A 57,301-nucleotide genomic window follows, 5' to 3' on the forward strand; every position below is an offset into this window, starting at 1 on the left:
CCTCGAGTATCTCGAAATCTACCGGGATCACTCCGAGCGCGCGTCGCTGGTCACCTTCTTCGAGCCGCCCGAGCGGTCGCTGTCCGAAGGGGAGTACCACGACGCGCTCTGGCACATCCTGCAGACGCTCCACCTCCATGATCCGGAACCCTGGCCCGAGGACATCCCGACCGATCCCGACGACCCCTACTGGGAGTTCTGTCTCGGCGGCGAGCCGATGTTCCCGACCTGTCGAGCGCCGTTCTACGAGCAGCGAAAGAGCCGCTACTGTCCGATCGGTCTCGAGATCACGTTCCAGCCGCGCGCACTGTTCGAGGACATGGGCGTCACGGGCGACACCGAGGCCGGCCAGCACGCTCGTGACGTGATCCAGGATCGACTCGAGAGCTACGACGGCGTCTGCCCGCACGCCGACCTCGGCGACTGGGGCGTCGACACCGACCGGGAGTGGTCCCAGTACCTATTTTCCGAAGACGAGGCGCAGGCCCCCTCGACGTGTCCGATTACGATCACGCGAGACCACCCGAAACCGGCCGCGAGGTTGCCGTAATGGAGGGCCGGAGCCGCAGAGACGGCCGACTCGAGGACGCCGCCCTCCTCCTGATCGACCTCCAGACCGGGTTCGACGAGTCCGGATGGGGCGAGCGAAACAATCCCGAGGCCGAAGCGAACGCGGCGCGGCTCCTCGAGTGCTGGCGGGAGACGAATCGAGCGATCGTTCACGTCCGCCACGACTCCACGGAACCCGACTCGCCGCTGCGGGGCGACGGACCCGGCTTCGCGTTCAAATCCGAAACGGCCCCGCTCGAGGACGAGCCGACGATGACGAAGTCCGTCAACAGCGCCTTCATCGGGACCGATCTCGAGGACTGGCTTCGGGAGCGAGAGCTCGAGACGCTCGTGCTCGTCGGCCTCACGACGGATCACTGCGTGTCGACGACGACGCGGATGGCGGAGAATCTGGGCTTCGATCCGATCGTCGTCGCCGACGCGACCGCGACGTTCGACCGCACTTTCGACGGCGACGCGTTCGATGCGGAGACGATCCACCGAACTGCGCTGGCCCACCTCGAGGGCGAGTTCGCGACGGTCGTGCGGACCGACGAGGTACTCGAGTGACTACTACCAGACACGAATGACTGCCAGCGGAGGTGCACGCACGGGTCCTGTCAGCTGTCGATAGTCGGCTGGCACAGTTATAGGGCTCACCGTCTTCGGCTGAGCTATGCGAGTCGCAGTCGCCGGGACGTTCGGTCCGCTTCACGACGGCCACCGAAACCTGTTCGAGCACGCGCTGCGGTTCGGTGACGACGGCGTCGTCATCGCCGTCACGAGCGACCACCTCGCGGTCGAGACGCGCCACGAACCCCGGGAAATCCCGTCCTTCGACGACCGCGTCCGACTGGTCACCGCCGCCGTCGACGACATCGACGAGTGGGATCGCGACGTCGAGATCCGGGAACTCACGGACGAGTACGGCATCGCCGACGACGACCCCGCGATCGACGCGCTCGTCGTCTCACCCGAGACGGCGCCCGAACTCGAGACGATCAACGATCGGCGGCGACAGCAGGGGCTGGATCCGATCTCCGGAATCGTCGCCCCCTACGTCCTCGCCGAGGACGGCGAACGGATCTCCTCGACGCGGATCGTCGCGGGGGAGATCGACGAACACGGAACGCTCCTCGAATGAGCGATTCGAACGCGAACTCGCGGCTGCTCCTGTTCGTGCTCCTCGCGAGCGCAGCGCTCGTGACGCTGGTGATCCACCTCTCGGTCGTCCCGCGACAGTACCCGGACGACGTGTTCACGACCGGACTGGCGCTCGTCTTCGGCTGGCTGACGTACGCGCTCGTGTTCTACGCGGTGGGCCGGATCGGCTCCCAGCCCCAGGAACTCCCCAGTATGCGCTTTGCGGACGTCGGCCTCGCGCTCTTTCTCGTCTCGGTACTGCTCGCCGCGGGGCTCGACGCGGCGGGATTCACGCCCGAGGTGATCCTCGAGGCCTACGTCCTGCCCACGCTCGGAATCTACGTCGGCCTCGCGTTGTTCGGCTGGTCGATCGGTCGACGGACCGAGGCGATCAACGAGATCGTCCGCTGAGCGAATTGTCGACCGTTAGAGCGGTGGTTTCCGGGTATCTCAGTATAGAGTAACGATACAGTCTCAGTCGTGTTCGTTCAACAACAATATGTAACTCCGTTCTGTAACCCGGAATGTGCGTCGTATCTATCTAGCCGTAACTGGAGCGAGCTTCCTTTGGGCCATAGCGGTGGTATTACTCATGCTTGGCCGGTATACTCCCTTTCCGATGTTTGACCTCGTACGCTCAACTGTCTTCCTTGGAGCCATTATCTGGACTGTTCTGGGGATAGGGATGCTCGTACGAGACGGGTATCAGCGACTCTCAGGCTGACAAGTACGCTTAGCGAGTGAGCGGCCAACGGAGGTAGCATCGGTGAGAGGTCGACGACCGGTTTTCAATCCGAGTGAGAACCCGAGTTCGTCACGAACACGGGAACCTCACCAAATCGAACGACGTGATCGGTGACGCTCCCCAGCGCCATCCGGTGGACGCCGCCCCGGCCGCGGGTGGCCATCACGACGAGGTCGACGCCCACCTCGTCCGCGTACTCGAGCAGTTCGTGCTCCGGCGCCCCCTCGAGGACGGTGCCGGTCACCTCGAGCCCGATCGACTCCGCCCGTTCGACGATCGCGTCGACGTGTTCCCGGGCGCGCTCGCGCATCGCGTCTTCCGCGCTCGCGGCGTCTCCGGGGAGCCGGAGATCGCTCAGCGGGCCGGTGTCAGCCACGCAGACGACGTGAACCGCCGCGTCGTGGACGTTGGCGAGCTCGAGGCCGGTTTCGGCGGCGGCGGTGGCGTGCTCGCTGCCGTCGGTCGGGAGCAGAATCGTCTCGAACATAGCGACGCGTACGACGGACCGGATGAAACCCTCTCGGATGTGTCCGAATAGCTATCTTTTCGGGGCGACGCCAGTCAGTCCAGCAGGGTCCGGTACTGCGCGACGACGTCGTCCGCGGGCGGGCCGTCGTACCGGAGGTCGCCGTCGACGACGACGGAGAGTCGATCGAGCTGGTCGGCGAACGCGGCCACGTTGTGCGTCGAGACGACGACGGTCCGGTCGGCCTCGCGGTACGAGTCGAGAAAGGCCGTGATGCGCCGTCTCGAGTAGTCGTCGACGTCGGCCAGCGGTTCGTCGAGCAACAGGAACTGCGGGCGCTTGACCAGCGCGAGTCCGAGGTCGAGTTTCTTGCGGAACCCGCCCGAGAGTTCGTCGGCCCGCCGGTCGACGGCGGGCTCGAGCCGAAGCGCTTCGATCAGGGTCTCGAGCCACGAGTCCGGCGGCGGGTCGTCGACGAACCCGCGGAAGATCTCGAGGTTCTCGCGGACGGTGAGCGAGGGGTAGAACCGCGGCTCCTGAAAGCTGTACCCGACGGCGGCAGCGGCGTCGGTCCGTTCGATCCGGCCGCTCGAGGGTCGCGCGAGGCCGGCGAGCAGCGCGAACAGCGTCGTCTTTCCGGAGCCGTTCGGGCCGATCAGCCCGTGGAACGTGCCGGGACGGAACTCGAGGGAGAGGGCCTCGAGCGCGGTCGTCTCGCCGTAGCGTTTCGTGACGTCGACGAGCGCGAGCGAATCGGCGGTCCCGCTATCGGGAGCGTCGGAAGCGTCTCGGTTCGCGGCGTCAGGTCCGGAGTCGTGGGTCGAGTCGGTGTCGGTCATCGTCATCGCCTCCGTTCGTAAACGATCAGTGCCAGTTTCAGGAGGACCAGCGAGACGAGCGTCGTCGCGACGAGCCACCACAGGTAGTCGGCGTACAGCGACGCCGGCGCGTCCCGTAACATCGCGCTTCGGCTCGTAATTGCCGAGTAATAGGTCGGCAGCGCTCGAGCGATCGTTCCCTGCGTCCGCGAGAAGAAGCCGGCTGGGTAGACGAGACTCGAGAGGCCGAAGACGGCCAGTGCGAGGCCGAGATTGACGAACAGGGCGGTCTGTCGGAGCCCGAGCGCGAAGAGCACGGCGAGCCCGAGCGCGGCCAGATAGACGAACGTGAGTCCGAAGACGGCGATCGACAGCGGCGACAGCACGGTCACGTCGTAGCCGAGCCACAGCGCCATCGCGGCGACGACGGCCGCCGGGATCACGAGCGCAGCGCCGTAGAACAGCAGTTTGCTCGCGACGACGGTATCCAGCCGCGACTCGGTCTGTAGCCGGTCGAGCACCAGCCGCTCGGAACGGACCTGATAGGGGAGAAAGACCAGCGCGTAGAGCGTGACGAAGGCGAAGAGGCCGGTGGGGACGAGGAACTCCGAGAGGCTTCGCGGCTCGCCGACCTGTTCGTGGTCGACGGTGACGTCGGCCTGGACGAGCCCGTCGATTTCGGACTCGGCGAGGCCGACGCTCTCGTTGACCGGCTCTTCGAACGGGACGAAGGCGTGATCGGAAACGATCGTCACGTTCGCCTCGCCGCTCTCGTTCATGACGTCGCCCGGCACGTGGACGACGAGATACACCTCCTCGCGCTGGAGTCCCTCGCGAGCCTCGGCCGACGACTCGTACTCGACCGGCGTCGCGAACGCGGCCATCCCCGCCTCGGCGATCGCGATATCGTCCTCGGTCGACCCCTCGTCGGCGACGACGCCGACCGGCACGTCGCGCGGAATCGTCTGCTCGAAGATGGCGGTCCCGGCGACGATTCCGCCGGGGAGCAAGACGAGCAGGACGACGATCAATCCCAGATTTCGTCTGACAGTGATCGTCTCCTTTCGCAACAGCGCCAGCAGGTCCACGCGACGTCACACCCCGTCGAGCAGGGAAAAGACGACGTCGGCCTCGCCCTCGTAGGCCGCCGTTACTACCGTTCCGTCGCGCTCGAGATCGAGGTCGTCGCGGGCCTCGTCGAACTCCTCGTCGAGTCCGGCGTAGGCGCTGATCAGCCCCCTGGCCACCCGCTCGAGTTCCTCGGCGTCGCGGTCGTCGTCGACGTGGAGGTCGACCTCGAGGGCGATGCCGGCGTCGACGACGGCGTAACTCCGGCCAACGGCCTCGATCTCGTCGAAAATATCGAGGTCCAGGTCGACGAACGCCTCGTACGCCGCGGGGATGGGTGACCCCGCGGACTCGGAAGCGACGGTCAACTGGCCGCCGCGGGCCTCGTCGTGCGCGTCGCGAACCGGTCCGGAAACGGGGTCGGCGTCGCCGTACCGAACGTCGAGCGAGGCTCGTACGGCCGTCCCGCTCCCGAGGACGAACCGTCCATCGCCGAGGACGCCGAGGAACGGTGCCTCCGAGCCGTCAGCCCCGTCGCCGCTCGGTTCGTACAGCACGGAGTCGTCCTCAGCGATCGTTTCCTCGTAGTCGAGTTCGGTGGTTTCCTCGAGCGATGCGACGACGTCGTCTTCGTTCCAGTCGCCGTCGACGATGGCGTCGTTGCGCTCCCAGTTGTCGGCGGCGGTCACACCCGAATCGGCGTCGGGCGCGCCGAAGAACAGTAACTCGTCCGCCTCGAGCGGGTCGAGTCCGGTTCGGGCTTCGAACGTCGCCATCGCGTCGGCGAGGTGTTCGGGGTCGGCCGAGCCCAGGTCCTCGAGGAGGCGTTCGGCGTCCGCCGTCGTGACCGCGCCGACGTCCAGGTGGACGAGCAGCGTCGTCTCCGCGGGCGCGTCGTTCGCGAGGTCGCCGTCCACCTCGTCGTCATCGTCATCTAAAAAACCGGCACAGCCGGCCGTTACGGAGACCAGAGCGGCAGTGGCGGCGAGCGCGGCTCGTCTCGAGAGGGGGCGACCGTCGGCGGCGGCGTCCGACTGGCGAGTCAACATACTGGCACGTCTCGAAGGCGAGGACCATTAACCGTTCGGTGACCCGGTCGATCGGACGGTCGGTGGCCGTGAATACGGCGGACAGAAACGAGCGATAGACCGTCGTTATCGGCTGATGTCGAATCCGAGCTGCTGTTTCGCGAACTGGGCGAGCAGGGAGGCGTCCCCGGGACCGAGCAGTTTCAGGACGGCCCGGACGTTCCCGCGATTCGCCTCCGCCAGCGTCTCTTCGTCGAACCGGTTCAGGTCGCGCATGAGTCTGTCGTAGCGCTCGTTGGACGCGAGATAGAGGAGCTGCGTCATGTACTGGCGGGTCTGGACGTTCGGTGCGACGTCGCGATGCCAGAGGTTCTCGTACACCGTGAGGTTCTCGGCGTTCGGCTCGACGTTGCCGTGCTTGAGGCATGAATCGGCTGCTATAGCCGCCATACGGCCGGACTTCATGCACTTGTTGATCCCCTCTCCCCAGAGCGGGTCGACCGTCGGCACGGTGTCGCCGATGGCCATGAATCGGTCGGTGTGCATCCGTCCGGGCATCTGGATGTGCGCGGAGCCGCGGTGTTGTTTCCCCTCGAGTCGCTCGGCGTTCGCAAAGCGGGGATCCGTCTCCATCCAGTGGTTCAGGTAGTCGTCGATCGCGTAACCGTCGCGCGCGTACTGCTCGTGGCTGTCGTTCTGGATGTAACAGAGGCCGACCTTGGCGGTGTCCTCGCCGGTGTGGAAGATCCACGAGTAGCCGCCGGGCGCGAGCTCGTGATCCAGCCGGAGCATCATCGCGTCGTGGAGGTCCGCGAAGCCGGGGCGGTCGATGTCGATCCCCTCGAACTCGTACTCGATGCCGATCGCGTGGTTCTCTCGCTTGAGATCGACGACGCCGAGTTTCTTCGCGAGCGGCGCGGCCGGCCCCGTCGCGTCGATGACGATTTCGCCGTAGACCTCCTCGTCGCCGTTGTATCTGACGCCGACGATCTCGTCGTTCTCCGTGATGGGCGCGGTGACGCGCGCGTCGAAGCGGTACTCCGCGCCGTCCGCTCGACTGTCCTCGACGAGGAATCGCTTGAAGTCGGCGAACTCGAGGACTGCACCGGGCTGTTCGTAGACGAAGTGCTCGGTCGGCGACTCGAGGACGACGCTGTCGGTGTACTGCATCACGACGTCGTCGGGCACCCCGAAGGAGGCCATCATCGAGGGGAACGTTCCCGCGGTCGACTTGTTGCTCTGGCGCGGGAACTCGTCCTCGGACTCGCTCTCGAGGACTACGACGTCGTATCCCCGGGCTGCGAGGTCGCGTGCACACTGGCCACCGGCCGGACCAGCACCTGCGATAACCACATCGTAGCGGTTGTTCATACCGCGAAACTGTTTCGGAGCCTCATTAGTTTATTCAGTTGCGACGGAGTGACTGGAAGTCCACACGTATCACAATTTATACTTACCTCGCGGGACAGGGCCGCTTCGATCGACGGAACGGGGAATTCGGTGATTACCGGCGCCATCGCGCGTCGAGTATTCAGCGAGCGATCGTCACGGGAACCGGTGCCCGTCTCGCGATACGCTCCGCCACACTCCCGAGGAGGACTCGAGAGAACCCGGACCGACCGTGACTGCCAACCACGATCCGATCGACGTCGTGATCGGTCGCGTACTCGACGATCGTCGGCGCGGGCTGGCCGGTCAGCAGTTCCGTTGTGATCTCACACCCCTGTTCGGTCGCTCGCTCGCGGGCCGTCTCGAACAGTTCGGACGCGTCCGCTTGCATGCGCTCGTGCATCGCCTCCGTGCCGAGATGGGCGAACTCGCCGTAGCCGCTCTGACTCGGATCGACGACGTGTGCGACGACGATGTCGTCGTCGGCGTGTTCGTCGAGCGCGTACTCGAGGGCCGTCCACCCCGGTTTCGATTCGTCGAGGGCCACCAGCAGCACCATACCGACACGTACGAACCGTGTACACTTGAGTGGTGCCCTCGGGAGCACACTGCACACGCGACAGCTGATCGGGTGACTCGAGTACGCGCCCCGGAGTGGACGGGACGGCCAGTCCAACGGTGCTTGCAAGGTCAACGGATGCAATGACGGGGGTGGCGAGAGTATGGTTGTGAGACTCTCGCACGATGAGTACGAAAACGCCACAGAAGGCCGATATCCTTCGGCCGATACAGAACACGTCGATGAAGTACTTCGCGCTGGTTGCCGTCGCCGGACTGGCGTTCACCCTCTTCCTGATCGGCTGGTTCTACCAGCTCTATCGGGGGATGATCGTCACCGGACTCTCCGACTGGGGGACCGGCGGCGGGGTGACCTGGGGACTGTACATCGGTGCGTTCATCTGGTGGGTCGGGATCGCCCACGGCGGGATCATCCTCTCGGCAGCCGTCCGCCTGTTGGGAATGGAACGCTACATGCCCGTCGCTCGATTGGCCGAACTGCTGACCATCGCCGGCCTCTCCGCGGCCGGATTCTACATCGTCGTCCACCTGGGTCGGCCCGACCGGATGGTCACGAGCATTATCACCCACTACCACATCACGGTCCATGCCTCGCCGCTGGTGTGGGACGTCACCGTCATCACGGCCTACTTCGTGCTGACGGCGACCTATCTCGCGCTGACGGTCCGGTACGACGTCTCACGGCTGCGAGACGACCTCCCGGATCGCTTCGGACCGCTCTATAGAATGATCACCGTGGGGTACACCGAGCGGGAAGACGAGGTCGTCCAGCGTATGGTCTGGTGGCTCGCGCTGGCGATCATCATCATGGCTCCGCTCCTGCTTCACGGCGGCGTCATTCCGTGGCTGTTCGCGGTGATTCCGACGTACCCGACGTGGTTCGGCGGCGTTCAGGGGCCGCAGTTCCTCACCATCGCACTCACGTCGGCGATCAGCGGCGTGATCCTCCTCTCCTACAGCTTCCGGAGGGCGTACGACTGGGACCACATCGTCACCGACGACATCTTCCGGGGGCTGCTCCTGTGGCTCGGGTTCTTCTGCCTGCTGTTCCTCTGGCTGCAGCTCCAGCAGAACGTCGCCGGGCTCTTCGTGGCCCCCGTCGATGCGACCCACGCGGCGGAGGCGCGGCTCGGTCATCCCATCTACCAGTTCTCGATGCTGCTGGTGTTGACGGTGCTCGCGTTCATCTTCGCGCAGACGATCCGTCCGAGTCTATTCACCAAGAAACGGGCCGTCGCGGCGGGTATCATGGTCCTCACCGCTACCTTACTCGAAAAGATCCTCTTCGTCGTCGAAGGGTTCTTCCACCCGACCTTCGACATCTACGGGGCGACGCCCGGGGAGTACATCCCGAGCTTTATCGAAATCGCGTCGATCATCGGTACCGTCGGAATGGTGATGTTGATCTTCCTGACGGTTTCCAAGGTTGTCCCCGTCGTCGAACTCCACGCGATCGAACACCTTCAGGAGAGACAACGCCACGAGCGAGAGCACGAACCGGCCACGCACGACGACTGATCGGCGTCGTCGATCCCTCTCGTTCGGCAGCAGTTGATCACGATGTGAAAAGGCCGCCGTCGAGGGGTTTCGCTCCGATTCGGCTGGCAACCGCTCGCTTCACGAGCGGTTACTGCTCGTTCTGCGACGACTGCCATCGTCCGCGATTACTCGGAGTACCCTTCCTGGAGGAACGCGCCGTCGGTCTCGTAGATCGAGACCAGTTCCTCGATGAACTCCTCGTGGGACTGTCCCTCCTCGCAGTGGCTGTCGAGTCGCTCTTTCAGGTCGTCGCTGATCTCGATAGTGTGAGTCATAGCTGGAACGAGGCGTCGTCACTAGTCACGCCGGCCGTCGTCAAATAGTCCGGGGGCGCGTGTGCAGCGGGTTGCGGTGACCCGCACAGTCAGCCGTCTCGACCGGCACGGGACGGCCCGAGAGTTATCCCGGTCGTCGTGATAGCACCCGATATGACAGCGACACTGTCCGACGACGAAGTTGGCAAGACGGTGATCGACGCGGAAGGGAAGGAACTCGGAATCGTCGCGAAAGTCGAGGGCGGACGTGCCGCCGTCGATCCGAACCCCTCCGTCGCGGAGCACGTGCTCGCGACGATCGGCGTGGAAGGGGAAGACGAGGAGGACTACATCGTCACGGAGGACATGCTCGAGTCGGTCGGCGAGGAGATCGTCCTGCGCGGCAATATCTGAGACCGTCGCGAAGGTGCCGATCTGACCGCCGCGTTCCCTCCGTGACAGGGCACACTGGCTCCGTCGAGGCCCGTACTGAGCGGTCGGTTCGCAGCGATGCGGACTGACAGTGGAAACCGGAGCGGTCGGCAACCGAGGTATTTAAAGCGTCGTCCAACATACTTTGGTCAATGGATTCTAACCCCTCCGCCTCTGGCCGAGAGGTGGAGATTCTACTGGTGGAAGATAATCCCGGAGACGCGCGACTCGTTAAAGAGGCGTTGGCGGATGCACATATCGTCAATACGCTTCACGTCGTCACCGATCGAGAGGAGGCTCTCGATTTCATCAATCAGCGCGACGAGTTCACGGACGCTCCGAAACCGGATATCGTGCTACTGGATTGGTATCTACTGCGATCGACCGGCGAAGCAATCCTCCGTGCGATGAAGAGCGATTCCGAACTGTGCCACATTCCCGTGATCGTGTTAACGGGTTCCGAGACCGGAGCGGATCTCATCGACACGTCGGAGATCCGAGCCAACGCCTATCTCACGAAGCCGGTCGGGCCCGACGACTTCATCGCACTGGTGCGCTCGTTCGAGTTCTTCTGGCTCACTGTCGTTCGCTCGCCGCCCGAGCTGTAGCACTCGTCCGCTTCCGACCAGTTCGCGCGTGGATTCGTCGAGAGTGAAGAACCACGGCGTTTCCGAACGCTACTCGTAGTAATCCAGCCGTTCCACCACGTCAGCGAACGCGACGTTTTCCTGCACCTGAGTGATTTCGATCCGCACTCGCTCCCCTTTCTCCGCACCCGAGACGATGACGACGAACCCGCGCTCGACGCGCGTGATCCCGTCTCCCTGCTCGCCGATACTCTCGATATCGACCACGCGCGTTTCACCTTCTTCGACGGGCGGCTCCAGCGAACCGTCGTTCCGTCCCAGCGGGCTATCGTTCCGCTCCGGCTCGCGTTCCGTCTTCGCTGTCGGTTCCGTGGGGGTAGACAGGACCGCTACCCGGTACGACCTGTCTTCGTCTACGTCGCCGAGGGAGAGTTCACGTTTCGGAACCTCGATCACGTACGACCCGTCTCGTTCTTCGATTCGCCCAGAAAACAGACAGAGGAGTTCTTCGGAAATCTGCATTGGTATACTCTGGTTCGCAGAATCAGGTCACACGTCCTTGAGTTTACCGACTGTGATGTGATGCCGCCGTGTTCTCGCTGCGTTCGTGTCCGACAGTATGCGGCCGCAGACGTCCCTGCGACGACGGTGCGAAATGAGCGTCTCTTCCGTCGAATCGGACGAGTGTACGCAGCCCCGTGGAGGCCGAGAAGGCCGCTCCCGTCGTCGACGAGTGCTGGGACGTCAGCAGCCGCCGACTGGACAGAGAAACGACTTGCGGTCGACGAACAGCCGACGGACATCGTGGTACTCGAGTAGCTCCCCGTCGCCGATTTGGACGAACCGGATTGGGGACGACTGAGTCGGCGAAACGAACACGGGAAAAGCGAGTTGCTAACACCACGGCCCGCGAACGCGGTTCCCATGATACCGCTGGACCTTCGCGAGACCGTCCCGGCCCTCGAATCCACCGCCTATCTGAACTGGGGCGCAGGCGGACCGAGTCCGCGTCGGGTCGTCGAGGCGGCCGAATCTGCCCTCGAGTACCACGAGTACGAGGCGCCGACCGAGGAGGGACAGTACCCCGCGGCGTTCGATATCTACGACGAGTCGCGGGCGGCGGTGGCCGGCCTGCTCGGCGCCGACGCGGACGAGATCGCCCTCACCGAGAGCACGACGGACGGGATCAACCGCGTCGCGGGAGCCGTCGACTGGGACGCGGGCGACGTCGTCGTCCGGACCGATCTCGAGCACTCCGCGGGGATCCTCCCGTGGCAGCGTCTCGAGCGGGAACGCGGGATCGAGAGTCGCACGCTCGAGACGGCGGGCGGCCGTCTCGACCTCGAGGCCGTGAAAGCGGCGGCGAGCGACGCGACCCTGTTCTGCGTGAGTTCGCTCACCTGGACCCACGGCACCCGGCTGCCGATTTCGGAGATCGTCGACGTCGCCCACGACGCGGGCGCGCTCGTGCTCGTCGACGCCGTACAGGCATCCGGACAGCTGCCGGTCGACGTCGGCCGGTGGGGTGCCGACTTCGTCGTCGCCGCGGGTCACAAGTGGCTGTGCGCGCCGTTCGGGTCCGGCTTCCTCTACGTTCGAGAGGGACTCGAGCGCGAACGGAACCTCGTGCCGTCCGCGATCGGCTACCGCAGCGTCGTCGACGAGAACGCCGCCGACTACCGGTACGAGACCGGGGCGAAGCGGTTCGAGGTCGCGACCTCGAGTCCGGCACCCTACGCCGGACTGACGGCGGCGATCGGGTGTCTCGAGGAGATCGGCTTCGACGCGATTCGGGACCGAATCGAGACGCTGACGGATCGACTCAAAGACGGCCTCTCGGACGAACAGTTGCTGAGTCCGCGGAGCTACGAGTCGGGGCTCGTGACCATCGCGGTCGACGACCCGGAAGCGACCGTCGAGCGACTCTCGGAACGCGGCGTCGTGATTCGGTCGCTCCCCGGCCCCGAGGCGATCCGGGCGTCGGTTCACGCGTTCAACACGCAAGCGGACGTGGACGCGCTGCTCGAGGGAGTGTAACCGACGGGAGACGAACCGTCGTTCCGAGAGACGGAAACCGGAACGCCGGTCCGAGTGACGGAAACCGGAACGCCGATCCGAGTGACGGGAGCCGTAATCCGCAGTCGAACAACGACACGCAGCACTCGTGTCATCCGGTGTGCCCGCCGTCTCCCGATCGTCCGGAACGGGAGGTAGCTGTAAGGCACGTCGGAACGACGAATACGTATGTTCGACCGGATCCTCGTTCCGACTGATGGCAGCGGCCCAGCGAACGCGGCGCTCGAGTACGCCGGCGAGCTCGCCGCCGCGGAGCAGGTGACCGTCCACGTCCTGTACGTGGTCGATCCGTACGCGGATCCGGACGATACGGACGACCCGCTCGCCAATAGTCGCGACTGGGCGGGGGAGACCGGCTCGCCCGTCATCGAAGAGGTCGAGACCGGCGAGCCGCGGGAGGCGATCCTCGAATCCGCCGCCGAGCACGACGTCGACGCGATCGTCATGGGAACGCGCGGCCGACGCGGCGTCGGGCGCCTCCTGCTCGGGAGCGTGACCGAAGCGGTCGTCCGCGACGCCGACGTCCCCGTCCTCGTCGTTCGGGGTGCCCCCGAGGTCAGACGCCCCTATCCGATCGAGACGATCGTGGTTCCGACCGACGGCAGCGCGTACGCTGACGTCGCAGTCGAGCACGCGCTGGCGATCGCGAGCCACCACGACGCGACCGTTCACTTCCTCTCGATCGTCGACGTGACGCCGGCGGGGGTCGAGGACCGGAACGACCTCAGACTCGAGCGACTCGAGCACTCCGCTCGGCAGGTCGTCGACGACGGTCTCGAAAAGGCCGAGAGCGAAGGAGTCACTGCGGAGCGCGCGGTCAAGTACGGATCGACGCACCGGAAGATTCGAACCTACACGGACGACGTCGATGCGGATCTGGTCGTGATGGGGACGCACGGGCGAAGCGGACTCGATCGGCTCCTGTTAGGAAGTGTTACGGAACGCGTGTTACGGACGGCGACGACGCCGGTGTTGACGGTCCGAGCAGCCAGCGAGGAGTGAGCGGCTGCTCGGGCCGGAGATGTCCGATAGCAGTCGTCTTCTGTCGTCAGTCCCGCTCGGCTGCATTCGAGTCCGCCGCGGCTTCGACCAGCGTCTGTCGCTCCTCGAAGTACGCCGGTGCGTCGCGGTCCGCTTCGAACTGAACGACGCGTTTCAACGCCGCCGACCCGTCGTCGGCGTCGGACTGGAGTTCCTCGGCGAGATCGGTGTACGCCGCCGCGAGATCCTGAAACGCCTGCATGCGCGTTTGTTTGGCTTCGACGAGGAGCTGCTTCTCCTTGACGTCGCTCTCTAACTCCTCGAGGGCATCGATATCGAGGTCGCCGGGTCCGGCCGGGGTCGACGGGCCGCCGACGCCTTCGACGCCCGTCGCGCGGTCCTCGAGTCGAGTCCGGAGTTCGGCCATCTCTTCGTCGATTTCGGAGAGCAGGTCGTCCGCTTCGTCGCGCATCGTCTCGACGCGCCCCGAGAGCAAGCCGGCCTGCGTGTGACAGTAGTCGACGAACTCCTCGACGACCAGTTCCGGGCCGGTGTCGTCGCTCATGGCCTCCCGTTCGTGCTTCTACCCGAAGTCAGTTTGGACTGACCGTCTCGGCGGCTCGTTGAGCGGGAGGCGAACTGGTATCCCGCAGTCCTCATGTAACAACGATTTTACCGCCGGGCCCAGAACCTGGGGTAATGGCTGCTGCTGCCGGCGATCCCGTCTACTACGTGATCAGTGACCTCCACATCGGCGGCGACGAGCAACTCGAGGAGGTGGAGTTTCTCGACGAACTGCTCGCCTTTCTCGAGCGGCTGGAAACGACCGACGAGGACGCGGAGCTCATCATCAACGGCGACGCGTTCGGCCTCTGGGAGTTCACCCGAATCGACGGCATCGAGAAGTTCGACGCGCTGGAGGGGACGTATCCGAAGCTGTTCACACAGCTCCGCGCGACCGGCGAGAACGTCCCGATCACGCTCTTGCCGGGCAACCACGACCACGAACTGGCCGCCTACGACGAGTACGTCGAGCGCTTCGCCGAGTACAACGTCGACCTCGTCCAGGAGAAATCGATCAGCCGTCCCGTCGGCGAGCAAGCGATCCACTTCGAACACGGCCATCAGCACGATTCCAACAATCGCATTGAGGACTGGGGGAACCCCCACGCGTCGCCGCTCGGCTACTACTACAACACGCAGGTGACGAGCCGAGCGGGCCAACTCTCCGAGCGCGGGCGGTACAACTGGCTGAAGGACGTGCAGGCGGTCACGCCCACCGAGCGGATGCCGGTCTGGCTGTTCTCGAAGTATTTCTACCGCGAGATGAACCCGCTCATGCGGTACGCCCTCGTCCCGTTCCTGCTAGTGTTCAACATCAGCGCCCTTCTCGCCGTGCTCGCGGGACTCGATCTGGCCGGCATCGTCTCGCTGCCGGTCGACCAGACCGAGGCCTATCTCGGCCAGTTCGGGCTGGCGGGGACGGCCGTCTGGTTCCTGCTCGCGATCAACATCGGGGTCGCCGGACTGCTCGTGCTCGTCGGTATCCCGGTCTACTTCCTCAAGCGGGACGTCAGGAAGACGATCGACCGCTTCGGGGTGTTCGAGACGGACATCACCGTCGACCCCGAAAAGCCGTACGTAGCGGCCGCTCGAGACGTCTTCGACGAGCGACCGGAGACGACCGTCTTCTGTTACGGTCACACCCACCGTCCGGGGGTACGGGACATCGGGGACGGGCTGCTCGTCAACTCCGGAACGTGGTTGAAACGGCTCCACCGCCGCGACGGGATCATCGGCATCCTGCCGCCGGTCTTCTACCCGTCCTACCAGCTGTGTGCCGTCCGTATCGCGCCCGCCGACGCGGGTGTCGCGGTCGAGTACGAGGAGATCCAGAAACCGAGTCCGAGCCCGGAAGAGCTCACCCTCACCGAACGCCTGCTCACCCTGGGCCGGAAACCCGATCCGGAACTGCCCGACCGCACGGTCGTCGAGCAGACGGAAACTGTCCAACCGGCCGAACCGGCCGAGTGAAGGGGCTGCCAGGTCTCGGACCGCTCGAGTCGCTCCGAACAACCATTTGCTAGCATAGCCCACGCTACCGGGCTTCCAGACCCGTTAAGTCCCTCCGGCCACTGACTCAATCACAGTGAATCGAGCAGCGAGTCGCGAATATCTGCAGTCACCAGTCACCACCAACACATGAGCAAGGACTACATCGAGGTGCGGGGTGCGGAGGAACACAACCTCAAGGACCTCGACGTCACGATCCCCCGCGAAGAGTTCACCGTCGTCACCGGTCTCTCCGGATCGGGGAAGTCATCGCTGGCGTTCGAGACGATCTACGCCGAAGGCCAGCGCCGGTACATCGAGAGCCTCTCGGCGTACGCCCGGAACTTCCTCGGCCAGATGGACAAACCGCAGGTCGAAACCGTCGAGGGACTCTCCCCGGCGATCTCGATCGATCAGAAGAACGCCGCGAACAACCCGCGATCGACGGTCGGGACGGTTACGGAGTTACACGACTACCTCCGACTCCTCTACGCCCGCGTCGGTACCCCCCACTGTCCCGAGTGCGGACGCGAAGTCGGCGAGCAGAGCGCACAGAACATGGTCGAACGCATCCTCGAACTCCCCGAGAACACCAAGGTCAAACTCGCGGCCCCCGTCGTCCGCGACCAGAAGGGGGCCTTCGAGGACCTGTTCGACGAACTCGTCTCCGAAGGCTACGCCCGCGTCGAGGTCGACGGCGAGGAACACGACCTCACCCTGGACAGACCCGACCTGGACGAGAACTTCGACCACACCATCGACGTGATCGTCGACCGCGTGAAGGTCACCACCGAGGCCCGTCCGCGGATCATCGACAGCGTCGAGACGGCGCTCGAGGAGGCCGAGGGCGTCCTGAAGGTCATCCTCCCCGACGCGCCGAAAGACGTCGCGAGCGATCTGGGCGACGCGGCCCGCCGAACCGGCGCGCTGGGCGACGAGACCGAGGAGGACGACCGCTTCGTCGTCGAGTTCTCGAAGGACCTCGCGTGTACCCACTGCGGGATCGACGTCCCCGAGATCGAGACCCGTTCGTTCTCGTTCAACTCGCCCCACGGCGCCTGTCCCGAGTGTGAGGGGCTCGGCGAGACGAAGGAGATCGACGAGAGCCTCGTCATTCAGGACGAGTCCAAGTCGCTCAAGCACGTCTTCGAGCCCTGGAGCTACAACCGCTCGTACTACCGGACCCGGCTGGACGCCGTCGCCGAGCACTTCGACGTCTCGCTGTCGACGCCGTTCGAGGAGATCGACGAGAAGACCCAGCAGGCGTTCCTCTACGGCACCAGCCGAAAGGTAACGTTCGAGCGCAACACCAAGAACGGCACCCGGCGCAAGCGCAAGAAGTTCGAGGGCGTCATTCCGAACCTCGAGCGGCGCTACCTCGAGACCGACTCCGACTCGACCCGCGATCACATCGAGGACTACATGTCGGCGACGGAGTGTCCGGCCTGCGACGGCACCCGTCTGAAGGCCGCGAGCCGAGCCGTCCTGGTCGACGGCACCGCCATTACGGAGATCAACGCGATGAGCATCGGCGACGCCCTCGAGCACTTCGAGTCGATGGAAGCCGATCTCACCGAGCGCGAGAAGGTGATCGCCGAGGAGATCTTAAAGGAGATCCGCGCACGGCTCGGCTTCATGTGCGAGGTCGGCCTCGAGTACCTCACGCTCGACCGCGAGGCCGCCACGCTCTCCGGCGGCGAGAGCCAGCGGATTCGCCTCGCCACCCAGATCGGTTCCGGTCTCGTCGGCGTCCTCTACGTGCTGGACGAGCCCTCGATCGGGCTCCACCAGCGGGACAACGACCGACTGCTGGACACCTTAGAAGAGCTGCGCGACATCGGGAACACCCTGATCGTCGTCGAACACGACGAGGAGACGATGCGCCGGGCGGACCAGGTCATCGACATGGGTCCCGGTCCCGGCAAGCGCGGCGGCGAGGTCGTCGCGAACGGTCCCGTCGAGGAAGTCAAGGGGACCGAGGGCTCTATTACCGGCGAGTATCTCTCCGGCCAGCGACAGATCCCGGTTCCGGACGAGCGCCGCGATCCCGACGGCGCGCTGACGATCCGCGGCGCCCGCCAGCACAACCTCGACGACGTCGACGTCGACATTCCGCTGGGTAACTTCACCGCGATCACCGGCGTCTCCGGTTCCGGGAAGTCCACCCTGATGCACGAGGTGCTCTACAAGGGGCTGGCCCGCAAGATGAACGACAACACGAGCGTCATTCCGGGCGACCACGACGCCCTCGAGGGCCTCGACGAGATCGAAACCGTGCGGCTGATCGACCAGTCGCCGATCGGTCGAACGCCGCGCTCGAACCCGGCGACGTACACCAACGTCTTCGACTACATCCGCGAACTGTTCGCCTCGACGAAACTCGCGAAACAGCGCGGCTACGAGAAGGGACGCTTCTCGTTCAACGTCAAGGGCGGCCGCTGCGAGGAGTGTGGCGGACAGGGAACGGTGAAGATCGAGATGAACTTCCTCTCGGACGTGTACGTCCCCTGCGAGGAGTGTGACGGCGCTCGGTACAACGACGCCACCCTGGACGTGACGTACAAGGGGAAGACTATCGCCGACGTGCTGGAGATGGAAGTCGAGGAGGCCTACGAGTTCTTCGAGTCCTCGAGCCAGATCCGCCGTCGCCTCCAGCTCCTGAAGGACGTCGGCCTCGACTACATGAAACTCGGCCAGCCCTCGACGACGCTCTCCGGCGGGGAGGCCCAGCGGATCAAACTCGCCGAGGAACTCGGGAAGAAGGACTCCGGCGAGACGCTCTACCTGCTCGACGAACCCACGACCGGGCTCCACAGCGAGGACGAGCGCAAGCTCATCGACGTCCTCCACCGGCTGACCGACGACGGCAACACCATCGTCGTCATCGAACACGAACTCGATCTCGTGAAGAACGCCGACCACGTCATCGACCTCGGTCCCGAAGGCGGCGAGAACGGCGGCGAAATCGTCGCGACGGGGACGCCTGAAGACGTCGCCCGACTCGAGGATTCGCATACGGGACAGTACCTGCGTGATCTGCTGCCGAAGATCGATCTCGAGGGGCCACGCGGCGAGCGCGTCGAACCGGTGTCGGCACCGATGGACGACGACTGAGCGAGGCTCGAGCGTCCCGGTGCTCGAGGCCGCAGAATCGACGAGCGGTCGATCGAACGCTCCCGCATCTGCTCGGGTTTCGCGCTTCTCGAGAGCCGACCGATGAGACGGATTCGGTCCGTTCGACGGTCCCATGGTCGGGTCCCAGTATAGGCCCTCGCGCGCTACGTACCGTACAGAGACGTCCGACATCGTCGAGCGATCCGAAACCAATGAGTCGAGAATCACGATACAACCGGCCAGCGTCGCGACCCCCAGGGCGCTCCCGTACGTCAGTATATCCCGCCGGTTTCAGAGTGATGTGTCATCAGTCGTCGTGCGATGGTTTGCGTTGGGAACGGTTCCCGTTAGTAGCACCACCGACCATGGACGGATTGGGCGCAGTATCTGCCAGATCTGTTACGTAATGTCCACTTCAGTCTACAACGGATCGGACTGTAGTAAACCGCCGACGTGCCGGAAACCGGATGGTAGCCCGGCGCTGAGCGTTCTTCGATCGGTGAGTCTGTCATCGAGCAAATTGTTTCAGCGGCGGGGACGCCACAGTCGGACCGGTCGTATTCGATCGGCGAGTCGTCTATGGTCGGGTGTCCGTTTACTCCCCTTTCCTTCCAAGTATCCGCCAATGCTCCTGCCAATCGCGAGCAATTTTGTTGCGGCTGAGGATCCCTCTGGGGCACTATCACACGTCGAGACTCTCAATCGGGACGATATCAGCGGTATTCTGAATCTGCTCGGCGAACACTACGACGATCCGTCGGACGCGACCGCCGACGCCGACGCCTACATCGACCTGATCGAGGCCATCGACGACGCCGGCCTCGACTGCTGCGTCTCGGTCAAGCCCTCGCAGATCGGGCTCGATCTCGGCGATAACGTCTTTCGGACCCACCTCGAGCGAATCGTCGACGCGGGCGTCGAGCACGACGTCTTCGTCTGGATCGACATGGAGGACTACACGACGACCGACGTAACCCTCGACGCGTTCGAACGGCACGCACGCGAGACCGATGGGAACGTCGGTGTCTGCGTTCAGGCGAACCTGAAGCGCACGCGAGAGGACGTCGAACGGTTGGCCGACGTTCCCGGAAAAGTACGCTTCGTCAAAGGCGCGTACGACGAACCGAGCAGCGTCGCGTACAAGAAAAAAGAGCGGGTGAACGAGGCGTATCGCGAACTGCTCGCGGTCGCCTTCGAGACGTTCGACGACGGGATCGCGGTCGGCAGTCACGACCCGGAGATCATCGAGTACGTCGAGCACCTCTCGGAAAGACACGAGACGCCGTTCGAGTTCCAGTTGCTCATGGGCGTTCGCGAGGACGCACAACGCGACCTCGCCGCGGAGTACGAGGTCTATCAGTACGCCCCCTACGGACAGAAGTGGCTCTCGTACTTCTACCGTCGCGTCCGCGAACGGAAGGAGAACGCCCTGTTCGCCCTTCGAGCGGTAGTCGGGTCGTAACGGAGCCGCGGAAAATCGGTACACGCCCGGTCGCACGACGGCTGAGAGACCGGTGTCTAACCCGTTTCAATTGGAACTACCTGACTCCGTTACCCGTTTGCGGTGAGATACGCGTTCACTATCTGTGCTTACTGACCGCTCGGGGTCAGTCTATCCCGTCAAGAAAGTCGTCCAACGGTTCGGCGAGTTCATCGATCCAGTTTCCATCCTCGCCGGGAATGTAGCGGACGACGATCATGTTTTGATCATCGATATTGCGCGTCGTATCGAGGGGCTGGGTTTGGTGCCAGATTCCTGTGACTTTGATCTGCCCATGTTCGGCGTGGTGGTACGTCTCACCGTCTTCGATGGCCCGGTCAGAGCCAGAACCGGGACGCTGTTCGTTGTTGTTCATTATGGTGTTTCTGGCTCACTCACTTTCCCTCTCGTGCTCATCAGAGGAGTTTGGATTATCCGGGAGCATATTCGGAGTCACTCGGATATTCCTTACACACCGAGTGGGGTGATACTGTCGGGTGCACTTGCAGGTATATTGCTTTAAAACACCGGCTACAATCCCTGTAGAGTGGCTTTCCGTTTCATTAGAGAATCTTGCTTGATGGTTGCTCTTTTACGATAGACACATACGCTGTACCGACAATCAATAGCTGCGGTAACTCTTTGCCCTGTACTTACCGATAGAGTCGGCACCCGCATCACTCATCGACGGACTCGATGGATCCTCCTGTCCCTCACTCGCTACCCAGATCGTCTGGATCCAGCAGTTTCGATTCGGCCTTCCGCAGGTGGTCGAGGAACGTGGTCTTCGAGATGTCGAGTTCACCGGCGAGTTCGCGGGTCGAGACGCCGCGGGGCCACTGATAGTAGCCTCGGCTGCGCGCGAGTTCGAACACCTCCCGCTGCGTACTGGTGAGCGCGTCCATCCGGTGTTTGCGTTCGGACTCATCCGTCGGCGTGCTCGTGATGGTCTCGACCGATACTTCCGCGTCGGAGTCCTCACAGACGCCGTCGATCGCGGCTTCGATTCCGTCTCGATCCCCGGCGAAACAGACCTCCCAGGACTCCTGTCCGTCCTCGATCCGGACGGGGGCGCTGTGGACGAAGCCGTGCTCTAACAGCGTCGGACAGATCATGTCCGCGGGATCGTACTCGAGAAAGAACTCGCGGACGACGTTTCCCGGGCGGGACGAGGACTGTCGCCGGCCGAACCGTTCCTGTAACTCGAGGACTTCGCCGGCCAGCGGCGACTCGTCGATCTCGTCGATTAACCCCTCGACCTCGTCGGTCGACTGGCCGAACGCGGTGAAGAGTCCGTTGACTGATTCCCCCTCCGTGGTCGGTGCCGTGTAGATCGCGTGTGCCAGGATTCCCCCGCCGACGCGCTCGGTGGATTCGATCGCCCAGCAGTTCGGATGCCACAGATCGAGCGTGATTCGCGTTCCGTGGAGTGGACGGCTCCCGTTCATTGTAGTCTATGCCAGTGTCTACCAATTCAAATAGTTCGTGTTTCACGAATCTCCACCCTCCCATGGACGGGTCGCGTTATTCGACACCTACAGACCAACCGCTATCCATGAGTCAGCAAACCACAGAGCAGGTGTACGGTCACCACATCGGCGGGCAGTGGACCGACGGAGCGGGACGAAGTCCCGAAAGCAGTCCGACGCAGTCCGACGACGGCGACGGAACCGAGACGTTCGCGAGCGAGAATCCGGCGACGGGCGAGGAGCTCGCCCGGTTCCACCGGGGGACCGAGTCCGACATCGACGCGGCGCTCGAGGCCGCCGAGGACGCGACCGACGAGTGGCGCGAACTCTCCTACATCGACCGCGCGGAGTACCTCTGGGGCATCTACCACGAACTGCGCGAACGCACCGACGAACTGGCCGAAATCGTCACGAAGGAGTGCGGGAAGGAGATCAGCGAGGGTCGCGCGGACGTCGTCGAGGCCTACCACATGGTCGAGTGGGCCGCGGGCAACGCTCGGCATCCCCACGGCGATGTCGTTCCGAGCGAAATCGGGAGCAAAGACGCCTCCATGCGCCGCAAACCCCGCGGCGTCATCGGCTGTATCACCCCCTGGAACTTCCCGGTCGCCATCCCGTTCTGGCACATGGCCATCGCCCTCGTAGAGGGTAACACCGTCGTCTGGAAGCCCGCCGAACAGACGCCGTGGTGCGGGCAAATCATCGCCGAGATGATGGACGACGCCGGCGTTCCCGACGGCGTCTTCAATATGGTCCAGGGCTTCGGCGACGCCGGTGCCGCCATCGTGGACGACGACCGCGTCGATACGGTCCTGTTCACCGGCTCCGCGGAGGTCGGCCACGAAATCTCGGGCAAGGTCGGCGGCCAGCCCGGCAAGCTCGCGGCCTGCGAGATGGGCGGCAAGAACGGCATCGTCGTCACCGAGGAGGCGGATCTGGACATCGCCGTCCACTCCGCGGTGATGTCGAGTTTCAAGACGACCGGCCAGCGCTGCGTCTCCTCCGAACGGCTGATCGTCCACACCGACGTCTACGACGAGTTCAAGGAACGGTTCGTCGCGGTCGCCGAGGAGATCACCGTCGACGACCCGCTCGAGGAGAACACGTTCATGGGCCCCGCTATCGAGGCTGACCACGTCGAGAAGATCCACCGACACAACCAGATCGCGCGAGACGAGGGTGCCGACGTGCTCGTCGATCGAGCGGATCTCGCGGACGACGAGATTCCGGACGGCCACGAGGACGGGGCGGCCACTGCCGCCGATGGTGAGCGAAGCGGCAGCTTCGCGAACGGCAACTGGGTCGGCCCGTTCGTCTACGAGATCGACTACGACACAGATCTGCGCTGTATCAACGAAGAGGTGTTCGGCCCACACGTGGCCCTCCTCGAGTACTCGGGCGACATCGAAGACGCGGTCGAGATCCACAACGACACGCCCTACGGACTCGCCGGAGCGATCATCTCCGAGGATTACCGGCAGATCCACCACTTCCGAGATCACGCGGAGCTCGGCCTCGCGTACGCGAACCTCCCGTGTATCGGCGCGGAGGTCCAGTTGCCCTTCGGCGGCGTGAAGAAATCCGGGAACGGCTACCCGAGCGCCCGTGAGGCTATCGAAGCCGTCACCGAACGGACCGCCTGGACGCTGAACAACTCGAAAGACATCGAGATGGCACAGGGGTTGTCGGCGGATATCGAGACCTCGAGCGACGACTGACCGGCGAGGTCGCGCGGTAGCGACCGAGCTGCAGGCGCGCTCGAGTGACGGCGACGACCGAGCCGAACCGACGGCGATCCGAACGGTTAACGGCGGCAGACAGCGAACGCCGCACGTATGAACGCGAAGAAGACCGTCGTCCGACACGGCCTCGCCGGCGGCGGCTTCGTCACGCTTCTTCTGGCAGGGATGTTCGTCGTCGCGCTCGGCGTCCCGACGACGCTTTCCATGCTCGGCGTGGTCTCGTGGCTTGTCCTCGCCGGAGCGACGATGCTCGTCGCCGGACTCCGGGAACGCGTTACGATCGGCTCGCGGACCGTCGGCTGGCCGCGCGTCGCCGCCGTCGCCATCGCGATGATCGCGGTCGGGTGGGGTACGATCAGCCTCGCGGCGCTCGTCGAGGGCGACGGTATCACCGGCCTCGGCGCGTTCGAAGTCGTACTCACAGCCGGCATGGTCGGCTACTTCGCGTGGTTCGCCCGCGAGTGCTGGGTCGGCGGCGGACGGATCGACGAGGAGACGTTCGCCGTCGACTGAGAGAGCGGCGAGGGCGACTCGTCGGACTGAGAAGTTCGAGAAGTGCCCGTTTGCAATCGAGCGCGGACTCGAGTCACCGTCTCGAGCATCGACCCGATCCGATGGCGACCTCACGTCGGTCGGACGTCCCCGAGTGAGTCGACTGCGCGTTCCGCCGGCAACGCTGAGCGAGGGAGGATCCCACCGGGAGTACAGCCAAGGCGAATGCGGTCGAAGTGCCGAGTATGGCGGATGATACCACGATCGATGAGGTCGAGGGCACGAACCGAGATCGAGACCGGGCGCCGATCGACGAAAAACCGACGGACTCGATCGATCTCGAGCACGCTGATCGCGTCCAGGTAGGCGTCACGCGCGGCGAGACCGACCTCGAACTCGGCCCGCCGCGGGACTATCCCGACCGGGCCGACGTTTCGGTCCGGCCGGAGTCGGCGGACGGCCACCGTCTGGTCCTGAGTATCGACGCGATGGCGGGCGACCACGGAACGGGCCACGCGGACGTGGAACTGACGCCGTCGGAAGCGCGTGCGCTGTGCGAACAGCTCGACGAGACGGTCCGCTGGATGACCGAAGACGACGATCACGCAACCGAGCGCTAACCCTTCCATTGGTATCGACTCGAGGGCCGGCGGACGGTCGCGGTCGGGCGCCACCCGCAGCAGCTTCGCGAGGAACACTGCAATTACAGCCGTTGAGCGACTGACGAGGCGACGCCGTCGACGACTAACTCGGTGCGGCGATGACCCGTTCCGTGCGATGGGTATCGTCGCGTTCGACTGGCCGTCGACCGTTGCGCATAGATTCGGGCAACTCGCTCGAAGCCCACCGCTCGAGCGTGCGAAAACGGGAGAAGATCGTGAGTCGATGACGACCGAAACGGCACGTCTCGGCCCGAACAGTCGGTCGGCGACTGTATCGACTACTCCGGGCTCGGCGTCTCTTCGCGCGAGAGGTACGCCGCCAGATCGGACGTCGTGACGATGCCGATGACACCCTCGTCCTCGTCGACGACGGGGAGGTGGTGGAAGCCGTGTTCGACCATCAGGTCCGCGGCGTCGCGAATGCTGTCTTGCGCCGTGGCCGTGGTGACGTTCCGGCTCATGTACGTCGAGACCGGCGTCTGATCCTTCGGCTTGCGTTCGGCGACGATCTCGACGAAGTCCGTCGTCGTCAGGATGCCCTCGAGTTGATTGTCCTCGTCGACGACGATGACCGAGCCGATTTCGTTCGCGAGCATCTGTTCTGCCGCCTCCTCGACGAGCGTGTCGGCGCGGACGGTCTGTAGCGACGTCGACATGACCCGCGCAACGAAAATATCCTCCATACATCTGTGTACTCTTTATACACTATAAGAATTGTCGATGCGGATATCGTCGTTTCGCGGCGGAGGTCTAAGTGGATGGTTTCCGAGATACCGGTATGGACGTCAGTCACGCGGTGATCGAGCGTCTGGCAGCGGCTGGAATCGACACCGTATTCGGGATCCCCGGCACGCAGACGCTCCCGCTGAACGAAGCGATCGATCGGCGAGGGGACGTGCGATTCGTGGTCGCTCGCCACGAGACCGCCGTCTCCCATCAGGCGTGGGGCTACGCCGAAACCAGCGGCAGGCTCGCGGCGACGGCCGTCGTGCCCGGTCCCGGCGACATGAACGCGATGAACGGGCTGAAGAACGCGTACAACGACTGCACGCCGCTGATCCACATCGCCGTCGAAACCGACCCTGAGATCCGCGGCGGTGACGGGATCCACGAGACGCCGCCGGACACCTACGACAACGTGGTCAAGGCGAACCTTCTCGTCGAACGGCCCGAAGGGACGGCGGCCGTCCTCGAGGAGGCTATCGCGATCGCCGAAACACCGCCGAAGGGGCCCGTCCGCGTCGGGATTCCGAAGGGGTACCTCTCGATGAACGTCCCGCTCGCGACGTCGGGCGAGTACAGCCGGGAGTTCGTCTCCAGCGTCCCCGAAGAAGACGTCGAGGCAGCTGCGGAACTGCTCGCCGACGCCGACGCGCCGGTGATCGTCGCCGGTGGCGGCGTGCGGACCGCAAACGCGAGCGACGATCTCCGTCGCGTCGCCGACGGTCTCGGTGCGCCCGTCGTGACGACCTACAAAGGGAAGGGAGCGCTCCCCGACGGGCCGGGCGGCTACGTCGCCGGCACCCTTTCCGGGAGCGCCTCGCCGGAGTTACTCACGCTGCTCGCGGACGCCGACGCGGCGCTCGCGGTGGGGACGGACTTCGACGCCCTCGCGACCCGCGCCTGGGACGTCGATATTCCGGAGGCGCTCGTCCACGTGACGCTCGAGGCGGCCGATATCGGCACCGGATACGACCCCTCGATCGGGATCGTGGCCGACGCCAGCGAGGCGCTGTCGTCTCTCGAGTCGGCGCTCGCTCACCGCGAGTATCCGAGCGGTAACGCGGTCGAACGCGCCGACGCAGTCAGGACAGCCACGAACGAGCGCCTCGCGGACCTCCGCGTCTCGTCCCCGCCGCTGACGTCGGTTAGCGCGCTCGAGGCCATCCGCGAGGGGACACCTCGAGAAGCGATCGTCACGGCCGACGCGGGCGGCTTTCGCGTCTGGGGGTTGAACGTCTTCGAGGCCGCAGGACCGCGCTCGTACGTCAATCCGGGCTCGTGGGCGACGATGGGGACCGGCCTGCCGTCGGGGATCGGCGCGCAACTCGCGAATCCGGACGACGACGTGGTCGTCCTGACCGGCGACGGCGGCCTCATGATGTGCGTTCACGAGCTACACACTGCGGTGGCCGAGGCGTTGCCGATCACCGTCGTCGTCTTCGTCAACGAGGACTACGCGATCATCAGCGACGACGCCGGGCGGAACTTCGAGTTGGGCGAGGGACGGTACGCGTGGTCCGACGCGCCGATCGACTTTGCGGGACTGGCCGCGAGTCTCGGAATGCGGGCCGAGCACGCGGAGACACCGGCCGAGATTCGAGACGGGATCGCGGAGGCAGTTGGGGCAGACGAACCGGTGTTGCTCGAAGTGCCGACCGATCCGAGGGAGCCACAGGCGAGCGACTGGATGAGCGAGTGAGGAACGCGGAGCACGGGCTACCGGAACGGCGTTTGTAGTGCGGGCTCGGCTGCGACGTGTTCGTCTCTCGAGGCGCGACCGGCGGGAGCGCCTCGCCGACAGCGCGCGCCACCGCACGCGGATTTGTCGTCCGTGCTGTAACCGGCGACCACATTCACGCTCCGCCGCACATTTAAATACCAACCCGGTCATACTCCGTGACGTATCAACCGATGGCGTCTCCTCCATCAGGTCTCGACGGGACCTGCAAACTCCTTCCCGAACCCGCGCCCAGCGACGTGCTATTCGATCGAATCGCGGAGGAGTACGCCGCCCTCGCCGACGAGTACGGCCCGCGGAACGTACTGGTCCTGAAACGCCACCCGGCAGGCCTCGAGTCACTCACCGAGGCCCTCGCCGGTATCGACGTCACGGACGGCTCGCCGCGATCACCGCGCGTCGAGTCGCTCCCGGAACACGCCTCGAAGGTGCTCGAGGAGTACGATCCGACGCTGGATCGACTCGAGTACGAGGAGCGTATCGAACTCATCTCGCTGGTGATCGACGGCGCCAGTCGCGACGTCCCGGCGTACCTCGAGCGGGCCGCCACCCACGAGAGTTTCGCCCGCGACGTCGGGCAACTGTTGCTCGAGGCGACGCGCCAGCAGTTGCGACTCGACGACGTCGCGGACCAGGAGCCACACGACTCTCTGGCCTTCCTCTACGCGATGAACGATCGGTTCCACGCGGAACTCGAGTCACGCGGGTACGTCGAACGAGCCGACGTGATCCCGCGGACCGTCGAGTTGCTCGAGTCGGACACCGATGGGCTTCGAACGCGGGTGACGGACTCGATCGACGCCGTCCTCGCCGTCGAGTTCGAGGAGTACCGCCGACTCGATCGACGGTATCTCGCGGCGCTCGCTCGAGACGCAGAACTCGTCTGCCTGGGCGAGCGCCACGCCAGCGTCGAGCGTACCCGGGTCGAACCGGGCCGTATCGAGGACCTCGTCGGCGACGAACTCGACGTGACGGTACTCGAGTCGGCGCTCGAGCGGACCGACGACGATCAGCGCACGACACCGCCCCACCACTCGATTACGCGACTGTTAGCGACGGGAGAGCCGTCCCAGCCAACAGGACCTGGTGGAGTGGAGCCGATCAACACTGACGACCGATTCGAACCGGCGGAACACGGACGGGCGCGACGCATTCGGACCCGAACGGCCCGCGACCAGGTCAGTGCCGTCGCGAGCGAGATTCAGGCGCTTCGGGACCGTCACGACTGGAGCTTCGACGCGTTCGCCGTCGCCGTGCCGCGGATCGAGCGCGTTCCCGAAACCAGACGGCAGCTCCGCGAGGCCGGGGTTCCGACGGCGACGATCGGCACGCCCTCGCTCGCCGAGGATCCGGTCGTCCACGAACTCTACGCGTTCGTGACGCTCCAGTGCGAACGCGAGCGAGACCCCGACAGAATCGACGCCGAACTCGTCGACGACGCTATCGACGACCGGACCGTTCGCAGCCGAGAGGGTACAGAGACGACGGAGCCGCGGGACGTCTCGATCGAGCGCCTTCGCGCCCGCGTCGAGGACGTGACGCCCGAGTTGCTCGCGTCGTGTACCGCCTCGAGCGTCGCCCGGTCGCTCGAACGCTGGATCCGCCTGACGGACCTGAAGGGGCGCATCGCCCGCGAGGAGGCGTGGGTCGACGCCCGCGAGCAGTACGCGAGCGTCCGGCGGGTGCTCGAGATCGCCCGGTTCGTCGAGGAGACGGACCTCGTCGGTCCTGACTGGCAGGGGCTGCGACGGATGCTCCGGCGGACCATCCAGTACGACGCGCCGTACGTCCACGCGGTCGAGACCCAGCCGCCGACGGGCGGCGTCACGGTCTGTGCCGTCGACGACTGCAAGTACGACTCGTGGGAGGCCGTCTTCCTGCTCGATCTGCTCGACGAGAACTATCCCGGCGAGCAGTTCCTCACGCAACTGTTCCCGACCGCGTGGCTGCGCGGGATGGACAGCTATCCGGCGGTCACCGATCCGTCCGTGAACGATATTACGGACACGTTCGCCACTATCGACGCCGCCGATACCGTCGGCGACCCGTTCAAAACCTATCACGCCCAGCGGTCCCGGCGGCGACTCGCCCTCGGCACCCGGGCCGCGCGAACGCATCTCTACTGCTGCTCGTACGAACGCGGCTCCGGCGGACTGCGACGGACGTACGACGAGTCGCGCTACCTCCAACTGATCGACGCGACCGCCGGACTCGACCTGCCGAACGTCGAAACCGACACCGCGGCGGCGATCCACGGCGAGACGAACGCCCTCGAAGCGCTGCTCGCCCAGCCCCACGGCGAACTCGAGCGGATCCTCCGCGAGGCGAGCACCGGCGGCGAGGCCGACCTCGGCGCGACCGAGGAGTTGTTCGAGGAGATTGCAGTCGTCCTCGAGAACGGCGACGTGGACGACGAACTGGCCGAAGCCGTGCGCTCGCAGTTCGAGTTCGCCGCCGGGGAGGTGGTGCGCGATGACTGAGCAGGAAACCGACCCCGGCTCGGGAATGGACGGTCCAGGCGTCGAAACACTCGATGTCGACAGTCTCGAGACCTACCTGCACTGTCCCCGCCGGTACGAGTTCGCCCACGTCGATGATCTCGAGGGAAGCGACGACGAGACGACGATCGACGACCGCATCGGCCTCCTTCGAACCGCGATCTGTGACGCGCTGCGGCGCGGCGACACGGACCGCGAGGCGCTCGCGGACGCCGCACGCGAGCGACTCGCGACGCTCTGGGGCGATCACGACGAACGGTTCCACTCGCTGGCCCAGCGACGTCACGAACGACGGGTGCTCGAGGCGACGCTCGAGGCGTACGTCGAGACGGTCGGCGTCGACCACGCGGCGGGAGTCGAGCGACTGACGGCCGAGGCGACGGCCGGCGAGGTGATCGGGCCGGATCTCCCGCTCTCGAGTACGGTTTCGCTGCCGGAGACCGAAACGGAGACGGGAGCGGAAACCGAGACCGAGACCGAGGCCAAATCGGTCACGATCGACGCCAGCGTCGACTACGTGTACGCCGACGGCCGATCGATCGTGGGTGTCCGGTTCGTCCCGACCCTCAGGTCGCTCGGCCTCCTGCGATACCGGTCCGACTGGGAGCGAGGGATCGCCGAACGCTTTACCGATCACTTCGATCCCGACGCGGACGTCTTCGACCCGACGTTCGTCACCTCGCTCTTCGAGACGGCCGTCGTTATCGACGGGCTTCGAAACCGCTGTCAGCAGCTGGGACTCGAGGATCGAACCTGTCGATACGTCCAGATCCCCCTCGCCGATCGCTCGCAGACCGCGATCAACTGGGTCCGCGAGACGGTCGAGACGAGCCTCGAGACGAAGGATCTGACCGACGGCTACATCGACCACCACACCTACGGAATGACCCACGAACACCGAAACCGAACGGTCGACGATCGGCTCGCGGCGGTCGCGAGCGAGATGGCAGCCGGAGCGTTCGATCCGACCGATCGCTGGGACGAGATTTCTGACCACGCCTGTCCGGACTGTGGCTACACGGTCTGTTGTCAGGACTACATCGCAGAGGAGGTGCGATTTGATGGGTGACGCGGATCGAGATCTCCACACGGAGGGTGGGAATCACGAGGGAGACGGCCTCGGGCCGAAGGGGAACCAGCCAGCCGTCATCGATAGCGACGCGGCCTGTACCTCCGTCGACGCCGGTGCTGGCACCGGGAAGACGACGACGATGCTCATGCGGATCGAGCGCGCGATCGAACGCGGCGACGCCGACCCCGAGGACGTGCTGGTCCTCACCTTCGCGAACGAGGCTGCGGGGAGCATTCGAGACGCGGTCGCCGAGCGACTCGATCCCGAAGCCGCCGCGGCGATCGACGTCTACACCTACCACTCGTTCTGTTATCGGCTGGTTCGGGAGTACGCCTACTATCTCGGCTACTCGCCGGAGTTCGACGTCGTCACCGAGCGCAAGCGCCGCCGGATCGTCGGCCGACTGCTCGCGACGAACGACTACGACTTCGCGACCATGGGGCGGGACTCGCCGGACGACCTCGCGACCGGCGTCGACCGATTCATCCAGGCGATGAGCCAGGAGGACATCACGCCGGACCAGTTAGCGGAGCAGCTTCCGGCGGTCCGCACCCTCGAGCTCTGTAACGAGTTCGTCCTCTGGCTCGAGCGGACCGCGGGGGACGACCTCTCCTTCGACAATCAGGCGCTGCGCTACTTCAACGCGGACGAACACCTCGAGGCGTCACGGCAGTCGCTGGTCGGCTACGGCAAGCTCATCACCTACTGTCGCGAGAAGATCGCGGAAGCACCGGCCGAGTTCCGCGACGACGACGTCGTTCGCGACGTCGATCGCTATCTTCGCGTGCTCCAGCAGTGCGTGACGAACACGATCGACGTGCTGTCGCTCGAGGAGCCGACGACGAAACAGCTGCCCCGGGCGCTGTTCGGGAACGAAATCTGGCGCACCGCGACGAGTCGGATCGAGCAGAGCCCGTTCGGTCGCCTGAAACACTACGTCGAGTTCATGCGACTGGCGCGCCACTACACCGCCGTCTACGCGGACTACCACGAGTATCTCGAGGACGAACGGACGCTGGACTTCGACGAACTGGTTCGGACGGCGACCGAGCTACTGACCGACGACGGTATCGCGACCGAGATCACGGATCAGTGGACGCAGGTGTACTGCGACGAGTTCCAGGACACCGACGAGACGCAGTTCGCCTTGATCACCGAACTCACGGACGGTCCCGATCGGCCCGACCTGCTCGCCATCGGCGACAAGGATCAGGCGATCTACGGCTGGCGGGGTACCGACCGGGAGGGCCTCGACAGGCTCGCCGACGCCTACGACGACCACGAGGCGATCGAACTCGAACTCAACTTCCGCTCGCGCCAGGAGATTCTGGATCTCACGAATCACTGCGACTACGGGCCACAGTCCTCGAAGACGCTCCGCGAAGTCGGACGAGCGTCCGGAGAGTACGGGAGCGGAGACGAGACCGAGAACGGGGCCGAGGACAGCGGGACGGAACAGCCTCCGGACCGCGTCGTCAAGGTCGAGAGCGACGAGATACACTGGACGACCGCCGAACAGGTCGCGACGACCGTCTCGCGGCTGTTGAACGACGAAGCCGAGAACGTCCCGAAGCGCTCGCTCGAGGACATCGCGGTCATCGTCCGAACGAACCGTCACGCGCAGGCGGTGGCCGACGAGCTCCGCGACCGACAGATCCCCTACGAGATTTCGGGCTCGCCCCGAGGCGAGATTTCGCCGGGAATGCAGACGCTCCTCTCCTACTTTCGCGTGCTCGTCGATCCGACCGCCGACGCCCACCTCCGGCGCGTGTTGCTCTACCGGTACCGGCTCACCGAGAGCGATCTCGCGACGCTTCAACAGCGGGACGGATCGCTGTACGATGCGGTCGTAAGCCTCGAGCCGACAGCGCTCGACCATCCCGACCGGCTCGAGCGAGCGCGCGATCACCTCGCCGAACTGGAGACATTGCGGGACGTCTACCCGCTCTCCGGCTTCGTCCGCCGGTTCCGCGAGGTGACGCGCCTCGAGTGGTTCCTCACGAGCGACGAACGCGAGGAGTTCCAGCGTCTCGAGCGGTTCGTCGAGGCCTACACCGCCGATTCGGTGGTCCAGACGCTGACGCCGGCGTTCGTCGACGCGCTCGAGGGAACACTCCGGGGAAGCGGGAGCGAACGGACACGCGGTACCCAGTCGACGGACTCGATCGACGTGATGACGGTCCATCAGGCGAAGGGCCTCGAGTTCGACACCGTGCTCGTCCCCTACCTCTCCGACGAGGAGTGGTGCGTCGATCGCGATTACGCCGAACGCGCGCGCTACCGACTGCTCGCCGCGACGCTCGACGACGAGGTGGACTCGCCGTTGCTCGCGGACCTCGCGGACGAGACGGTCGGCGAGGAGTGGCGCGTGCTCCACGTCGCGCTCACGCGCGCCGAGAACCACCTCTTCGTCTTCGGCTCCGAGTACGAGTACGACGGTGACGAGACGGAACTCGGCGTGTCGACCGCCGAGGCGTGTCTGTCGAACGAGATCGACTGGTCGGTCGCCGGCCAGCGAATGAACCTCTGGGCGTCGCTGATCGAGAGCTTTCGGCGCGTACGGGAAACCTACCCCGAAACGGTCGTCGACCGGACCGATGAAATCGGGCGCTCCGCCGGCATCAGCCCGGGGACGATCACCTACTACGCCGGCTACGAGGACCGGTCCATCGAACCGCTCGAGACGCGGGACGCGATCGAGACGGTGCACCGACTCGGGCGGCAGTTGCGCAGCGGAACGCTGCTGCCGGCGGCCGACGCGGCGAGCCACGGCAGATTCGGAAGCGGGGACGCCGAGGACGGAGCGACACGACAGGTGCCGAGCGGGCGCCGGCCGTCGGCGCTGACGACCGACACCGTCCGATTCCCCGTCGAGACGCTCTCGAACGCGACGGACGTACCGGCCGCGTTGCGCCACAGTTACACGGCGATGGAGACCCACGAGACCTGCGCGCGGAAGCACTATCTCGATCACGTCGTGCGGGCGATCGGCGACGCGAGCGAGCCATCTGTAGAGTCGGAGGAGGCCGACGACGGGGGATCGCGACTCGTCGGCACCGTCTTTCACGACGTCGCGGAGGAAGCCTTCTACCGCGACTATCGAACCCGCGAGGAGTGGCGCGAGGCGGCGGTCAGACAGCTGACGGCCCGGGATCTGCTCGAGCATCGCGAGGCCGTCCTCGCCTGCATCGATCGCTACTTCGAGGCCAGCGCCCCCGCGTACGACGAGCGGGTCGCCGACTGGGAGCAACTCGCCGCGGAGCTACCGTTCGCACTCGGGGACGTCGCCGGCGTGAGCGGCGAGGTCGTCGGGTTCGTCGACTCCGTTCGGCGGACGCCCGACGGCGATCTCGTGATTCTCGACTACAAGGCGACGGCAGATCGGATCGATCCCGACGAGGCGACGCAACTGGCGCTATACGCACGCGCCTGCGAGCGGCGGTTCGACAACCCAGTCGCTGCCGTCGGCTACGTCTACGTCGGCGCGGTCGACGGTCCCCGCGTCGACCTCGTCGATCCCGACGACCTCCCACCGTGGTCGTCGGTACGCGAGACGCTCGAGGCGGTCGACGATCCCGCCTTCGACGAGACGACGCCCGGCGATCACTGTCAGTACTGTCCGCACCGGTCGCTGGGCTGTGGCCCCGAGGAGGACACGGGTGAGGTGCCCGACGCATATCCGAGCGATATCGCGGTCGACGACTGATCGGCGACACCGTGCCCCACTACAGGGACATGAGGACGACCGCGAGCACGGCGAACACGATCCCCAGTCCCTTTCTGACCGTCAGCGACTCCTCGAGCGCGACGATTCCGATGACCGAACTGACCGCGATAAACAGGCCGTAGATCGGGACGACGACGCTGACGGGACCGAGCGCGAGCGCTCGGTAGTACGCCAACAAGCCGACGGCGAGCAGTACGCCCCAGACGACGATGTGTGGCAGTTTCGGATGCGAGAGGTACCGACGGGGAGACGTTCCCTGGTAGACCAGCAGTAGACCGAGGAGCGTGAGCATGACGGTGTTCGACATGAAGACGGCCGTCGTACTCGGAATCGTCTCCATCGCGACCTTCAACAGCGGCGCGACCAGGCTGTACGCGACGAACGCGACGAACGAAAGCAGCAGATACCGACGGCTCATCGGCCATCACCCGCGCTACAGACGATCGCGAGCATCGCACAGACGATACCGGCCGCCCGGGTCAGCGACATCGTCTCGCCGAGAAAGAGGATACCGAGTACCGAACTCCCGACGATGAACATTCCGAAGATCGGGACGACGACGCTCACCGGGCCGGTCTCGAGGGCGGCGGTGTAGGCCAGGATGCCGACCGTGAGAAAGACGCCGGCGACGTAGACGTAGCCGGCTTCGACCGACACCGCGTGGGAGGGATCGGCGGTGCCGGTCAGAAGCAGCACGCTGCTCGCGATCACGAGAAAGACGAACGTCGAGAGGAACAGCCCCGGCGTCGCCGGAACGTCCTGCATGATAACGCTCGTGAGGGGCGCGACAAACGAGTAGGCGAGAAGCGCTATCAGAACCCACAGCAGATACTCCATACCACGATGGTGCCAACGGACGGGCTTAAACGCCCCGAGACTGTCCCGGCTCCGGTACTGTCGCTTTATTTCCCGGCGGACGAACGGGTTCGTATGATCGAAGCGACGCTGTGTTTTCCGAGACGCACCCGCGGTCCCGACAGCGACGGAACGGAGGAAGTTCTCCTCATCGAGAAACGCCGCGGACTCGGCGAGGGCTGGTACAACGGCCCCGGCGGAAAACTCGAGGACGGCGAAACGCCCCGCGAGTGTGCCGTTCGCGAGACTCGCGAGGAAGTCGGCCTCGAGATCGATCCCGAAGCCCTCGAGAAGGCGGGCGAACTCACCGTTCTGCTCGACGGCGAGCGGCACACGTTCTGTCACGTCTACCGGACGCGCTCGTTTTCCGGCGAGCCGACTACTACCGAGGAAGCCCGACCGGAGTGGGTCCCGGTCGAGGACGTGCCCTACGACCGAATGTGGGAGGACGACCAGTTCTGGTTACCCGGCGTGCTCGAGGGGGAGACGGTCGTCGGCGAGTTCCGCTTCGAGGGCGGCCGGCCGCTCGACGAGGCGGCGTTCGTGGGCCACGACCTCGAGTGGAACGAGCACCTCGAGCCGACGGACACGTGAGGTGGCAGACAGTTTTCACGGATGCGCAGATAGAGCGCGTACAACGGTGAGGGTTGGCCGATCCGCTCCGCTGAGTACTGGACGAATACTCTTTTACCCCTTCGTGGTAGCCCGGATCGAGAACATGACCGATACGACTCGTCGGCGGACGCTCGTCGCTGTGGTCACCGGAACTGTCGGCGCACTCGCGGGGTGTCAGGACCTGTCGTCCGACGGCGATCCCGACGCCGAGACCGACACTGAGGAAGAGATTTTTTCGAACGATTCGGAAGCGGACGACGATGACGACGAGAACGGCGACGACGACGGCGACGTCACAGTCGAGGAAGATACTGACGACGACATCTCGGTCGACGGGACGGTCGAGGTCCTCGCCGACGTCGAGGTCGACGGCTCGGTCGAAGCCGCCGGTGTGCTCCTCGAAGCGGGCGCCACGGTCGAGGGGACGATCGATACCGGCGGTACCGTCGATCTCGGCGACGACAGCGAGGTCGGCGGCGACGTCACTGCAGGCGGTGACGTGACGACTGCCGAAGACGCGGAGATCGACGGCACGATCGATACCGATGGCGCCGTCGATCTCGGCGACGACAGCGGGGTCAACGGTGACGTGACGGCGGGTGGATCGGTGACGACCCGCACAGACGTGTCGATCGACGGCTCGGTCGACGCCGGCGGAGAGGTGTATCTCGGGAACGGCACCGAAGTCGACGGCGACGTCTCCGGTGAGTCGGTCGAGGAGGGTGACGACGTCGAAATCGGCGGAGACGGTAGTGACGACGATGATGACGATGGGATAGGTTGGTTCAGCTTCGGCAGCGATGACGACGACGAGTAAGCGAACGGGGTCCCGGCGATCCGTACAGTTCCGGTTGGAGGACGAACTGGGCTTCGAACTGGATTTTCACATCGGGAGCGAGAGACGCCCCTCGAGATGGAGCACAGGTTAGCGCGCTCACAGGAAAGAGTGAATGCGGCCATAGAGAACCGTTATTTCCACGCAGTGGGAGAGTTATCCGTCTGAGTACAGCACGAATACTCTTTTATCCCTCCGTGGTAGCCGGGTGCGAGAGCATGACCGATACGACTCGTCGGCGGACGTTCGTCGCAGCGGTAGTCGGAACTGTCGGCGCACTTGCAGGGTGTCTGGGCAAGACGTTCGACGAAGACCCCGAGGAGGACGGTGACGACGAAGAAGATATGTTCGGAGCCGACTCGGAGAACGTCGGTGCCGACGAGGATGACGGCAACGAGACCGACGACGAGGACGAACTCGAGGATGAAGACGGTGACGGTGAAGACGAGGAGAGCGACGACAGTGAGGAGGACGAGGAGGGCGACGAGGACGATAGCGATGAAGACGATGGTGATGGCGATGAAGACGATGAGAGCGATGGGGATGACGACGAAGACGACGATGAGAGCGAAGATGAGGGCGACAGTGGCGACGAAGAAGACGATGAGAGCGAAGACGAGGATGATAGTAGCGACGAGGACGACGAAGACGATGAGAGCGAAGATGAAGACGACAGTAGCGACGAGGACGACAGTGGCGGAGAAGATGAGGGCGACAGTGGCGACGAAGAAGACGAGGAGAGCGAAGACGAGGATGACAGTAGCGACGAGGAAGATAGTGGCGACGAAGAAGACGAGGAGAGCGAAGACGAGGATGACAGTAGCGACGAGGAAGATAGTGGCGGAGACGACGAGGAAGATGGCGACGAATAAGGAACCGGCCAGTCACCGGTCGACGTAACTCGAGCCGTTCGACGTCAGGGTTTCAGGACGACTTTCCCGGAGCTCTTGCGGTCCTCGATGTACTGGTGAGCGTCGGCAGCGTCCTCGAGTGCGAACGATTCGCCTAAGACGACCTCGAGGTCGCCGCTGGTCAGCCCCTCGGTGAGATCGGGGACGGCCTGCATGACCGTGCTCGGATCGTGATAGGAGGCCTGCCCGAGGTGGAACCCTTTGATCGTCTTGTTCTCGAAGAGGAGGCGTCGGTTCTCGATTTCGCCGGGGACGCCGCTGGCGACGCCGTAGGTGACCATCCGGCCGAAGTGGCTCATCGCGTCGAGGCTGCGCTCGAAGACGTCGTCGCCGACGCTCTCGAGGACGAGGTCGACGCCCTCGCCGTCGGTCTCCTCGTCGACGACCTCGCGAAAGTCCGTCTCGGTGTAGTTGATCGGGTGGTCACAGCCCAGGTCTTCGGCGAGGTCGAGTTTCGCCTGCGTGCTCGCGGTGCCGAAGACCTCCGCGCCCGCGTTGGAGGCCAGTTGGACGGCTGCGGTTCCGACGCCGCCCGCGGCGGCCTGGATCAGGACGGTTTCGTCCGCCTCGAGTCCGCCCCACTCGAACAGACAGCTGTGAGCGGTGAGGAACTGGACGGGAAACCCGGCGGCCTCCTCGAAGCTCATCCCCTCGGGAACGGGAAAGAGCATCTGGGCGTTTGCGACGGCGTACTCGGCGTAGCCGCCGGTGTTGAGCATCGCGACGACGCGGTCGCCCTCGTCTAATCCGACGCCCTCGCCGGTCGCGTCGATGGTTCCCGCGGCTTCCATGCCGGGGGTGTAGGGCGCGTCGGGACCGCCCGGGTAGACCCCGCGGCGTTGCATGATGTCCGCGAAGTTGATTCCGGCCGCTTCGACGTCGATTCGGACCTCGCCGGCATCCGGTTCCGGGAGGTCTGCGTCGGTGACCTCGAGTTGATCGCTGTCGCCGTACTCAGGTACTCGAATCGCTTTCATGCCCGCAGTTGTGTGACACAGCCGCATAAAGCTCCGAGAACCGGAGTGAACGAGTGTATCGTTGTGAGTCGGAGTAACGGACCGGAAGAGTCCGTGATAGGCGCTCGAGTTCGAGTACCGCTCCGTTCGCCGTCGGCTACTCCCCCGCACGCGTCCGCCCTTCGCATGGTTTAAGACCGCGCTGGCTGCATGTCGACACAATGAGCAACGAGAGCCAGGAACTCGGGATCACCGAGTCGAAATCGCACAAACCCGGCGAGTGGTACGCCGAAGTCGTCCAGAAGGCCAACCTCGCGGACTACGCCCCGATGGGCGGCTTTATCGTCACGAAGCCGCGCGGCTACGCGCTGTGGGAGGCCATTCAGGACGCCCTCGACGGCTGGTTCAAAGACACCGGCGTCGACAACGTCTACTTCCCGCTGTTCATCCCCGAGAGCTTCCTCGAGCGCGAGAAGGACATCGTCGAAGGCTTCGACCCCGAGGTCGCGTGGGTGACCCACGGCGGCCACGAGGAACTCGAGGAGCGCCTCGCCGTCCGCCCGACCAGCGAGTCGATCATCGCGCCCTTCATGGCGGACTGGACCCGCAGCCACCGCGACCTGCCGCTGCGGCTCAATCAGTGGTGTTCGGTCGTCCGGTGGGAGGCGACGGAGACGAAGCCGTTCTTCCGGACGAAGGAGTTCATGTGGCAGGAAGGCCACACCGCCCACGCGGACGACGCGGGCGCCTGGAAGGAGGTCTGGACCCGTCTGGGACAGTACGAACGCGTCTACGAGGACGTGCTGGCGATTCCGGTGCTTCGAGGCAAGAAGCCCGAACACGACAAGTTCCCCGGCGCCGACACGACGACGACGGTCGAGGCGCTGATGCCCGACGGCAAGTCCGTCCAGGGCGCGACGAGTCACAACCTCGGTCAGAGCTTCGCCGAGGCGTTCGACATTACGTTCTCCGACGAGGACGGAGACGATCGGACCGCCTACACGACCTCCTGGGGGCTCTCGTGGCGCGCGATCGGCGCGCTCATCATGACCCACTCCGACGACCAGGGGCTCGTCCTGCCGCCGACGGTCGCACCGACGCAGGTTGCAATCGTCCCGATCTGGCAGGAAGACACCAAAGACGACGTCCTCGAGTACTCCGAGAACATCGCCGAAGAGCTCGAAGACGCCGGCTTCCGCGTCGAACTCGACGACCGCGAGGAGCGCAATCCCGGCTTCAAGTTCAACGAACACGAACTCAACGGCGTCCCCCTCCGCCTGGAGATCGGACCCTACGAGGTCGAGGACGAGGAGGTGACGCTGGTCCACCGCCCCGATAGCGAGGAGCGCGTCGAAGACCGCGACGAGATCGTCGACGCCGTCGACGAGCATCTGGACGACATCTTCGACAAACTGTACGATGCGGCCGAGGAGAACCTCGAGGAGAACGTCCGCGAAGCCTACAGTCCGGAAGAGATCCTCGGCACGATCGGCAAACACGGCGGCTACGTGAAGACGTCGTGGTGCGGCGACGAGGCCTGCGAAGAGGCGATCAAGGAGAAGATCGCGGCCGAAATCGTCATGCAGCCGCTCGAGGACGAGGGCGGGGAGACGGCCGGCGAGGTCCCCGAACCCGACCGCGACGAGTGCGGCGTCTGCGGCGAACCCGCGGGCGAAATCGCGTACTTCGCCAAGTCGTACTGAACGACGCCCGCTCACACCGATAACTCGCTTCGGTTTCGTCGTGTAGCAGCCCCGTTTCGCCGCGGTTCGGCGTCACTCGCTGATTTCGACGCGCGAACCCGGTCGATCACTCGAGTGAGACAGTCACACCCACACCTAACTCTTTAACCCAATATTGCTTACCGCTGGCCGTAAATAGAACAGACGTGGTGTTCACTCTGGTGGGTGAGCACTACGTGCCTCTGACACTTCTGCCCTGAACGGGCAGTCGTTCTCTTTACCCGCGACTCGTCGTAGCAACTCCCGCTCGAGACGGACGATCAGTAGCGGTAGGACCTGAGACGCTCACTAACAGCAAAGAACCCCTCAACGAACGTGAGCGATGTTTGACCTTATATACGATTATATGTGTCTATAATACACTTAGTCATTATGGAACAGCCTCTTATAGCAGTTTTCGCTACGAGAGTGTATGCCACAGCCACAGATAGCGTCATCCACCGAGCGTTCGCGGGGGCTTGCAGATCCCACGGACGAACGGTCGAACTGCGGCGTCGGCGTCGTCATGGACCTCGATGGGGATGGGGGACACGACGTCGTCGCCGACGGATTGGAACTTCTCAAAAATCTCGAGCACCGCGGGACCACCGGCGCGGAGAAAAACACGGGCGACGGTGCGGGCATCATGCTCCAGACGCCCGACCGGTTTTTCGATAGCGTTCTCGAGGCCGATCTCCCGGACACCTACGCCGTCGGCTCGCTCTTTTTCCCACAGGAGGAGGCTGCACGCACGGAACTCGTCTCGATCGTCGAAGACGCCCTCGAGGCGTACGACCTCGAGGCGCTCGAATGGCGCGACGTGCCGACGAACAACGAGGATCTCGGCGCGACGGCCGTCGACTCCGAACCCGACGTCTGGCAGGTCGTCGTCACGCCCGCCGAGGACGACGTCGACGACGAGACGTTCGACCGACGGCTCTACGTCGCCAGACGGGCCCTCGAAAACTCGGTCGAAGACGCCGACATCGACGGCGCGGAGCGGTTCTACGTCTGCTCGCTCGACTCGGATACGATCGTCTACAAGGGCCTACTCAAGGGGGTGCAGGTCCCGTCTTACTATCCGGATCTCACCGACGAGCGCGTCGACTCTACGTTCGCGATGGTCCACGAGCGGTTCTCCACGAACACGCTCGGCGCCTGGCACCTCGCCCACCCGTACCGGAACATCATCCACAACGGCGAGTTCAACACCATTCAGGGCAACATCAACTGGATGCGCGCCCGCGAGACCGACATCGAGAGCGAGGTCCTCGAGGATCTCGAGGCGGTCAAGCCGATCATCGACGACCCCGACCAGTCCGACACCGCGAGCGTCGACAACGCGCTCGAACTGCTCATGCAAGACGGGCGGGATCTCGAACACGCGCTGCGGATGCTCGTCCCCGAGGCCTGGCGCGGCGACGACGGGATGGACGCGGACCGCAAGGACTGGTACGACTTCCACGCATCGCTCGTCGAGCCGTGGGACGGCCCCGCGCTCGTCGCGGCGACTGACGGCGAACGCGTCGGTGCCGTCCTCGACCGCAACGGCCTGCGTCCCTGCCGGTACGACGTGACGACGGACAACCGCCTGATCATGGCCAGCGAGGCCGGCGCGCTCGAGACCGATCCCGACCGGATCGAAGAGCGCGGCCGACTCCAGCCCGGACAACTGTTCCTCGCCGACCCGAGCGAGGGTCGCGTCATTCCCGACGACGAGGTCTTCGACGACCTCACCGACGACCGCTACGGCGAGTGGGTCGCACAGGAACAGGTTCAACTCGACGATATCACTACGACGGCCGACAGTTCGCCCCAGCAGGCGGTCACCGGGTTGCGCGACCACCAGGCCGCCTTCGGCTATACGCACGACGAACTCGAGAACATGATCGAGCCGATGACCCAGAAGGGGAAAGACCCCGTCGGCTCGATGGGCGACGACACGCCGCTCTCCGTACTGACGGAGTTCAACCGCCCGCTGTTCTCCTACTTCAAACAGCTATTCGCACAGGTCACCAACCCGCCGCTGGACTACATCCGCGAGGAACTGGTCACCTCGATGGAGTCGCGACTCGGATTCCAGCGCAACCTGCTCACCGAGTCCCCCGAGCACGCCCGCCAACTCGTCCTCGACTCACCGATCCTGACGGACGCCGAACTCGAGTCGATCCGCGGCTGTTCGGCCAACGGCATCACCGCGGCGACGATCGACATCACCTACGAACCCGCGAGCGACGAGCCCGGAACCGATCTCGAGGCGGCGGTCGAACGCGTCCGCGAGGACGCCGTCGAGGCTATCGAGGATGGCCACGACGTGATCGTCCTCTCCGACCGAGGCGTCGACGAGGATCGAGCGGCGATCCCGAGCCTGCTTGCGACCGGTGGCGTCCACCACCACCTCGTGCGCAACGGGCTGCGCAACCACGTCGGGCTCGTCGTCGAGTCCGCCGATCCGCGCACGGTCCACCACTTCGCGACGCTGGTCGGCTACGGCGCCGGCGCGGTCAACCCGTACCTCGCCTACCAGACGATCGAGGACATCACCGCCGGCCCCGACGGCGCGGACACCGAGGTCGCCATCGACGCCTACGTCGGCGCGGTCGAGGACGGCCTGCTGAAGATCATGGCCAAGATGGGAATCTCGACGGTCGAGAGCTACCAGGGCGCCCAGATCTTCGAGGCCGTCGGCCTCGACTCCGGGGTCGTCAACGAGTACTTCGAGGGCACCGAGAACCGCACCGAAGGGATCGGCCTCGCCGAAATCGAAGCGGACGTCCGCGAGCGTCACGCCTCGGCCTTCGGCGACGACGGCGAGGAGTCCAAACTCGACCGCCACGGCGAGTTCGAACACCGCTCCGACGGGATCTACCACCAGTGGAACCCACAGACCGTCGGCGCGCTCCAGCAGTCCGTGCGCTCGAACGACTACGAGCGCTATCAGGAGTTCGCCGAACTGATCAACGACCAGCAGCAGAACCTCCAGACGCTTCGGGGACTGCTCGAGTTCGACTCGGACCGCGATCCGATCCCGATCGAGGACGTCGAGCCGATCAAGGACATCGTCCGGCGCTTCTCGACGGCGGCGATGTCGCTGGGCAGCCTGTCGCCGGAGGCCCACGAGAACAACTCCATCGCGATGAACCGCATCGGCGGCAAGTCCAACTCGGGCGAGGGCGGCGAACCCCCGGAACGGTTCGACACCGAACGCGAGTGTAACGTCAAGCAGGTGGCGTCGGGCCGCTTCGGCGTCACCTCGACGTACCTCTCGAGTGCCGACGAACTGCAGATCAAGATGGCTCAGGGCTCCAAGCCCGGCGAAGGTGGCCACCTGCCCGGCGAGAAGGTCAACGAGATGATCGCCCACGTCCGCAAATCGACGCCGGGCGTCGGCCTCATCTCCCCGCCGCCGCTGCACGACATCTACTCGATCGAGGACCTCAAACAGCTGATCTTCGACCTGAAAGCGGCCAACGAGGAGGCCGACATCAACGTCAAGCTCGTCTCCGAGGCCGGCATCGGCACCGTCGCCGCCGGCGTCGCGAAGGCGAACGCCGACGTGGTCCACATCTCGGGTCACTCCGGCGGAACGGGTGCCTCGCCGCGGACCTCGATCAAGAGCGCCGGCCTCCCCTGGGAGCTCGGCCTCGCCGAAGCCAACCAGATGCTCTGTCGGACCGGGCTGCGCGACCGCATCCGCGTCTCCGCGGACGGCGGGATGAAGACCGGCCGCGACGTCGCCGTCGCCGCCCTGCTCGGCGCCGAGGAGTACATCTTCGGGACCGCCTCGCTCGTCACCGGCGGCTGCGTGATGGCTCGGCAGTGTCACAAGAACACCTGCCCGGTCGGCGTCGCCACCCAGCGCGAGGACCTGCGCAAGCGGTTCCCCGGCGAACCAGAACACGTCATCAACTACATGACGTTCATCGCCCAGGAACTGCGCGAGATCATGGCCGAACTCGGCTTCGAGACGATCGACGAGATGATCGGCCAGGTCGACGTCCTCGAACAGCGGACCGACGTCGACCACCCGAAGGCCCGCAACGTCGACCTCTCGGACGTCATCGCGGACCCCGGCAGCGACGTCCGCCGCAAGATCCGCGAGCAGGACCACGAACTCGAGGACCAGCTCGACCGCGACCTCATCGAGGCCGCGGCCGACGCCATCGAGGACCAGGAGCCGGTCACGCTCGCGGCCGACGTCTCGAACGTCGATCGCACCGTCGGGGCGATGCTCTCGAACCGCATCACCAGCCGCTACGGCGAGCCCGGCCTCCCCGAGGATACCATTACGGCCGATCTCGAGGGAACCGCCGGACAGAGCTTCGGCGCGTTCCTCGCGAGCGGCGTCTCGATGCACCTCGACGGCAGCGCCAACGACTACGTCGGCAAGGGGCTCTCGGGCGGGAAGATCACCATCCGCACGCCCGAGACGGCCAGCTACGATCCGACGGAGAACATCTCGATCGGCAACGTCGCGCTCTACGGCGCGACCGACGGCCAGCTGTACGTCAACGGCGTCGCCGGCGAGCGCTTCGCCGTCCGTAACTCCGGCGCCAAGGCCGTCGTCGAGGGCGTCGGCGATCACGGTTGCGAGTACATGACCGGTGGCGTCGTCGCCGTGCTCGGCGAGACCGGCAAGAACTTCGCGGCCGGGATGTCCGGCGGCGTCGCCTACGTCTACGACCCGGACGACGAGTTCGAAGCGAAGGCCAACACCGGCATGGTCTCACTGCACGACGACTTAGCGGAGAAAGACGAGGAGATGCTGCGTCGCCTCGTCGAGAACCACGTCGCCTACACCGGCTCCGAGCGCGGCGAACTCTTACTCGAGAACTGGGAGCGCGCGCTCGACGCCTTCGTGAAGGTCATGCCGGAGGCCTACTACGAGGCAATCACCGAGCAGGGATCGGACGACGTCCGAAGCGAACTGCCGGGAACGCCCGAGGCCGCCGTCGAAGCCGAATCGGCCAACTTCGCCGCGAGCGACGACTGACTGATCCGGACCACTCGGTATCTCTGGTCTACTCGGGATCACACATTTCGTTCCAGCCGACTACCGTTTTCTTCGGCGGACCGGCGTCGATACCGTCCAGCAGCTCCGTCTCGAGGAGTCGCGTCGATGGCGTCACTCGGTCGGTTCTCCGAGACGCCGTACGAAAATGCGGTCGGCGATCTCGGTCGGCAATTGGTGGGTAGCGCCGTCGACGTCGACTTCGATCAGGCCGACGGGAGAGACCGCCGTGACGCACAGCGTCACCGACGGACGGATTCCGATGTCGTCGAGAGAGGCGAGTTCCTCGTCGGTCGCTCGAACTCGTTCGACGTGGACCCGCGTCCCAGCGTCCATCGACCCGAGCGACGGCCACGCCGAACGCGGCGGTGACGGCGTCTCGTTCGGGATCGGATCGCCGTGCGGATCGACACGCGGTTCGCCGAGAAACGACCAGAGCTGTGCGGCGAGTCGGTCGCTCAGGTGATGTTCGAGTCGATCGGCTTCCTCGTGGACCTCGTACCACCGGTAGTCGAGACAGTCGACGAGAAACGTCTCGAGGAGGCGGTGGTTCCTGACGACGCGTACCGCGACCGCCTCGCCGCGCTCGGTCAGGGTGACCGGTCGGTGTTTCTCCCGATCGATCAGGTCGGCGGCCGCGAGCGTCTCGAACATGCTCGAGACCGTCGGTGGCGTCACGTCGAGGGCAGCCGCGACGTCGGCGGTCCAGACCGGCTCCTCCGTCTCGGTCTGGCGCTCGTAGATCGCCGTCAGGTAGTCTTCCATGACCGGTGTGATCTCGGCGTCGTCCGTACTCTCGGCCATCGTGGATCACTCCGTCAACTGGTCGTCCGGAACCGTTCGAGTCGCCTCGGTGCTAGCTCGTGACTGGACCTTCCCGAGGAGTATCGTCCCGATATAGATCCCGACGGCGACGAGCACGATCGTTCCGCCCGCCGTCGCCTCGTACTGGTAGGAGAGGGTGATACCGACGAGGACCGCGAGCTGTGCCAGGACGACCGACGCCAGCAGCGCCTCTCGAAAGCCGCGTGCGAACTGGGCGGCGCTGGCGACGGGGACGACGAGCATCGCCGCGACGAGGATGACGCCCATGATCTGCATCGCACCGACGACGACCATCGCCGTGAGCATCACCATCAGTCGGTTGTACCAGGGGACGCTGAGGCCGGAGACCCGCGCAGCGGTCTCGTCGAACGTCACGTACAGCAGCTGTTTGTAGGTCAGCGTGACGACGAGCGAAACGATGGCGAAGAGGACAACCAGAATGATGGCGTTCCCCCGAGAGACCGTCGCCAGATTCCCGAACAGGTACTGGTTGATGCCGACCGCGAGGCCGCCGGTGTTGATGCTGATCAACACGGCGCCGAGTGCGAACCCGGTCGAGAGGACGATCGCCATCGAGACGTCGTTGTACGCGTCCGTCACCTCGGAGATCAACTCGATCGCGAGCGCGGCGATCATCGCCACGACGACGGCCGTAACGTACGGCGAGATGCCGGTTCCGAACGTCGCGTTGACGAACAGTCCGACCGCGACCCCGGCGAAGGCGGTGTGAGCCAGCGCGTCGCCGATGAGCGCGAGTTGGCGGTGGACGAGAAAGGTCCCGATCAGCGGCGCCATCAGGGCGATGAGCGCACCGACGAGGAACGCGTGGTGCATGAACGTGTACTCGAGCATGCCGATACCGAACGTCTCGCCGAGCCACCCGAGACCGTCGCTCCACCGCTCGATCAACCAGTCGAGTGCGTCGTAGGGAGCGCTCGCGACGCCGGGAACGACCGCTGGAGGAGTCACGACATCACCACCCCGTCGTCGCGGCGAACGTTCGTCCCGTAGGCCCGATCCAGCGCGTCGCTGTCGGCGAACGCGACGGGGTCGCCGTCGAAGTACAGCTCGCGGTTGAGACAGATCACGCGCGAGGTGTGCTCGAGTACGGCCCCGATATCGTGTTCGACCAGCAGAATCGTCATTCCGTCGTCGTTGAGCGCCTCGAGCAGCTCGAAGAAGGCGTCCACGGACTCGGCGTCGACGCCGACCGTCGGTTCGTCGAGGACGAGCAGTTCGGCCTCGCCGGCGAGCGCACGAGCGATGTACGCCCGCTGGCGTTGGCCGCCGGAGAGGTGGGTGATCTTTCGGTCGGCGAGGTGATCGATACCGACGGTCCGGAGCGCCTGCCGGGTTCGCTCGCGGTCGTCGCTCGTGACGCGACCGAAGCCGGCGTGGGGAAATCGTCCCATCAGGACGACTTCCGCGACGGTGATCGGCATTCGTTTCGTGTTCTCGGTGACGTCCTGGGCGACGTAGCCGACCTTCTCGCGCTCGGCGAACGCACGCGCGGGGTGGCCGAGCAGCTCGACACTGCCACCGTCGGGATCGGACAGCCCGAGGAGAAGTCGCAACAGCGTGCTCTTTCCGGAGCCGTTGGGACCGATAATTCCGACGTACTCGCCGCGATCGACGGTGAGCGAGACGTCCTCGAGGACGGCACTCGCCGTGTACCCGAACGAAACGTCGTCAATGTCGACGACTCGGTCGGCTCGGTCTCCGCGGTCGTTGGTGGTGTCTGGAGTCATTGCAATCTCACGGCTCGAAGTTGCGGCCGTAGTCCTCGTGTGTCACTTCGTCGGGCGATGCGGCGTCTACGAGCAGGCGAAACGTCGGCATGTTGACGTTGCGTGCGATATCGAAGTAGCCCCAGTCGCGATCCACCCACGACTCCGCCGTGCCGGCGTAGGGTGTTACGGGGTAGTAGGCCTCGACGTCCGTCTGCTCGAGCAACTGTCGCGCGGGCCGGATCGGTTCGAACACCGCGGCACCGATGTGCCGGATGTCGTTGTCCGCGATCGTGTCCTGTGCCCGCTGCATATCGGCCGGACGGACGTCGTCGTTGGCGGCGAGATTGACCACGAGCGGCTCGAGCGTGGCGTCGTAGCGCCGACCCACGTATTCGAAGGCGTTGTGTGCAGCCAGGAAGACGACGTCGCGTTCGGCTGCGTCGAAGATGGCTTGCCACTCCTCGTCGAGGGTCTCGAGTTCCGATCTGAGGTCGTTGGCGTGCTCGGCGAACGCGTCCCCGTGATCCGGTGCGACCTCGGTCAGTCCGTCGGCGATGTTGTCGACCGACTTCATCGCTCGCTCGGGATCGAGCCAGAAGTGAGGGTCCTTCGCGTCGCCGACGGCCTCGTCGTCTTCGACGGTCTCGGCGAGATCGATCAGTTCGATCCCCTCTCGAGCGTTGATCAGGTGCGTCTCCTGGGCTTCGTCCTGGACGGTGTCGATCGCTCGATCGGCCCACGGCTGGAAGTCGGGCCCGACGTAGATGAAGGCGTCCGCGTCGGTGATATCTCGCTGGATGGATGGATCGGGCTCCCAGCCGTGGCCGTGCATCCCCGTCGGAACGAGGTTTGCGATCGTCACCGGCGTCTCGTCTGCGATCTGCCTCGCGAAGTCGTAGAACGTGAAAAACGACGCGACTGAGACGTTCCGTTCGTCGTCCGAGTCGCCGAGGCAGCCCGCAACGCCGGCGAGCGGTGCGCTACCGGCCGCCGTTAGGAACCGTCGGCGCGACCAGCGACGGTCGCGGGAACGATGATCGGTCATTGCGTGTGAAACCGGCACGACGAACGATATAATTATTTCTATCGAATTTAGAGATTAGATGAGTCTAATTCAATTGTGCGCGGTACATGGCAACGATCACTACGAATCACAGCGCACGGCCACACCGTTCGTTGACGATACCGTTCGGTGGCCGTCCCAGTACAGATTCGACGGCCGCTGCGATCGTTCTAACGGCGGAGCGCCAACGGGTGCAAAAGCGCAACCGCCGGCCGTCGGTTACGTCGACCGACCGCGTATCCGACGTCGCGTCGTAACCGGACGCCGGCTGCCGCTGCCTACCGGATGGCCGTCACCGAGCACGATCGTATCCGGTGTCAGAGTCGTCAGCGGGGTCCGGCTCCGTTCGTGCACGATCGCCTCCAACGGAACCTATTAGTTCGCTTCAGCTAACTCGATTGTTAGCACCATCTAAATCACTGCTATTTCTTCACCCGATTTGGAGGTTGCGGAAAGGAGGATCGAAATCCAGACACTACTCCCTGCCGAGCGTGTGGAACTCGTCGTTCGGTCGCATCCCTGCGAACATCGCCAGTCGGTTGCTCAGGTTGTAAAACGCCGTGACGGCCCCGATATCCCAGATCGCCTCCTCGCCGAATCCGGCCTCGCGGAGGGCCTCGAGATCCTCGGCTTCCACCGCGGTCGGCCGCTCGGTGAGCGTGACGGCGACGTCGAGCATCGTGCGGTGGGCGTCGCCGATATCCGCGGTTCGGTAGTTGGCGACCAGTTGGTCGGCCAGCGTCGGATCGTCGGCGTAGATCCGGACGAGCGCGCCGTGGGCGACGTTGCAGTAGTAGCAGTGGTTGACGCCCGAAACCGCGACGATGATCATCTCGATCTCCTCGCGCTCGAGGGCGGTGTCCTCGACCAGCGCGTCGTGGTACTCGAAAAAGGCGCGGAAGTGGGAGGGCTTGTGCGCCATCGCCGCGAAGACGTTGGGGGTGAATCCCGCGCGATCGGTTTCGTCTTCGATCCGCTCGCGGAGGTCGTCGGGGAGGTCCTCGAGGTCGGGAACGGGAAAGCGGTCCATCGCGTCCTCGTTCAACACCGGATCGTCGGCGGCGTCGCGTTCGGTCATAGCTCCCAATTCAGGACAGGAGACCATAACTCGTGGTGTGCGGGTCGTCGATCGACGACGGTCGTCTACTCGCCTTCGGGACAGCCGCCCTCGGCGACGGCAGCGTCACGGACGGTCTCGAGCCCCGGCGCAGCGAGCAGGTGGGCCGAACAGTCGCAGTCGGAGGCCCCGAACGCGGCGACCGGATCGCCGGGGAGTCGGTCGGCCAGTTCGCACTCCCGGTCGGCGTCGGGAACGTGATCGCGGTCTCGAGAGTCGTCCCGGGATGGCCGAGCAGATAGTCGATGTGCCAGTGGCGTTCTCGCGAGCGGAGCGAGTGAGAGCTTGTCGGAGCTTGCTCCGACAGCGAGTGTCGCGGTCGCCCGCGGCGAGTTCGCGGTGGTGGTCTCGCGAGCGGAGCGAGTGAGACTTCGTCGGTGCTTCGCTCCGACGGCTGTCGACGCGAGCGAAGCCGCCGGGGCCGAACGCGCTGCCGACGTAGGCGTACGTACCGGCGGCGAACTCGACCGCTCCCAGCGCGCCGACGTCGATGGTCGTCGCTCGGGGGAGGTCGGCGATGAGAACGTAGGTGCCGCTCATACGCGATATCGTGGATACTGCGGCAAAAACAGCGATGATTCGGACGGCTCGAGATGCGGCCGTGCGGATTAGTCGCGGTAGTGGTCGCCGCGGGTCTCTTCGTCCGCCTCTTGCTCGTTTTCGTGGACGTGCCGACGGTTTTCCACGTCCTCGTCGGATTGCTGCGTGTGTTGCTGGTCGCCACCGGAGCGTGGAGCGGTCCCCTCGTCGCCACCGCTCGTCGGGGACGGCCGTTCGCGCTGGCGGTTCCAGTCACGCGTGTGAGAGCCGCGGGAGCCGCGCGATTCCTCGCGCCGCGTCTCGTGATCCAGCGAGCTCCGGGTCCGGTCTCTCTCCGGTTCGTCCGTCCAGTCGCCCCGCTCGGATCGCTGGCGCTGCTGGGGCTGCTCGAGGCCGCCGCCGGACTGATTCCCCTCCTGGAACTGCTCGGGATCGTAGTCGGCGTCGCCGTGCTGGCTGGGGGACTGCTGTCGTCGCTGGTCCTGTCGGTCGGACTGGGACCGACGATCGCCGTGGCCGCGCTGTCGGCCCTGCCGACCGGATTGGTCCTGGTGCTGTTGCCCGCGCTGGCCCTGACTCTGCTGTCCGAACTGGGAGTCGCCGCTCTCTCGAGCCTCCTGGCGCCGTTCGTGACTGCGCTGGAAGCCCTGCTGGCTGCCGCCGCGCTGTGAGAAGTCCTGATTCTCGCCACGGTGCCCGCGCTGGCGGCGCTGTTCCTGGTGCTGGTCGCGATACCCGCGCTGCTGACGATCCTGCTGGTCGAGTTGGTCCTGCATCTCCGGCCCACCGCGGGGCTGGCGGTCGGCACTACCGCGGTCCTGTTGCGGTTCCTGTCGCTGCTGGGACTGCTGACGCTGCTGGCCCTGGGACTGCCGGCGTCGCTGCCCCTGAGGCTGTTGGCTGCGCTGCTGTCCCTGCGGTTGTCGGCCGCGCTGCTGGTCCTGCTCGCGACCCCGTCGACCCTGCTGGTCCTGTCGCTGGCCCTGTTGACGGAACTGCGACTGATCGCCCTGCTCTTGGCGCTCCGTTCGCCGGGCGACGCCGCCGTACTCGAGGTTCGCCTCCTCGCTCACGCCCGGTTCGAACTGACTGCCGGGGTGGTCCCGTCGCTCACGACGGGACTGTTCGCGACCGCCGTGTTGGTCGTACTGCCCCTGCTGTCGGCCACGTCCCTGCTCGTTCCGGGGTTGGACGCCCTGACCGGTCTGCCGGGCCTGCTGACCCCGCTGTCGATTCGGCTCGCGGCCCTGCTGGGGTCGCTGTCCCTGTGGGTCTCGCTGTTGGTCCCGGGACTCCGGCGGCCCTCGATGTCCCTGTTGGGGCTGGTGGCCGCCCTGGCTACGTTGCTGGGACTGTCCACGACCCGGATGGTAGGACTGCTCACCGCCGTGGTGTGCGCGCTGGTCCCGCTGGCCGCCCTGAGTCTGACCGGACTGCTGGCTGCGCTGTCCTTGGTCGGGCTGCTGGCTGCGCTGTCCCTGATCGCGCTGTTGTGGCGGCCCGTACTGCCCCTGCTGAGGCTGGCCGGCCTGTGGCTGCTCGTACTCCTGTCGATCCCGCCAGGCTTCGCCGCCGTACTCGAGGCTCCCTTCCTCGAGCGCGTTGGTTTCGAAACCGTCGCGTTGGCCGCCACCCTGCTGGGATCGGCCGCGAGTCGTTCGCTGGGAGTCCTGCTGGCCCCGCATCTGCTGCCGGTCCCGTCGGCCCTGCTGGGGCTGTTGACCCTGCTGTCCCTGCGCTCGCTGTCGATCCTGCTGACCGTGTCCGCCACGGCCGGCTTCCTCGCGCCGGCCCCGGCGACGGTCGTCCATCGATCGCTGGTCGCCGGACGGACCGCGGGCCTCGCCGCTGTCGCTCCCCTGACGGCTGTACAGGCCGTGCATCCAGCCGCGGTCGTCGGCGTCCCGTCGCTGCTCGTCTCTCCCGCCCGACTCGCGATACCGATCGCTTCGATCACCGCCGTCGCTCGCGTATTTACCGTCCCGGTCCCGCGTTCGTCGCCGGTCTCGTCGGTCGTTTCGGTCGTTCATGACGTTGAAGTGGATCCGTGTTCGGTCGCGAATCGCTTCGCTCTCGGTCGGTGTCGATTCGAGTTGCTCACGTCCTGTCTACCGCGTACCGGCCGCCGTTCGCCGACGGCGCTGTCGTGCCGGTATCGAACGTTCCAGCTTCGAGCGAATAAAACCAGAGCGTGAGTTCGCGTGCAGCGCAACCGGATCCGTTAGCGCCGGTCGAAACCGCCTCGAGACGAGGGTGCATCGCCGGAGCCCGTTCGCCCACCCGGCGGCGGCCCGAACGCCAGCAACCCGCGGACGGGTTCGTACTCGTAGGAGACCCACTGTGGAAGGTGCTGAGCGCCGACCAGTTTCCGGACGCCGAGCTGTCTGAACCGGGCGTCCGGCTCGCGGTGATCGGTCAGCCGAAGATCGACGATGCCGTCGAACAGCGAGTCGTTCACTGACGCCCGTTCGTCGTGTGCGTCTCGTCCGGCGACGATCGGCACGTAGCGGGCCTTACAGACCGTCGCCCGGGTCTCCGCGACGAAGTCGTGGACCTGTTGTCGCTCGTGACGGCGCTCGAGTTCGTCCAGCGAATCGATCGTCACCAGCCCGGTCTCTGTCATCTCGAGGTCGTCGAGCGTCTCGGTCAGCGTGGTCGTTATCGCCTCGATATCGGTCGGGTCCTCGACGGCGACGATCGATTCGGCGGCCGCCTCGCCGACGAACTCGAGCCACGAACTCCGCCGCTCGAGGAAGGCGTCGCGATCCGCGAGCTGGTGGGTGAAACAGTCGACGATCCGGAGCCGATCGTTCTCGAGGGCGGGCAGGACGTTCCAGCCGCTCTCGAAGAACCGCTCGAGGACCGCCGTCGGCGGCGTGGTGACGGTCACGACCACCACGGGTTCCCCTCGCTCGAGTGCGCGCCACGCGAGTTCGGTCAGGCACTCGTCCCGACGGGTGCCCGCCTCGCCGGCACAACAGACGAACGAGTCCGCCGGAACGCCGTTAGGAACGAGCGAGTCCAGGGGTTCGACGCCCGTGACGACGCGCTTGTACGCGTTCGGATCGGGCACCGTCTCCTCGCTCTCGACGGCCTCGAGACAGGCGGCCGAACAGACGTAGCCGTCGTCGGTCTCTTTCGGATCGCTCGGAATCGGATAGCGGCAGTGGTCACACTCGAGGGGACGGTCACCGGCCCGATCCGACCGCAGTTGCGATGACATGTCGATAGACAGTACGGCGGAGAGCGAAAAAGAACCAGTTCGCCGCGCCGGCGACTGTCTCGCTCGAGAGAACGTTCCTGCGCTGAGAGAACGTTCGTGTGATGGGAGGGCCTTCGTGTGCGCTGACCGGAGTCCGGAGCGATCCAACGGTCAACGGCCGGTTTCGAACGCCGCGACCGTCGGATCTTTCAGCGGGTGGAGCGACGGTCGGGTATGGACACGGCACTCGTCATCGGCGGCACGCGCTTTATCGGTCGCCACCTCGTCGAGGAGTTGCTCGAGCACGGCTACGACGTGACGCTACTGAATCGCGGCAATCACGAGAACCCGTTCGAGAGCGACGATCGAGTCGCGCGCGTCGAGGGCGACCGGACGAACGACTCGGTGCTCGAGGCGGCCGCCACCACGGTCGACCCCGACGCAGTGTTCGACTGCGTCGCCTACTACCCGAAGGACGTCCGTGCGGCCACCGGGATCTTCGCCGACTGTGAGGCCTACGTCTACATCTCGAGCGGCGCGGCCTACGGTCGCGAGGACATCCCCAAGCGCGAGGACGAGACGCCGCTCGAGTCCTGTACGTCCGATCAGGCCGTCGACGACGCGTACGAGAGCTACGGAAATCGCAAGGCTGAGGGCGACCGTGCGGTCGTCGCGGCCGCGGAGCGGGGAACCAGGGCGATGAGCGTCCGACCGCCGATCGTCTACGGTCCGCACGACTACACCGAGCGACTGGACTGGTGGATCGACCGGGTGAACCGGTTCGACCGCGTCGTCGTCCCGGGCGACGGGACGAACGTCTGGCACCGCGCGTACGTCGAAGACGTCGCGAGCGCGCTGCGGATCGTCGCCGAACGCGGCGAGGCCGGCGAGGCGTACAACGTCGGCGATCGGCGACTGGTGACGCTCGAGGAGATGGGAGAGCTAATTGCGGACCGACTGGGGACGGATGTAGAAATCGTCACCGCCGGCGCCCGCGAACTCGCGGCCTGCGATATCGCGCTCGAGGACTACGTCCTCTACCGGGAGTACCCGCACGTCCTCTCGACGGCGAAACTCGCCGCGCTGGGCTGGGAGTCGACGTCGCTCGAGGAAGCGATGGAACGGTCGGTTGACTCCCACCTCGAGAGCGACCGCGACGGCAGCGAACACGGGCCGGATCGAGCGGACGAGGAGCGCGTACTGGGGATTCTGGACACCGTCTGAGTCGAGACGCCGTTCGAATCGATGGACGGTCCGCCCCGACGACAGGAAAAACACATAGCCCGCCGGTGAGTCAGGGGTTGTATGTTCGAGAAATCGACGTGGATTCGCTTGCCGCGAAACGTCGTCGTCGGCCACGGCGTCATCGATCGGGTGGTCGACGTCATCGACGACCTGCACCTCCAGGGGCGGCCGCTGTTCGTGACCAGTCCGACGCCGCGAGAGGTCGCTGCAGACCCCATCGCTGCGGATTTCGAGGCCGCGGGGATCGATCCCGCGGTCGTCACGATCGAGGAGGCGACGTTCGACGCCGTCGAGGACGTGATCGATATCGCCGAGGCCGAGGAGGTCTCCTACCTCGTCGGGATCGGCGGCGGGAAGGCCATCGACATCGCCAAGATGGCGAGTCACCACCTCGAGATGGGCTTTCTCTCGGTTCCGACGGCGGCCAGTCACGACGGCGTCATCAGTAACCGCGGCTCCGTTCCGGACGGCGACACCCGCCACAGCGTCGCGGCCGAACCGCCGCTCGCGGTCGTCGCCGATACCGAGGTGCTGGCCCAGGCGCCGTGGGAACTCACGACCGCGGGCTGTGCCGACATCATCTCGAACTACACCGCGGTGATGGACTGGCGGCTCGCAAACCGGCTCAAGAACGTCGAGTACTCCGAGTACGCCGCCGCGCTCTCGGAGATGACCGCCGAGATTCTGGTCGACAACGCGGATCTCGTCCGACCCGGCCTCGAGGAGTCGGCCTGGATCGTCAGCAAGGCGCTCATGTCCTCCGGCGTCGCGATGAGCATCGCGGACTCCTCGCGACCCGCGAGCGGCGCGGAACACCTCTTCTCGCACCAACTCGACCGGCTGGCACCCGGTGCGGCGCTCCACGGCCACCAGGTCGGCGTCGGCTCGATCATGACGGCCTACCTGCACGGCGGCGAGAACGGCATCTGGCGGGATATCCGCGACGCGCTCGACAGCATCGACGCGCCGACGACCGCCGACGAGCTCGGCATCGACGACGAGACGGTGCTCGAGGCGCTGACGACCTGCCACGCGATCCGCGACCGCTACACGATTCTGGGCGACGGGATGGACGAGCGGGCCGCCCGCGAGGTCGCGACGGTGACTGGCGTCATCGACTGACCGCTGCTCCTCAATCCCGATCAGTTCCGACGCCCGATGTCTGAAACGGTCGCGACCGAATCGACCCAAACAATTATCGCCGGCATCGTTGGCAGTGTCTCTTGGTAGCAATGTCCAAAGATATCGCCGAGATCCTCGAGGATGCACCGAGCAACTGGGGGAAATGGGGAGACGACGACGAACTGGGCGCGTTGAACTATCTGACCGAGGAGGAGGTGCTTCGGGGCGTACAGGCCGTCGAAGCGGGAAAGACGTTCACGCTGGGCGTCCCGATCGGCCGTCCGGACGGCGACCCGGTCTGGCCGGGACGGTCGGCGGCGGACCACTACATGGAAGTCGACAAGGGCCACTTCGACGCCGGAAAGTTCGAGATGCCGGGCGCCGCCGGTCTCGAGTACGCCGACGACGTCGTCTACATGTTCCTTCAGGGGTCGACGCAGTTCGACGCGCTCGGCCACGTCTGGTACGACGAGCAGTTGTACAACGGCTTCGACGCGAAGACGACCACGGGCGGGCTCGAGAAGTGCAGTATCGAGCCGATGGCCGACGAAGGCGTCGTCGGTCGCGGCGTCCTGCTCGATATCGCCCGCCATCGGGACAAAGACTGGCTCGTCAAGGGCGAGCGGATCGAACTCGACGACCTGCTCGAGTGCGCCGACGAGCAGGGCGTGGAGCTCCAGAAACGCGACATTCCGATCATCCGCACGGGCTGGATCGAACTGTACTACGAGGAAGGCGAGGAGGCGTTCTACGGCGACGAGTTCGACGAGCCGGGGATCACCTACTCCGAAGAACTCGTCGAGTGGTTCCACGAGATGGAGATTCCCGCCTTCGGGACCGACACCATCGCCAACGAGCAGACGGTCTCCGACGAGACGGAGACCCTGTTACCGCTCCACGGCGCGCTCTTGCGCGACCAGGGCGTGACGTTCAACGAGATCAACCGGCTGGACGAACTCGCCGACGACTGCGCCGAGGACGGGAAGTACGATTTCCTCTACGTCGGCGCGCCGCTGAAGATCGTCCACGGCAGCGGCTCGCCGGTCAACCCGATCGCGATCAAGTGACTCAGACCAATGACCGAGACAACACGACTCGACGCGTATCACGTCTACGAGACGGAGTGGGAC

The 57,301-nt window shown here is 65.3% G+C and carries 49 protein-coding genes and 2 pseudogenes (2 of these 51 running past the window's edge); 28 read left to right on the top strand and 23 right to left on the bottom strand.

Annotation, left to right across the window (positions count from 1 at the left end; translation table 11 throughout):
* The 4 genes from ACSFC7_RS23075 to ACSFC7_RS23090 all read left to right on the top strand — a co-directional run.
* On the top strand, positions 1-550 hold the 3' portion of the coding sequence (locus ACSFC7_RS23075; RefSeq protein ID WP_436345290.1) for a YqcI/YcgG family protein. 248 nt of this gene lie to the left of the window's left edge; 550 of the gene's 798 nt are visible here — the last part of the coding sequence; the start codon falls outside the window, past its left edge; its stop codon occupies positions 548-550.
* Positions 550-1,119, top strand: a complete 570-nt coding sequence (locus ACSFC7_RS23080) for a cysteine hydrolase family protein (RefSeq protein ID WP_436345292.1) — start codon at positions 550-552, stop codon at positions 1,117-1,119. The genes ACSFC7_RS23075 and ACSFC7_RS23080 overlap by 1 nt, the downstream gene beginning before the upstream one ends.
* A 106-nt stretch (positions 1,120-1,225) precedes the next feature.
* Positions 1,226-1,693: a phosphopantetheine adenylyltransferase gene (locus ACSFC7_RS23085; RefSeq protein WP_436345294.1), complete on the top strand. Its 468-nt coding sequence runs from the start codon at positions 1,226-1,228 to the stop codon at positions 1,691-1,693.
* Positions 1,690-2,103: a hypothetical protein gene (locus ACSFC7_RS23090; protein WP_436345296.1), complete on the top strand. Its 414-nt coding sequence runs from the start codon at positions 1,690-1,692 to the stop codon at positions 2,101-2,103. Before ACSFC7_RS23085 ends, ACSFC7_RS23090 begins: the two co-directional genes overlap by 4 nt.
* Positions 2,104-2,480: 377 nt before the next feature.
* Here ACSFC7_RS23090 and ACSFC7_RS23095 read toward each other — a convergent pair whose 3' ends face one another.
* From ACSFC7_RS23095 to ACSFC7_RS23120, 6 genes are all read right to left on the bottom strand, one after another.
* On the bottom strand, positions 2,481-2,924 hold the full coding sequence (locus tag ACSFC7_RS23095) for a universal stress protein (RefSeq protein WP_436345297.1): 444 nt from the start codon (positions 2,922-2,924) through the stop codon (positions 2,481-2,483).
* Between the two features lie 74 nt (positions 2,925-2,998).
* Positions 2,999-3,742 (bottom strand): ABC transporter ATP-binding protein, encoded by a 744-nt coding sequence (locus tag ACSFC7_RS23100; protein ID WP_436345299.1) that lies wholly within the window; start codon positions 3,740-3,742, stop codon positions 2,999-3,001.
* 2 nt (positions 3,743-3,744) lie between these two features.
* Complete coding sequence (locus tag ACSFC7_RS23105) at positions 3,745-4,809, bottom strand: ABC transporter permease (RefSeq protein WP_436345301.1); 1,065 nt, start codon at positions 4,807-4,809, stop codon at positions 3,745-3,747.
* A gap of 6 nt (positions 4,810-4,815) precedes the next feature.
* Complete coding sequence (locus ACSFC7_RS23110) at positions 4,816-5,838, bottom strand: hypothetical protein (RefSeq protein WP_436345303.1); 1,023 nt, start codon at positions 5,836-5,838, stop codon at positions 4,816-4,818.
* A 105-nt stretch (positions 5,839-5,943) separates the two neighbouring features.
* Positions 5,944-7,188 (bottom strand): digeranylgeranylglycerophospholipid reductase, encoded by a 1,245-nt coding sequence (locus tag ACSFC7_RS23115; protein WP_436345305.1) that lies wholly within the window; start codon positions 7,186-7,188, stop codon positions 5,944-5,946.
* A 160-nt stretch (positions 7,189-7,348) separates the two neighbouring features.
* A complete protein-coding gene (locus tag ACSFC7_RS23120; RefSeq protein ID WP_436345307.1) occupies positions 7,349-7,765 on the bottom strand; it encodes a universal stress protein in 417 nt (138 codons plus the stop codon).
* A 185-nt stretch (positions 7,766-7,950) separates the two neighbouring features.
* On the opposite strand from ACSFC7_RS23120, the gene nrfD reads away from it, so the two are divergent.
* Positions 7,951-9,303, top strand: a complete 1,353-nt coding sequence (gene nrfD, locus ACSFC7_RS23125) for an NrfD/PsrC family molybdoenzyme membrane anchor subunit (RefSeq protein WP_436345309.1) — start codon at positions 7,951-7,953, stop codon at positions 9,301-9,303.
* A gap of 146 nt (positions 9,304-9,449) precedes the next feature.
* On the opposite strand, the gene ACSFC7_RS23130 is transcribed toward nrfD, so the two are convergent.
* Positions 9,450-9,599 (bottom strand): DUF7557 family protein, encoded by a 150-nt coding sequence (locus ACSFC7_RS23130; RefSeq protein ID WP_436345311.1) that lies wholly within the window; start codon positions 9,597-9,599, stop codon positions 9,450-9,452.
* Positions 9,600-9,752: 153 nt separating this feature from the next.
* Here ACSFC7_RS23130 and ACSFC7_RS23135 point away from each other — a divergent pair, with 153 nt between their 5' ends.
* On the top strand, positions 9,753-9,992 hold the full coding sequence (locus ACSFC7_RS23135) for a hypothetical protein (protein ID WP_436345313.1): 240 nt from the start codon (positions 9,753-9,755) through the stop codon (positions 9,990-9,992).
* 170 nt (positions 9,993-10,162) lie between these two features.
* Entirely contained in the window at positions 10,163-10,618 is a 456-nt protein-coding gene (locus tag ACSFC7_RS23140; RefSeq protein ID WP_436345315.1) for a response regulator, read from the top strand.
* Between the two features lie 69 nt (positions 10,619-10,687).
* Here the strand turns inward: ACSFC7_RS23140 and ACSFC7_RS23145 are convergent, their stop codons facing one another.
* Positions 10,688-11,119: a TRAM domain-containing protein gene (locus ACSFC7_RS23145; protein WP_436345317.1), complete on the bottom strand. Its 432-nt coding sequence runs from the start codon at positions 11,117-11,119 to the stop codon at positions 10,688-10,690.
* Positions 11,120-11,521: 402 nt separating this feature from the next.
* Here ACSFC7_RS23145 and ACSFC7_RS23150 point away from each other — a divergent pair, with 402 nt between their 5' ends.
* Positions 11,522-12,634 carry an aminotransferase class V-fold PLP-dependent enzyme gene (locus tag ACSFC7_RS23150; protein ID WP_436345319.1) on the top strand — a complete coding sequence of 371 codons (1,113 nt, stop codon included), beginning with the start codon at positions 11,522-11,524 and terminating at the stop codon, positions 12,632-12,634.
* 207 nt (positions 12,635-12,841) lie between these two features.
* Positions 12,842-13,675, top strand: a complete 834-nt coding sequence (locus ACSFC7_RS23155; RefSeq protein WP_436345321.1) for a universal stress protein — start codon at positions 12,842-12,844, stop codon at positions 13,673-13,675.
* A 46-nt stretch (positions 13,676-13,721) separates the two neighbouring features.
* On the opposite strand, the gene ACSFC7_RS23160 is transcribed toward ACSFC7_RS23155, so the two are convergent.
* The gene (locus ACSFC7_RS23160) at positions 13,722-14,219 is read right to left on the bottom strand and encodes a hypothetical protein (RefSeq protein WP_436345323.1); all 498 of its coding nucleotides are present in this window, start codon (positions 14,217-14,219) and stop codon (positions 13,722-13,724) included.
* 134 nt (positions 14,220-14,353) lie between these two features.
* Here ACSFC7_RS23160 and ACSFC7_RS23165 point away from each other — a divergent pair, with 134 nt between their 5' ends.
* The 3 genes from ACSFC7_RS23165 to ACSFC7_RS23175 all read left to right on the top strand — a co-directional run bounded on the left by ACSFC7_RS23165 (position 14,354) and on the right by ACSFC7_RS23175 (position 20,282).
* On the top strand, positions 14,354-15,688 hold the full coding sequence (locus ACSFC7_RS23165; RefSeq protein ID WP_436345325.1) for a metallophosphoesterase: 1,335 nt from the start codon (positions 14,354-14,356) through the stop codon (positions 15,686-15,688).
* 168 nt (positions 15,689-15,856) lie between these two features.
* A complete protein-coding gene (uvrA, locus tag ACSFC7_RS23170) occupies positions 15,857-18,820 on the top strand; it encodes an excinuclease ABC subunit UvrA (protein WP_436345327.1) in 2,964 nt (987 codons plus the stop codon).
* A 625-nt stretch (positions 18,821-19,445) separates the two neighbouring features.
* Entirely contained in the window at positions 19,446-20,282 is an 837-nt protein-coding gene (locus tag ACSFC7_RS23175; RefSeq protein ID WP_436345329.1) for a proline dehydrogenase family protein, read from the top strand.
* A gap of 145 nt (positions 20,283-20,427) precedes the next feature.
* On the opposite strand, the gene ACSFC7_RS23180 is transcribed toward ACSFC7_RS23175, so the two are convergent.
* Both ACSFC7_RS23180 and ACSFC7_RS23185 read right to left on the bottom strand, forming a co-directional pair.
* Entirely contained in the window at positions 20,428-20,676 is a 249-nt protein-coding gene (locus ACSFC7_RS23180) for a hypothetical protein (protein WP_436345331.1), read from the bottom strand.
* Between the two features lie 337 nt (positions 20,677-21,013).
* Complete coding sequence (locus ACSFC7_RS23185; RefSeq protein ID WP_436345333.1) at positions 21,014-21,748, bottom strand: helix-turn-helix domain-containing protein; 735 nt, start codon at positions 21,746-21,748, stop codon at positions 21,014-21,016.
* A gap of 107 nt (positions 21,749-21,855) precedes the next feature.
* Here ACSFC7_RS23185 and ACSFC7_RS23190 point away from each other — a divergent pair, with 107 nt between their 5' ends.
* The 3 genes from ACSFC7_RS23190 (at position 21,856) to ACSFC7_RS23200 (ending at position 24,623) form a co-directional block, all read left to right on the top strand.
* Positions 21,856-23,487 carry an aldehyde dehydrogenase family protein gene (locus tag ACSFC7_RS23190; RefSeq protein ID WP_436345335.1) on the top strand — a complete coding sequence of 544 codons (1,632 nt, stop codon included), beginning with the start codon at positions 21,856-21,858 and terminating at the stop codon, positions 23,485-23,487.
* A gap of 117 nt (positions 23,488-23,604) precedes the next feature.
* Positions 23,605-24,024, top strand: a complete 420-nt coding sequence (locus ACSFC7_RS23195; protein ID WP_436345337.1) for a hypothetical protein — start codon at positions 23,605-23,607, stop codon at positions 24,022-24,024.
* A 224-nt stretch (positions 24,025-24,248) separates the two neighbouring features.
* On the top strand, positions 24,249-24,623 hold the full coding sequence (locus ACSFC7_RS23200) for a hypothetical protein (RefSeq protein WP_436345338.1): 375 nt from the start codon (positions 24,249-24,251) through the stop codon (positions 24,621-24,623).
* Between the two features lie 320 nt (positions 24,624-24,943).
* Here the strand turns inward: ACSFC7_RS23200 and ACSFC7_RS23205 are convergent, their stop codons facing one another.
* Complete coding sequence (locus tag ACSFC7_RS23205; RefSeq protein ID WP_436345340.1) at positions 24,944-25,348, bottom strand: CBS domain-containing protein; 405 nt, start codon at positions 25,346-25,348, stop codon at positions 24,944-24,946.
* Positions 25,349-25,443: 95 nt separating this feature from the next.
* On the opposite strand from ACSFC7_RS23205, the gene ACSFC7_RS23210 reads away from it, so the two are divergent.
* The 4 genes from ACSFC7_RS23210 (at position 25,444) to ACSFC7_RS23225 (ending at position 34,402) form a co-directional block, all read left to right on the top strand.
* Entirely contained in the window at positions 25,444-27,087 is a 1,644-nt protein-coding gene (locus ACSFC7_RS23210) for a thiamine pyrophosphate-binding protein (protein WP_436345342.1), read from the top strand.
* Positions 27,088-27,299: 212 nt separating this feature from the next.
* Positions 27,300-29,606, top strand: a complete 2,307-nt coding sequence (locus ACSFC7_RS23215; protein ID WP_436345344.1) for a hypothetical protein — start codon at positions 27,300-27,302, stop codon at positions 29,604-29,606.
* On the top strand, positions 29,599-30,693 hold the full coding sequence (locus ACSFC7_RS23220; RefSeq protein ID WP_436345346.1) for a PD-(D/E)XK nuclease family protein: 1,095 nt from the start codon (positions 29,599-29,601) through the stop codon (positions 30,691-30,693). The genes ACSFC7_RS23215 and ACSFC7_RS23220 overlap by 8 nt, the downstream gene beginning before the upstream one ends.
* Positions 30,686-34,402, top strand: coding sequence for a UvrD-helicase domain-containing protein (locus ACSFC7_RS23225; protein WP_436345348.1), 3,717 nt, complete (start codon positions 30,686-30,688; stop codon positions 34,400-34,402). The genes ACSFC7_RS23220 and ACSFC7_RS23225 overlap by 8 nt, the downstream gene beginning before the upstream one ends.
* A gap of 19 nt (positions 34,403-34,421) precedes the next feature.
* Here ACSFC7_RS23225 and ACSFC7_RS23230 read toward each other — a convergent pair whose 3' ends face one another.
* On the bottom strand, positions 34,422-34,841 hold the full coding sequence (locus ACSFC7_RS23230; RefSeq protein WP_436345350.1) for an EamA family transporter: 420 nt from the start codon (positions 34,839-34,841) through the stop codon (positions 34,422-34,424).
* Positions 34,838-35,260: an EamA family transporter gene (locus ACSFC7_RS23235; RefSeq protein WP_436345351.1), complete on the bottom strand. Its 423-nt coding sequence runs from the start codon at positions 35,258-35,260 to the stop codon at positions 34,838-34,840. The genes ACSFC7_RS23230 and ACSFC7_RS23235 overlap by 4 nt, the downstream gene beginning before the upstream one ends.
* Before the next feature lie 93 nt (positions 35,261-35,353).
* Between ACSFC7_RS23235 and ACSFC7_RS23240 the strand changes: the two genes are divergently transcribed.
* The 3 genes from ACSFC7_RS23240 (at position 35,354) to ACSFC7_RS23250 (ending at position 37,600) form a co-directional block, all read left to right on the top strand.
* Positions 35,354-35,872, top strand: coding sequence for an 8-oxo-dGTP diphosphatase (locus tag ACSFC7_RS23240; RefSeq protein WP_436345353.1), 519 nt, complete (start codon positions 35,354-35,356; stop codon positions 35,870-35,872).
* 124 nt (positions 35,873-35,996) lie between these two features.
* The gene (locus ACSFC7_RS23245; protein ID WP_436345354.1) at positions 35,997-36,710 is read left to right on the top strand and encodes a polymer-forming cytoskeletal protein; all 714 of its coding nucleotides are present in this window, start codon (positions 35,997-35,999) and stop codon (positions 36,708-36,710) included.
* A 236-nt stretch (positions 36,711-36,946) separates the two neighbouring features.
* Positions 36,947-37,600: a hypothetical protein gene (locus ACSFC7_RS23250; protein WP_436345356.1), complete on the top strand. Its 654-nt coding sequence runs from the start codon at positions 36,947-36,949 to the stop codon at positions 37,598-37,600.
* Positions 37,601-37,644: 44 nt separating this feature from the next.
* On the opposite strand, the gene ACSFC7_RS23255 is transcribed toward ACSFC7_RS23250, so the two are convergent.
* Positions 37,645-38,616 carry a quinone oxidoreductase family protein gene (locus ACSFC7_RS23255; protein ID WP_436345358.1) on the bottom strand — a complete coding sequence of 324 codons (972 nt, stop codon included), beginning with the start codon at positions 38,614-38,616 and terminating at the stop codon, positions 37,645-37,647.
* A gap of 200 nt (positions 38,617-38,816) precedes the next feature.
* On the opposite strand from ACSFC7_RS23255, the gene proS reads away from it, so the two are divergent.
* Entirely contained in the window at positions 38,817-40,298 is a 1,482-nt protein-coding gene (gene proS, locus ACSFC7_RS23260; RefSeq protein ID WP_436345360.1) for a proline--tRNA ligase, read from the top strand.
* A 451-nt stretch (positions 40,299-40,749) separates the two neighbouring features.
* Positions 40,750-45,309 (top strand): glutamate synthase large subunit, encoded by a 4,560-nt coding sequence (gltB, locus tag ACSFC7_RS23265; protein ID WP_436345362.1) that lies wholly within the window; start codon positions 40,750-40,752, stop codon positions 45,307-45,309.
* A gap of 132 nt (positions 45,310-45,441) precedes the next feature.
* Here gltB and ACSFC7_RS23270 read toward each other — a convergent pair whose 3' ends face one another.
* The 8 genes and pseudogenes from ACSFC7_RS23270 to ACSFC7_RS23305 all read right to left on the bottom strand — a co-directional run bounded on the left by ACSFC7_RS23270 (position 45,442) and on the right by ACSFC7_RS23305 (position 53,825).
* The gene (locus ACSFC7_RS23270; RefSeq protein ID WP_436345364.1) at positions 45,442-46,131 is read right to left on the bottom strand and encodes a metal-dependent transcriptional regulator; all 690 of its coding nucleotides are present in this window, start codon (positions 46,129-46,131) and stop codon (positions 45,442-45,444) included.
* Between the two features lie 6 nt (positions 46,132-46,137).
* Positions 46,138-47,121 (bottom strand): metal ABC transporter permease, encoded by a 984-nt coding sequence (locus ACSFC7_RS23275; protein WP_436345366.1) that lies wholly within the window; start codon positions 47,119-47,121, stop codon positions 46,138-46,140.
* Positions 47,118-47,795: pseudogene (locus ACSFC7_RS23280) on the bottom strand (metal ABC transporter ATP-binding protein); the annotation flags it as partial. The gene ACSFC7_RS23275 and the pseudogene ACSFC7_RS23280, both read right to left, overlap by 4 nt.
* A gap of 112 nt (positions 47,796-47,907) precedes the next feature.
* On the bottom strand, positions 47,908-48,927 hold the full coding sequence (locus ACSFC7_RS23285) for a metal ABC transporter substrate-binding protein (RefSeq protein WP_436345368.1): 1,020 nt from the start codon (positions 48,925-48,927) through the stop codon (positions 47,908-47,910).
* A 493-nt stretch (positions 48,928-49,420) separates the two neighbouring features.
* Positions 49,421-50,023, bottom strand: a complete 603-nt coding sequence (locus ACSFC7_RS23290) for a peroxidase-related enzyme (protein ID WP_436345370.1) — start codon at positions 50,021-50,023, stop codon at positions 49,421-49,423.
* A 65-nt stretch (positions 50,024-50,088) separates the two neighbouring features.
* A pseudogene (locus ACSFC7_RS23295) lies at positions 50,089-50,602 on the bottom strand (GIY-YIG nuclease family protein).
* 68 nt (positions 50,603-50,670) lie between these two features.
* Positions 50,671-52,632: a hypothetical protein gene (locus ACSFC7_RS23300; RefSeq protein WP_436345372.1), complete on the bottom strand. Its 1,962-nt coding sequence runs from the start codon at positions 52,630-52,632 to the stop codon at positions 50,671-50,673.
* A 191-nt stretch (positions 52,633-52,823) separates the two neighbouring features.
* Positions 52,824-53,825, bottom strand: a complete 1,002-nt coding sequence (locus tag ACSFC7_RS23305; protein ID WP_436345374.1) for an RAD55 family ATPase — start codon at positions 53,823-53,825, stop codon at positions 52,824-52,826.
* 213 nt (positions 53,826-54,038) lie between these two features.
* Here ACSFC7_RS23305 and ACSFC7_RS23310 point away from each other — a divergent pair, with 213 nt between their 5' ends.
* The 4 genes from ACSFC7_RS23310 to ACSFC7_RS23325 form a co-directional block, all read left to right on the top strand.
* Positions 54,039-55,028 carry an NAD-dependent epimerase/dehydratase family protein gene (locus ACSFC7_RS23310; protein ID WP_436345376.1) on the top strand — a complete coding sequence of 330 codons (990 nt, stop codon included), beginning with the start codon at positions 54,039-54,041 and terminating at the stop codon, positions 55,026-55,028.
* Between the two features lie 81 nt (positions 55,029-55,109).
* Positions 55,110-56,171 carry an NAD(P)-dependent glycerol-1-phosphate dehydrogenase gene (locus tag ACSFC7_RS23315; RefSeq protein ID WP_436345378.1) on the top strand — a complete coding sequence of 354 codons (1,062 nt, stop codon included), beginning with the start codon at positions 55,110-55,112 and terminating at the stop codon, positions 56,169-56,171.
* 110 nt (positions 56,172-56,281) lie between these two features.
* The gene (locus ACSFC7_RS23320; protein WP_436348026.1) at positions 56,282-57,238 is read left to right on the top strand and encodes a cyclase family protein; all 957 of its coding nucleotides are present in this window, start codon (positions 56,282-56,284) and stop codon (positions 57,236-57,238) included.
* 9 nt (positions 57,239-57,247) lie between these two features.
* Positions 57,248-57,301: the beginning of an acyl-CoA synthetase gene (locus ACSFC7_RS23325; RefSeq protein ID WP_436345380.1), read on the top strand. The gene runs 1,701 nt beyond the window's last position; only the first 54 of its 1,755 coding nucleotides appear in the window; its start codon is at positions 57,248-57,250; its stop codon lies off the right edge, out of view.

The sequence above is a fragment of the Natronorubrum halobium genome (assembly GCF_051351675.1).
In the GTDB taxonomy this organism is placed as follows: Archaea; Halobacteriota; Halobacteria; order Halobacteriales; family Natrialbaceae; genus Natronorubrum.

What these genes read in the sequence shown, in the direction of transcription:
- ACSFC7_RS23140 (WP_436345315.1), top strand. Translation starts at nt 10,163, where the DNA reads ATGGATTCTAACCCCTCCGCCTCTGGCCGAGAGGTGGAGATTCTACTG.
- ACSFC7_RS23240 (WP_436345353.1), top strand. Translation starts at nt 35,354, where the DNA reads ATGATCGAAGCGACGCTGTGTTTTCCGAGACGCACCCGCGGTCCCGAC.
- uvrA (WP_436345327.1), top strand. Translation starts at nt 15,857, where the DNA reads ATGAGCAAGGACTACATCGAGGTGCGGGGTGCGGAGGAACACAACCTC.
- proS (WP_436345360.1), top strand. Translation starts at nt 38,817, where the DNA reads ATGAGCAACGAGAGCCAGGAACTCGGGATCACCGAGTCGAAATCGCAC.
- ACSFC7_RS23205 (WP_436345340.1), bottom strand. Translation starts at nt 25,348, where the DNA reads ATGGAGGATATTTTCGTTGCGCGGGTCATGTCGACGTCGCTACAGACC.
- ACSFC7_RS23150 (WP_436345319.1), top strand. Translation starts at nt 11,522, where the DNA reads ATGATACCGCTGGACCTTCGCGAGACCGTCCCGGCCCTCGAATCCACC.
- ACSFC7_RS23130 (WP_436345311.1), bottom strand. Translation starts at nt 9,599, where the DNA reads ATGACTCACACTATCGAGATCAGCGACGACCTGAAAGAGCGACTCGAC.
- ACSFC7_RS23305 (WP_436345374.1), bottom strand. Translation starts at nt 53,825, where the DNA reads ATGTCATCGCAACTGCGGTCGGATCGGGCCGGTGACCGTCCCCTCGAG.
- nrfD (WP_436345309.1), top strand. Translation starts at nt 7,951, where the DNA reads ATGAGTACGAAAACGCCACAGAAGGCCGATATCCTTCGGCCGATACAG.
- ACSFC7_RS23085 (WP_436345294.1), top strand. Translation starts at nt 1,226, where the DNA reads ATGCGAGTCGCAGTCGCCGGGACGTTCGGTCCGCTTCACGACGGCCAC.
- ACSFC7_RS23200 (WP_436345338.1), top strand. Translation starts at nt 24,249, where the DNA reads ATGGCGGATGATACCACGATCGATGAGGTCGAGGGCACGAACCGAGAT.
- ACSFC7_RS23320 (WP_436348026.1), top strand. Translation starts at nt 56,282, where the DNA reads ATGTCCAAAGATATCGCCGAGATCCTCGAGGATGCACCGAGCAACTGG.
- ACSFC7_RS23180 (WP_436345331.1), bottom strand. Translation starts at nt 20,676, where the DNA reads ATGAACAACAACGAACAGCGTCCCGGTTCTGGCTCTGACCGGGCCATC.
- ACSFC7_RS23090 (WP_436345296.1), top strand. Translation starts at nt 1,690, where the DNA reads ATGAGCGATTCGAACGCGAACTCGCGGCTGCTCCTGTTCGTGCTCCTC.
- ACSFC7_RS23145 (WP_436345317.1), bottom strand. Translation starts at nt 11,119, where the DNA reads ATGCAGATTTCCGAAGAACTCCTCTGTCTGTTTTCTGGGCGAATCGAA.
- ACSFC7_RS23300 (WP_436345372.1), bottom strand. Translation starts at nt 52,632, where the DNA reads ATGAACGACCGAAACGACCGACGAGACCGGCGACGAACGCGGGACCGG.
- ACSFC7_RS23230 (WP_436345350.1), bottom strand. Translation starts at nt 34,841, where the DNA reads ATGAGCCGTCGGTATCTGCTGCTTTCGTTCGTCGCGTTCGTCGCGTAC.
- ACSFC7_RS23195 (WP_436345337.1), top strand. Translation starts at nt 23,605, where the DNA reads ATGAACGCGAAGAAGACCGTCGTCCGACACGGCCTCGCCGGCGGCGGC.
- ACSFC7_RS23080 (WP_436345292.1), top strand. Translation starts at nt 550, where the DNA reads ATGGAGGGCCGGAGCCGCAGAGACGGCCGACTCGAGGACGCCGCCCTC.
- ACSFC7_RS23175 (WP_436345329.1), top strand. Translation starts at nt 19,446, where the DNA reads ATGCTCCTGCCAATCGCGAGCAATTTTGTTGCGGCTGAGGATCCCTCT.
- ACSFC7_RS23290 (WP_436345370.1), bottom strand. Translation starts at nt 50,023, where the DNA reads ATGACCGAACGCGACGCCGCCGACGATCCGGTGTTGAACGAGGACGCG.
- ACSFC7_RS23215 (WP_436345344.1), top strand. Translation starts at nt 27,300, where the DNA reads ATGGCGTCTCCTCCATCAGGTCTCGACGGGACCTGCAAACTCCTTCCC.
- gltB (WP_436345362.1), top strand. Translation starts at nt 40,750, where the DNA reads ATGCCACAGCCACAGATAGCGTCATCCACCGAGCGTTCGCGGGGGCTT.
- ACSFC7_RS23270 (WP_436345364.1), bottom strand. Translation starts at nt 46,131, where the DNA reads ATGGCCGAGAGTACGGACGACGCCGAGATCACACCGGTCATGGAAGAC.
- ACSFC7_RS23160 (WP_436345323.1), bottom strand. Translation starts at nt 14,219, where the DNA reads ATGAGCGACGACACCGGCCCGGAACTGGTCGTCGAGGAGTTCGTCGAC.
- ACSFC7_RS23250 (WP_436345356.1), top strand. Translation starts at nt 36,947, where the DNA reads ATGACCGATACGACTCGTCGGCGGACGTTCGTCGCAGCGGTAGTCGGA.
- ACSFC7_RS23255 (WP_436345358.1), bottom strand. Translation starts at nt 38,616, where the DNA reads ATGAAAGCGATTCGAGTACCTGAGTACGGCGACAGCGATCAACTCGAG.
- ACSFC7_RS23190 (WP_436345335.1), top strand. Translation starts at nt 21,856, where the DNA reads ATGAGTCAGCAAACCACAGAGCAGGTGTACGGTCACCACATCGGCGGG.
- ACSFC7_RS23095 (WP_436345297.1), bottom strand. Translation starts at nt 2,924, where the DNA reads ATGTTCGAGACGATTCTGCTCCCGACCGACGGCAGCGAGCACGCCACC.
- ACSFC7_RS23165 (WP_436345325.1), top strand. Translation starts at nt 14,354, where the DNA reads ATGGCTGCTGCTGCCGGCGATCCCGTCTACTACGTGATCAGTGACCTC.
- ACSFC7_RS23235 (WP_436345351.1), bottom strand. Translation starts at nt 35,260, where the DNA reads ATGGAGTATCTGCTGTGGGTTCTGATAGCGCTTCTCGCCTACTCGTTT.
- ACSFC7_RS23245 (WP_436345354.1), top strand. Translation starts at nt 35,997, where the DNA reads ATGACCGATACGACTCGTCGGCGGACGCTCGTCGCTGTGGTCACCGGA.
- ACSFC7_RS23110 (WP_436345303.1), bottom strand. Translation starts at nt 5,838, where the DNA reads ATGTTGACTCGCCAGTCGGACGCCGCCGCCGACGGTCGCCCCCTCTCG.
- ACSFC7_RS23225 (WP_436345348.1), top strand. Translation starts at nt 30,686, where the DNA reads ATGGGTGACGCGGATCGAGATCTCCACACGGAGGGTGGGAATCACGAG.
- ACSFC7_RS23100 (WP_436345299.1), bottom strand. Translation starts at nt 3,742, where the DNA reads ATGACCGACACCGACTCGACCCACGACTCCGGACCTGACGCCGCGAAC.
- ACSFC7_RS23285 (WP_436345368.1), bottom strand. Translation starts at nt 48,927, where the DNA reads ATGACCGATCATCGTTCCCGCGACCGTCGCTGGTCGCGCCGACGGTTC.
- ACSFC7_RS23155 (WP_436345321.1), top strand. Translation starts at nt 12,842, where the DNA reads ATGTTCGACCGGATCCTCGTTCCGACTGATGGCAGCGGCCCAGCGAAC.
- ACSFC7_RS23310 (WP_436345376.1), top strand. Translation starts at nt 54,039, where the DNA reads ATGGACACGGCACTCGTCATCGGCGGCACGCGCTTTATCGGTCGCCAC.
- ACSFC7_RS23210 (WP_436345342.1), top strand. Translation starts at nt 25,444, where the DNA reads ATGGACGTCAGTCACGCGGTGATCGAGCGTCTGGCAGCGGCTGGAATC.
- ACSFC7_RS23115 (WP_436345305.1), bottom strand. Translation starts at nt 7,188, where the DNA reads ATGAACAACCGCTACGATGTGGTTATCGCAGGTGCTGGTCCGGCCGGT.
- ACSFC7_RS23220 (WP_436345346.1), top strand. Translation starts at nt 29,599, where the DNA reads ATGACTGAGCAGGAAACCGACCCCGGCTCGGGAATGGACGGTCCAGGC.
- ACSFC7_RS23315 (WP_436345378.1), top strand. Translation starts at nt 55,110, where the DNA reads ATGTTCGAGAAATCGACGTGGATTCGCTTGCCGCGAAACGTCGTCGTC.
- ACSFC7_RS23135 (WP_436345313.1), top strand. Translation starts at nt 9,753, where the DNA reads ATGACAGCGACACTGTCCGACGACGAAGTTGGCAAGACGGTGATCGAC.
- ACSFC7_RS23185 (WP_436345333.1), bottom strand. Translation starts at nt 21,748, where the DNA reads ATGAACGGGAGCCGTCCACTCCACGGAACGCGAATCACGCTCGATCTG.
- ACSFC7_RS23120 (WP_436345307.1), bottom strand. Translation starts at nt 7,765, where the DNA reads ATGGTGCTGCTGGTGGCCCTCGACGAATCGAAACCGGGGTGGACGGCC.